The organism is Stenotrophomonas sp. MYb238 (assembly GCF_009496535.1).
Lineage (GTDB): Bacteria > Pseudomonadota > Gammaproteobacteria > Xanthomonadales > Xanthomonadaceae > Stenotrophomonas.
Genome location: NZ_WIDL01000003.1, coordinates 142,312 through 199,428, shown reverse-complemented (window position 1 = coordinate 199,428; position 57,117 = coordinate 142,312). Strand labels below are relative to the sequence as shown.

At 67.8% G+C, this 57,117-nt stretch carries 50 protein-coding genes; 18 read left to right on the top strand and 32 right to left on the bottom strand.

Annotated elements, in window-relative coordinates; all coding sequences use genetic code 11:
* The first annotated feature begins 214 nt into the window (after positions 1–214).
* The gene (locus tag CQ393_RS03555) at positions 215–871 is read left to right on the top strand and encodes a hypothetical protein (RefSeq protein ID WP_153190245.1); all 657 of its coding nucleotides are present in this window, start codon (positions 215–217) and stop codon (positions 869–871) included.
* A 418-nt stretch (positions 872–1,289) separates the two neighbouring features.
* Here the strand turns inward: CQ393_RS03555 and CQ393_RS03550 are convergent, their stop codons facing one another.
* The 12 genes from CQ393_RS03550 to ndk all read right to left on the bottom strand — a co-directional run bounded on the left by CQ393_RS03550 (position 1,290) and on the right by ndk (position 15,115).
* Positions 1,290–2,543 (bottom strand): tyrosine-type recombinase/integrase, encoded by a 1,254-nt coding sequence (locus CQ393_RS03550; protein ID WP_153190244.1) that lies wholly within the window; start codon positions 2,541–2,543, stop codon positions 1,290–1,292.
* A 335-nt stretch (positions 2,544–2,878) separates the two neighbouring features.
* Entirely contained in the window at positions 2,879–4,444 is a 1,566-nt protein-coding gene (gene guaA, locus CQ393_RS03545) for a glutamine-hydrolyzing GMP synthase (protein WP_153190243.1), read from the bottom strand.
* A 94-nt stretch (positions 4,445–4,538) separates the two neighbouring features.
* Positions 4,539–5,996, bottom strand: coding sequence for an IMP dehydrogenase (gene guaB / locus CQ393_RS03540; protein ID WP_153190242.1), 1,458 nt, complete (start codon positions 5,994–5,996; stop codon positions 4,539–4,541).
* Positions 5,997–6,146: 150 nt separating this feature from the next.
* A complete protein-coding gene (gene folD / locus CQ393_RS03535; RefSeq protein WP_153190241.1) occupies positions 6,147–7,031 on the bottom strand; it encodes a bifunctional methylenetetrahydrofolate dehydrogenase/methenyltetrahydrofolate cyclohydrolase FolD in 885 nt (294 codons plus the stop codon).
* An 82-nt stretch (positions 7,032–7,113) separates the two neighbouring features.
* Complete coding sequence (gene moeB / locus CQ393_RS03530) at positions 7,114–8,253, bottom strand: molybdopterin-synthase adenylyltransferase MoeB (protein ID WP_153190240.1); 1,140 nt, start codon at positions 8,251–8,253, stop codon at positions 7,114–7,116.
* 243 nt (positions 8,254–8,496) lie between these two features.
* On the bottom strand, positions 8,497–9,897 hold the full coding sequence (gene der / locus CQ393_RS03525) for a ribosome biogenesis GTPase Der (protein WP_153190239.1): 1,401 nt from the start codon (positions 9,895–9,897) through the stop codon (positions 8,497–8,499).
* A gap of 12 nt (positions 9,898–9,909) precedes the next feature.
* On the bottom strand, positions 9,910–11,106 hold the full coding sequence (bamB, locus tag CQ393_RS03520; RefSeq protein WP_153190238.1) for an outer membrane protein assembly factor BamB: 1,197 nt from the start codon (positions 11,104–11,106) through the stop codon (positions 9,910–9,912).
* Positions 11,106–11,747, bottom strand: a complete 642-nt coding sequence (locus CQ393_RS03515) for a tetratricopeptide repeat protein (protein ID WP_153190237.1) — start codon at positions 11,745–11,747, stop codon at positions 11,106–11,108. The genes bamB and CQ393_RS03515 overlap by 1 nt, the downstream gene beginning before the upstream one ends.
* Before the next feature lie 59 nt (positions 11,748–11,806).
* A complete protein-coding gene (locus tag CQ393_RS03510; RefSeq protein WP_153190236.1) occupies positions 11,807–12,637 on the bottom strand; it encodes a RodZ domain-containing protein in 831 nt (276 codons plus the stop codon).
* 24 nt (positions 12,638–12,661) lie between these two features.
* Complete coding sequence (pilW, locus tag CQ393_RS03505) at positions 12,662–13,435, bottom strand: type IV pilus biogenesis/stability protein PilW (protein WP_343199488.1); 774 nt, start codon at positions 13,433–13,435, stop codon at positions 12,662–12,664.
* A 13-nt stretch (positions 13,436–13,448) separates the two neighbouring features.
* On the bottom strand, positions 13,449–14,666 hold the full coding sequence (rlmN, locus tag CQ393_RS03500) for a 23S rRNA (adenine(2503)-C(2))-methyltransferase RlmN (protein ID WP_343199487.1): 1,218 nt from the start codon (positions 14,664–14,666) through the stop codon (positions 13,449–13,451).
* Positions 14,667–14,689: 23 nt separating this feature from the next.
* On the bottom strand, positions 14,690–15,115 hold the full coding sequence (ndk, locus tag CQ393_RS03495; RefSeq protein WP_005409295.1) for a nucleoside-diphosphate kinase: 426 nt from the start codon (positions 15,113–15,115) through the stop codon (positions 14,690–14,692).
* Positions 15,116–15,324: 209 nt separating this feature from the next.
* On the opposite strand from ndk, the gene CQ393_RS03490 reads away from it, so the two are divergent.
* The 3 genes from CQ393_RS03490 to CQ393_RS03480 all read left to right on the top strand — a co-directional run bounded on the left by CQ393_RS03490 (position 15,325) and on the right by CQ393_RS03480 (position 19,670).
* On the top strand, positions 15,325–15,978 hold the full coding sequence (locus tag CQ393_RS03490) for a TetR/AcrR family transcriptional regulator (protein WP_153190234.1): 654 nt from the start codon (positions 15,325–15,327) through the stop codon (positions 15,976–15,978).
* Positions 15,979–16,009: 31 nt separating this feature from the next.
* Complete coding sequence (locus tag CQ393_RS03485) at positions 16,010–18,382, top strand: 3-hydroxyacyl-CoA dehydrogenase/enoyl-CoA hydratase family protein (RefSeq protein ID WP_153190233.1); 2,373 nt, start codon at positions 16,010–16,012, stop codon at positions 18,380–18,382.
* Between the two features lie 79 nt (positions 18,383–18,461).
* Complete coding sequence (locus tag CQ393_RS03480) at positions 18,462–19,670, top strand: acetyl-CoA C-acyltransferase (RefSeq protein ID WP_153190232.1); 1,209 nt, start codon at positions 18,462–18,464, stop codon at positions 19,668–19,670.
* 368 nt (positions 19,671–20,038) lie between these two features.
* Here CQ393_RS03480 and galU read toward each other — a convergent pair whose 3' ends face one another.
* The 8 genes from galU to cmk all read right to left on the bottom strand — a co-directional run bounded on the left by galU (position 20,039) and on the right by cmk (position 28,331).
* On the bottom strand, positions 20,039–20,917 hold the full coding sequence (gene galU, locus CQ393_RS03475; RefSeq protein ID WP_153190231.1) for a UTP--glucose-1-phosphate uridylyltransferase GalU: 879 nt from the start codon (positions 20,915–20,917) through the stop codon (positions 20,039–20,041).
* Complete coding sequence (locus tag CQ393_RS03470) at positions 20,917–22,827, bottom strand: nucleoside-diphosphate sugar epimerase/dehydratase (RefSeq protein WP_153190230.1); 1,911 nt, start codon at positions 22,825–22,827, stop codon at positions 20,917–20,919. Before CQ393_RS03470 ends, galU begins: the two co-directional genes overlap by 1 nt.
* Entirely contained in the window at positions 22,827–23,816 is a 990-nt protein-coding gene (locus tag CQ393_RS03465) for a glycosyltransferase family 4 protein (protein WP_153190229.1), read from the bottom strand. Before CQ393_RS03465 ends, CQ393_RS03470 begins: the two co-directional genes overlap by 1 nt.
* A gap of 3 nt (positions 23,817–23,819) precedes the next feature.
* Positions 23,820–24,998, bottom strand: coding sequence for a lipopolysaccharide assembly protein LapB (gene lapB / locus CQ393_RS03460; protein WP_153190228.1), 1,179 nt, complete (start codon positions 24,996–24,998; stop codon positions 23,820–23,822).
* A gap of 6 nt (positions 24,999–25,004) precedes the next feature.
* Positions 25,005–25,292 carry a lipopolysaccharide assembly protein LapA domain-containing protein gene (locus CQ393_RS03455; RefSeq protein WP_153190227.1) on the bottom strand — a complete coding sequence of 96 codons (288 nt, stop codon included), beginning with the start codon at positions 25,290–25,292 and terminating at the stop codon, positions 25,005–25,007.
* Between the two features lie 79 nt (positions 25,293–25,371).
* A complete protein-coding gene (locus tag CQ393_RS03450; protein WP_153190226.1) occupies positions 25,372–25,677 on the bottom strand; it encodes an integration host factor subunit beta in 306 nt (101 codons plus the stop codon).
* Between the two features lie 91 nt (positions 25,678–25,768).
* Positions 25,769–27,460 (bottom strand): 30S ribosomal protein S1, encoded by a 1,692-nt coding sequence (gene rpsA / locus CQ393_RS03445; protein WP_153190225.1) that lies wholly within the window; start codon positions 27,458–27,460, stop codon positions 25,769–25,771.
* A 193-nt stretch (positions 27,461–27,653) separates the two neighbouring features.
* Positions 27,654–28,331, bottom strand: coding sequence for a (d)CMP kinase (gene cmk / locus CQ393_RS03440; RefSeq protein WP_153190224.1), 678 nt, complete (start codon positions 28,329–28,331; stop codon positions 27,654–27,656).
* A 190-nt stretch (positions 28,332–28,521) separates the two neighbouring features.
* Between cmk and ykgO the strand changes: the two genes are divergently transcribed.
* The 6 genes from ykgO (at position 28,522) to CQ393_RS03410 (ending at position 33,154) form a co-directional block, all read left to right on the top strand.
* The gene (gene ykgO, locus CQ393_RS03435) at positions 28,522–28,647 is read left to right on the top strand and encodes a type B 50S ribosomal protein L36 (RefSeq protein WP_005409283.1); all 126 of its coding nucleotides are present in this window, start codon (positions 28,522–28,524) and stop codon (positions 28,645–28,647) included.
* Positions 28,648–28,878: 231 nt separating this feature from the next.
* On the top strand, positions 28,879–29,211 hold the full coding sequence (locus tag CQ393_RS03430; RefSeq protein ID WP_153190223.1) for a hypothetical protein: 333 nt from the start codon (positions 28,879–28,881) through the stop codon (positions 29,209–29,211).
* Between the two features lie 124 nt (positions 29,212–29,335).
* Positions 29,336–30,370, top strand: coding sequence for an agmatine deiminase family protein (locus CQ393_RS03425; RefSeq protein WP_153190222.1), 1,035 nt, complete (start codon positions 29,336–29,338; stop codon positions 30,368–30,370).
* Positions 30,371–30,502: 132 nt separating this feature from the next.
* A complete protein-coding gene (locus tag CQ393_RS03420; protein WP_153190221.1) occupies positions 30,503–31,387 on the top strand; it encodes a carbon-nitrogen hydrolase in 885 nt (294 codons plus the stop codon).
* A 14-nt stretch (positions 31,388–31,401) separates the two neighbouring features.
* A complete protein-coding gene (locus tag CQ393_RS03415; RefSeq protein ID WP_153190220.1) occupies positions 31,402–31,932 on the top strand; it encodes a GNAT family N-acetyltransferase in 531 nt (176 codons plus the stop codon).
* A 4-nt stretch (positions 31,933–31,936) separates the two neighbouring features.
* Positions 31,937–33,154 carry a TraB/GumN family protein gene (locus tag CQ393_RS03410; RefSeq protein ID WP_153190219.1) on the top strand — a complete coding sequence of 406 codons (1,218 nt, stop codon included), beginning with the start codon at positions 31,937–31,939 and terminating at the stop codon, positions 33,152–33,154.
* A gap of 28 nt (positions 33,155–33,182) precedes the next feature.
* Here the strand turns inward: CQ393_RS03410 and CQ393_RS03405 are convergent, their stop codons facing one another.
* The 5 genes from CQ393_RS03405 to CQ393_RS03385 are packed head-to-tail and all read right to left on the bottom strand — an operon-like array spanning position 33,183 to position 42,066.
* Positions 33,183–33,599: a DUF6326 family protein gene (locus tag CQ393_RS03405; protein ID WP_153190218.1), complete on the bottom strand. Its 417-nt coding sequence runs from the start codon at positions 33,597–33,599 to the stop codon at positions 33,183–33,185.
* 10 nt (positions 33,600–33,609) lie between these two features.
* Entirely contained in the window at positions 33,610–34,323 is a 714-nt protein-coding gene (locus CQ393_RS03400) for a DUF4386 domain-containing protein (protein WP_153190217.1), read from the bottom strand.
* Between the two features lie 56 nt (positions 34,324–34,379).
* Entirely contained in the window at positions 34,380–37,457 is a 3,078-nt protein-coding gene (locus CQ393_RS03395; protein ID WP_153190216.1) for an efflux RND transporter permease subunit, read from the bottom strand.
* Positions 37,458–37,462: 5 nt separating this feature from the next.
* Positions 37,463–40,933, bottom strand: coding sequence for an efflux RND transporter permease subunit (locus tag CQ393_RS03390; protein WP_153190215.1), 3,471 nt, complete (start codon positions 40,931–40,933; stop codon positions 37,463–37,465).
* Complete coding sequence (locus CQ393_RS03385) at positions 40,930–42,066, bottom strand: efflux RND transporter periplasmic adaptor subunit (protein WP_153190214.1); 1,137 nt, start codon at positions 42,064–42,066, stop codon at positions 40,930–40,932. The genes CQ393_RS03390 and CQ393_RS03385 overlap by 4 nt, the downstream gene beginning before the upstream one ends.
* A gap of 204 nt (positions 42,067–42,270) precedes the next feature.
* Between CQ393_RS03385 and CQ393_RS03380 the strand changes: the two genes are divergently transcribed.
* Positions 42,271–42,645, top strand: coding sequence for a c-type cytochrome (locus CQ393_RS03380; RefSeq protein ID WP_153190213.1), 375 nt, complete (start codon positions 42,271–42,273; stop codon positions 42,643–42,645).
* A 7-nt stretch (positions 42,646–42,652) separates the two neighbouring features.
* A complete protein-coding gene (locus CQ393_RS03375) occupies positions 42,653–43,114 on the top strand; it encodes a cytochrome c (RefSeq protein ID WP_153190212.1) in 462 nt (153 codons plus the stop codon).
* A 268-nt stretch (positions 43,115–43,382) separates the two neighbouring features.
* Here the strand turns inward: CQ393_RS03375 and CQ393_RS03370 are convergent, their stop codons facing one another.
* Both CQ393_RS03370 and CQ393_RS03365 read right to left on the bottom strand, forming a co-directional pair.
* Positions 43,383–45,161 (bottom strand): hypothetical protein, encoded by a 1,779-nt coding sequence (locus CQ393_RS03370; RefSeq protein WP_343199483.1) that lies wholly within the window; start codon positions 45,159–45,161, stop codon positions 43,383–43,385.
* 12 nt (positions 45,162–45,173) lie between these two features.
* Positions 45,174–45,773 (bottom strand): NfuA family Fe-S biogenesis protein, encoded by a 600-nt coding sequence (locus tag CQ393_RS03365; RefSeq protein ID WP_153190211.1) that lies wholly within the window; start codon positions 45,771–45,773, stop codon positions 45,174–45,176.
* A gap of 89 nt (positions 45,774–45,862) precedes the next feature.
* Here CQ393_RS03365 and CQ393_RS03360 point away from each other — a divergent pair, with 89 nt between their 5' ends.
* The 3 genes from CQ393_RS03360 to zupT are packed head-to-tail and all read left to right on the top strand — an operon-like array spanning position 45,863 to position 47,463.
* Positions 45,863–46,207: a 4a-hydroxytetrahydrobiopterin dehydratase gene (locus CQ393_RS03360; RefSeq protein ID WP_153190210.1), complete on the top strand. Its 345-nt coding sequence runs from the start codon at positions 45,863–45,865 to the stop codon at positions 46,205–46,207.
* A gap of 1 nt (position 46,208) precedes the next feature.
* Entirely contained in the window at positions 46,209–46,622 is a 414-nt protein-coding gene (locus CQ393_RS03355; RefSeq protein WP_153190209.1) for an energy transducer TonB, read from the top strand.
* A gap of 31 nt (positions 46,623–46,653) precedes the next feature.
* The gene (zupT, locus tag CQ393_RS03350) at positions 46,654–47,463 is read left to right on the top strand and encodes a zinc transporter ZupT (protein ID WP_153190208.1); all 810 of its coding nucleotides are present in this window, start codon (positions 46,654–46,656) and stop codon (positions 47,461–47,463) included.
* A 98-nt stretch (positions 47,464–47,561) separates the two neighbouring features.
* Here the strand turns inward: zupT and CQ393_RS03345 are convergent, their stop codons facing one another.
* Positions 47,562–48,551, bottom strand: coding sequence for an RluA family pseudouridine synthase (locus CQ393_RS03345; protein WP_153190207.1), 990 nt, complete (start codon positions 48,549–48,551; stop codon positions 47,562–47,564).
* Positions 48,552–48,960: 409 nt separating this feature from the next.
* Here CQ393_RS03345 and CQ393_RS03340 point away from each other — a divergent pair, with 409 nt between their 5' ends.
* On the top strand, positions 48,961–52,065 hold the full coding sequence (locus tag CQ393_RS03340; protein ID WP_153190206.1) for an Rne/Rng family ribonuclease: 3,105 nt from the start codon (positions 48,961–48,963) through the stop codon (positions 52,063–52,065).
* A 72-nt stretch (positions 52,066–52,137) separates the two neighbouring features.
* Here the strand turns inward: CQ393_RS03340 and CQ393_RS03335 are convergent, their stop codons facing one another.
* The 3 genes from CQ393_RS03335 to ispG form a co-directional block, all read right to left on the bottom strand.
* The gene (locus CQ393_RS03335) at positions 52,138–52,785 is read right to left on the bottom strand and encodes a response regulator transcription factor (protein ID WP_343199482.1); all 648 of its coding nucleotides are present in this window, start codon (positions 52,783–52,785) and stop codon (positions 52,138–52,140) included.
* 268 nt (positions 52,786–53,053) lie between these two features.
* The gene (locus CQ393_RS03330) at positions 53,054–53,752 is read right to left on the bottom strand and encodes a phosphatase PAP2 family protein (protein WP_153190204.1); all 699 of its coding nucleotides are present in this window, start codon (positions 53,750–53,752) and stop codon (positions 53,054–53,056) included.
* Entirely contained in the window at positions 53,733–54,998 is a 1,266-nt protein-coding gene (gene ispG, locus CQ393_RS03325) for a flavodoxin-dependent (E)-4-hydroxy-3-methylbut-2-enyl-diphosphate synthase (RefSeq protein ID WP_153190292.1), read from the bottom strand. The genes CQ393_RS03330 and ispG overlap by 20 nt, the downstream gene beginning before the upstream one ends.
* 84 nt (positions 54,999–55,082) lie before the next feature.
* Here ispG and CQ393_RS03320 point away from each other — a divergent pair, with 84 nt between their 5' ends.
* Together CQ393_RS03320 and CQ393_RS03315 are read left to right on the top strand one after the other, a co-directional pair.
* On the top strand, positions 55,083–56,321 hold the full coding sequence (locus CQ393_RS03320; RefSeq protein WP_153190203.1) for an ATP-binding protein: 1,239 nt from the start codon (positions 55,083–55,085) through the stop codon (positions 56,319–56,321).
* Positions 56,318–56,884 (top strand): response regulator transcription factor, encoded by a 567-nt coding sequence (locus CQ393_RS03315; protein ID WP_153190202.1) that lies wholly within the window; start codon positions 56,318–56,320, stop codon positions 56,882–56,884. The genes CQ393_RS03320 and CQ393_RS03315 overlap by 4 nt, the downstream gene beginning before the upstream one ends.
* Before the next feature lie 36 nt (positions 56,885–56,920).
* On the opposite strand, the gene CQ393_RS18155 is transcribed toward CQ393_RS03315, so the two are convergent.
* Positions 56,921–57,117 (bottom strand): SDR family oxidoreductase (locus tag CQ393_RS18155; RefSeq protein WP_228114239.1); only part of this gene is annotated, 197 nt, incomplete at its 5' end.

The window sequence follows — 57,117 nt, the reverse complement described above, 5'->3', positions numbered from 1 at the left end:
TGCGGACAAATCACTGATTAATATGATATTTTCCCAACAAAGTCAGCGAAATTGTGCTAACTCATTCCTGTATTTCGCACAGAAAATTTCCAATCTCCCGTTCCAGATGATCTCAAAATTTGCGTGAGATACGGCGATTTTGTGCTAACTCACTGGTGTGAAAAAAGCCGCCGGTGGCGTCTAATGGATGGCAGCCCCATCAAGGATCGAATCCATGTCGACGGTGAAACAATTGCAGGCCAAGCGCCCGAAAATGGCCGATCGCGCCCGCCAGCAAATGGAAAAACACTTTCCCGACTATGAACGGGAACCGCTCTGGCACCGGAAGACCAACGACGGCTATTCCTCCATTCCTCGCACGCTCCCAATCGCCATGCAGGCGATCGACGCCCTGTCGAAAGGAAATCCAGGCGGGCATACCCTCTTCTGCCTCTGGGCTCGCGCGCCCGATCACCCTCTGCTGGTCATCGAATCGCCGACGACTTTCGCTGCCGAAGCCGGCTTCATCGGACAGCGTGCAAGCGATACGTGGCGCCGCCGGATGAAGCGGCTCAGGGAACTGGGGTTCATTCGCACGAAGAAGGGGACCAGCGGAGAGTTCCACTACGTGCTGCTTCTGAATCCAAACATCGTCCTAGCGGAGCTTAAGAAGCAGAAGAAGCTGCAGGAGCATCTGGCAGATCGCTTCGAGGATCGCCTGGCGGACATCGGCGCCCTTCGCGATATCAATGAGTTCCAGAAAAAGCTCGAGCGTCTGCGAGAGGAGGCCGGTGACAATGAAAGCGGGAAAGGCACCAAGCCCGGCACCGGCACTCCCAAGAAGAAAAAGTCGCGCCACCAGAAGCCCGGCGCACGCCAGGAGGCGAACTGACATGCCGTCCTCGAAGGGATCTTCCACTAGCCTTGCGGGTAGTGCCGCGCGTTGGGCTGCAGCCCCTTACTGTGCGTTCCGAGACGATGGAGCAAGACTGCGGGCATTGATTTCGCGCGACGTTCGCCGCGTCCTCGTTGCCGTTGTTATCGTCGGCGGCACCCACGTGCCTTGGCATAGCCTACTGTCGGTAGTGCTTGGGTAGGCCCCAATCCGACAGGCGCTGCCGGCCCCTTGGGAGGGCCCAGTACGTTCCTGATCTCGAAACGCCTGCGTATTCGCAACGTTTGACGCGAGAACTCAGGACATCAAGCAAAACAAGGCGCCAGCTTACACATCAGCACTGGCGCATTGTAGGCGACGATCAGCCAGCTAAAATTGGCCGAGCGATCGCTCTTACGCGTCAACACCAAGAAAATTACTGCATCGACCGATCAACGGTTGTCATCCTCGCCGCATGCATCGTCGGAGTGTATGTTTCGCCGCCCCTCCACGCGTCGACCATGTTGGCCCACTCCTGGAGCATATGACGGCGCCCTTCGGCGTACTCTGCCTTGTTGTAGATTGATCGCGAAGACCGTCCGCTTTCATGTGCAAGGCACTTCTCGATCCAATCACTGCTAAAACCTGCCTCGCTGAGTAACGTGGAGCCGGTCCGTCTAAGGTCATGAACTGTGAATGGCTCCAATGGAAGTCCTGCACTCTTCGCGTACTCAGAAATTAGTCGCGTGACGCGATTAAGCGTAGCTCTCGATATGCATCGATCCGCGTCATAGCGTGAGGGTAATACATACCTTGATCCGGCAGCATATGTGCGCAACTCGATCATGATATCGAGTGTTTGGGAGGACAGATATACATTGTGCGACCTTCTTCCCTTCATTCTTGCCTTTGGAATCGTCCATACCGCGGCTTCGAAATCGACCTCATCCCAGGTCGCTTCAATCAATTCGCTCTTGCGCACAAGCGTCAGCAAAATTAAACGCAATGCGAGCCGGATAGCAGGATAAGTCGACACAATATCCAGCTGTCGATGCATCAAATGGATTTCAGCCGGAGACAACGTCCGATCTTTCGGGACAAACGTGGCGATAGAGGCCACGCCTACCTCATCGGCCGGATTTGCAACTCTCTCCCCATGCAGGCTGGCATAGCCATAGATCTGTTTGACGATATCGCGTACGTGAAGCGCCGTCGCTGGCGCCCCTCGCCCCTTCACCCGCATGCACAGCGCACGCAGATCCTCTGCACGAACCTCGCTCAAAAGACGCTTTCTAAAATTCGGCAGGATGTCGCGCTCCAAGACGCTCTTGCGCATTGAACGCGTCGAAGCAGCCATGGAGGCACCATAAAGCCAATGGGTTGCGTGATCACTGAATGTCTTGGTCTCGGGGCCACGAGCTTTCTCCCGCTGCTTCTGCAGTGCCGGTGAAGTGCCTTCATTCACCAACCGTCTGGCATGAAGCAGCTTTTCCCGAGCTACAGCGAGCGAGATGCCACCAAAACCATAGCGACCGATGGTTAGCGTCTCGCGTCTGCCATTGATGCTGTAGTCGTATCGAAAAGAAATGGATCCCGTCGGTGAGACGGCCACATACATGCCATCGCGATCTGTGACCTTGTAGAGGGTCGAACGAGGCTTGAGATTCCGAAGTGCGAGGTCTGTGAGCATGCATTGTTCTCTTGATTTAGACGACCAATTGCCGTCACCAATCGCGAACCATGCAGATGCCCGAAACCCTCATGAAATCGTGGTTTTGGGATCAAATTTCTACCGTTCCTGACGGTATTGCCGAGATGATGGAATCACCGCCAACTTCAGCGCAGCCAGACGAGATTCATTGATACCGTTACAGATACCGTTAAATCCAGTTCCTTGCTCTACATCTGGCACGAAACCGCAGAAATAAAAGCTCAAAACATCAAACACTTACGAAAAACCAGCGATCAATCAATTGTCCAATACGATATCGCAAGTGTTTGATTTTTATTGGAAAATTTGAGATTCTATTCCCACTCGATCGTCGCCGGCGGCTTGCCGGAGATGTCGTAGACCACGCGTGAGACGCCGCGCAGTTCGTTGATGATGCGGTTGGACACGCGGCCGAGGAAGTCGTACGGCAGGTGCGCCCAGTGCGCGGTCATGAAGTCGATGGTCTCCACCGCGCGCAACGCGATCACCCACTCGTAGGCGCGCGCGTCGCCGACCACGCCCACCGACTTGACCGGCAGGAACACGGCGAAGGCCTGCGAGGTCTTGTCGTACAGGTCGGCCGCGCGCAGTTCCTCGATGAAGATGGCATCGGCCCTGGCCAGCAGCTCGGCGTACTCGCGCTTGACTTCGCCCAGGATGCGCACGCCCAGGCCCGGACCGGGGAACGGATGGCGGTAGACCATGGCGCGCGGCAGGCCGAGTTCGACGCCGAGGCGGCGCACTTCGTCCTTGAACAGCTCGCGCAGCGGCTCGACCAGCTTGAGCTTCATGTCTTCGGGCAGGCCGCCAACGTTGTGGTGGCTCTTGATGACGTGCGCCTTGCCGGTCTTGCTGCCGGCCGACTCGATCACGTCCGGGTAGATCGTGCCCTGCGCCAACCACCTGGCGTTGCCTAGCTTGTTCGACTCCTCGTCGAAGATCTCCACGAACAGGTTGCCGATGATCTTGCGCTTGGCTTCCGGGTCGCTGACGCCTTCGAGCGCCTTGAAATAGCGGTCGGCGGCGTTCACGCGCACCACTTTCACGCCCATGTTGTCGGCCATCATCTGCATGACCTGGTCGCCTTCCTGCCAACGCAGCAGGCCGGTATCGACGAACACGCAGGTCAGCTGCGCGCCGATGGCCTTGTGCAGCAGCGCGGCGACCACCGACGAATCGACGCCGCCGGACAGGCCGAGGATCACCTCGTCGCTGCCGACCTGCTCGCGCACGCGCGCGATCTGGTCGTCGATGATGTTGGCCGCGGTCCACAGCGTGGCGCAGCCGCAGATCCCGGTGACGAAACGCTTGAGCAGCGCCGCGCCCTGTTTGGTGTGGGTCACTTCGGGGTGGAACTGCACGCCGTACCAGCGCTTGTCCTCGTTGGCCATCGCGGCCACCGGGATGCGGTCGGTCACGGCGGTGATGGCGAAGCCCGGCGGCACGTGGGTGACATGGTCGCCATGGCTCATCCACACGTCCAGGCGCGGCTCGCCGTCGTGGTCGGACAGGCCGCCCAGCAGGCCGTCGTTGCCCAGCAGCTTCACCTCGGCGTGGCCGAACTCGCGCTGGTCGGCCGCCTCGGTGCCGCCGCCCAGCTGCTTGGCCATGGTCTGCAGGCCGTAGCAGATGCCCAGCAGCGGCAGGCCGCTGTCGAACACTTCCTGCGGCGCGGCCGGGCAGCCCGGCTCGGTGGTCGATTCCGGGCCGCCGGACAGGATGATGCCCTTGGCGCCGAACGCGGCGATCTCGGCCGGATCGTGGTCCCACGCCCAGATTTCGCAGTATACGCCGAACTCGCGGATGCGGCGCGCGATCAGCTGGGTGTACTGGGCGCCGAAATCGAGGATGAGGATCTTGTCGTTGTGGATGTTGGTCATGGCTGCCGGGACGAATCGGTGAAAACGAAAATCGGGGAACACATAGAGAAAGAGGAACGGGACACGTCCACGTTCCTCTTTGCCCGCTGCCGCGTCAGGCGCGGTAGTTCGGCGGTTCCTTGGTGATCTGCACGTCGTGGACGTGGCTCTCACGCTGGCCGGCGCCGCTGATCTTCACGAACTTGGGCTGGGTGCGCATGTCCTCGATGGTGGCGCAACCGACGTAGCCCATGGTCGCGCGCAGGCCACCAATCAACTGGTGGATGATGCCGCCGACCGGGCCACGGTACGGCACGCGGCCTTCGATGCCTTCCGGCACCAGCTTGTCGGCGGTGGCGGCGTCCTGGAAGTAGCGGTCCTTGGACCCCTTCTCCATCGCGGCCAGCGAGCCCATGCCGCGGTAGCTCTTGTAGGAGCGTCCCTGGAACAGTTCGGTCTCGCCCGGTGATTCCTCGGTACCGGCCAGCAGGCCACCGATCATCACCGTCGACGCGCCGGCGGCCAGTGCCTTGCCGATGTCACCGGAGTAGCGGATGCCACCGTCGGCGATCAGCGGGATGCGGTCCTGCAGCGCTTCGGCGACCAGGTCGATGGCGGTCACCTGCGGCACGCCGACACCGGCGACCACACGGGTGGTGCAGATCGAGCCCGGGCCGATGCCGACCTTGACCGCATCGGCGCCGGAATCCAGCAGCGCCAGTGCTGCTTCGCCGGTGCAGATGTTGCCGCCGACCACCTGCACGTTCGGGAAGGTCTTCTTCACCCAACGCACGCGGTCCAGCACGCCCTGCGAATGGCCATGCGCGGTGTCCACCACCAGCACGTCCACGCCGGCGGCGACCAGCGCCTCGACGCGACGCTCGGTGTCGCCACCGACGCCCACCGCGGCACCGACCAGCAGGCGCGTGGCGGCGTCCTTGGCGGCGTTCGGGTTGTCGCTCTTCTTCTGGATGTCCTTGACGGTGATCAGGCCGCGCAGTTCGAACGCGTCGTTGACCACCAGCACCTTCTCGATGCGGTTCTTGTGCAGCAGCGACAGCACCTCGTCCGAGGCGGCGCCTTCCTTCACCGTGACCAGGCGGTCCTTCTTGGTCATGATGTGGCGGACCGGGTCGTCCAGCTCGGTCTCGAAGCGCATGTCGCGATGGGTGACGATGCCGGCCAGCAGGCCGTCGCTGCCCACCACCGGCACGCCGGAGATGTTGTGCGAGCGGGTCAGCGCCAGCACGTCGCGGATGGTGGTCTCGGGGCCGACGGTGATCGGGTCGCGGATCACGCCGGACTCGAATTTCTTGACCTTGGCCACTTCGGCGGCCTGCTGCTCCAGCGGCAGGTTCTTGTGGATGATGCCGATGCCGCCAAGCTGGGCCATGGCGATGGCCAGGCGCGATTCGGTGACGGTATCCATGGCCGCCGAGACGATCGGCAGTTTCAGCCGCAGGTCGCGGGTCAGCCGGGTGCCGAGGTCGACATCCTGCGGCAGGACGATGGAATGGGCGGGGACGAGCGAGACGTCGTCGTAGGTCAGTGCTTCAGCCTGGATGCGCAGCATCGGCATACCCGAGATGTGGGGAAGCGCGTCATTTTACCCTTGTTCGGGCGCCGATGGCAGGGGGCCGGTGCGATGCAGTGTCGCGCCGGCGCGCGCCGTTCAGGGCTCCGCAGAGGGTGCCGGTCGCAGCCGGCGCGGCCCCGGACCGGCTCAGTCCGCCGCTTCGGCCGCCTCGATGGTGTTCTGCATCAGCGTGGCCACCGTCATCGGGCCGACGCCGCCCGGTACCGGGGTAATCCAGCTGGCGTGGCGGGACGCCGCCTCGAAGCCGACGTCGCCGACCAGGCGGCCATCGTCCAGGCGGTTGATGCCGACGTCGATCACCACCGCGCCCGGCTTGACCCACTCGCCCGGGATCAGCTGCGGGATGCCCACCGCCACCACCAGGATGTCGGCGTTGCGCACCGCCCGCTCCAGTTCGTCGCGCGGGGTGAACTTGTGGCAGCTGGTGACGGTGCAGCCGGCGATCAGCAGTTCCAGCCCCATCGGCCGGCCTACGTGGTTGCTGACCCCGACGATGGTGGCGTTGCGGCCGCGCACCGGCTGGTCGGTATGCGACAGCAGGGTGATGATGCCGCGCGGCGTGCACGGGCGCAGGCCGAATTCGCGCAGCGCCAGGTGCCCCACGTTCTGCGGGTGGAAGCCGTCCACGTCCTTGCGCGGATCGATGCGCTGGATCAGCCGGTTGGCGTCGGGGATGCCCGGCAGCGGCAGCTGGATCAGGATGCCGTGGATCTTCGGGTCGGCGTTGAGCCGGTCGATCAGGTCCAGCAGCTGCGCTTCGGTGGTGCCCGCCGGCAGGTCGTGGTCGAACGCCTCGATGCCGACCTTCTCCGCGGCGCGGCGCTTGTTGCGCACGTACACCGCCGAGGCCGGGTCGCCGCCGACCAGCACCACCGCCAGCCCAGGCCGCGGACGGCCGGCCGCGAGGCGCGCGTCCACGCGCAGCTTCAGGTCGTCGAGCAGCTCTTCGGCGATACGGCGGCCGTCGAGGATGCGGGAGGTCGCCGCGGAGGCATCGGCAGGCAGGGTCATGGGCGTGGGGGCGGGAACGGGCCGGCTATTGTCCCCGATTCGGCGCGGCGCGACATCCCGCCGGCGCGCCCGGCAGCGGCGATCAACCGCGATGGGCGCAGAACGCGGCGTAGTCGATGTAGCCCGGGAACGCGCGGCCCGGCGCGCAGACCGGGCAATCGGGATCGGGATGCACGCCGCTCTCGCGGAAGCGCATGCCCAGCGCGTCGAAGCGCAGCAGGCGTCCGGCCAGCGGCTGGCCGATGTCCAGCAGCAGCTTGAGCGCCTCGGCGGCCTGCATCACCCCGGCCAGTCCCGGCAGCACGCCGAGCACGCCGGCCTCGGCGCAGTTGGGCGCGAATTCCGGCGGCGGCGGTTCGGGGAACAGGCAGCGGTAGCAGGGCACCTGGCCGCGCCGGCGGCCAGCATCGAACACGGCCACCTGGCCGTTGAAACGCTCTATCGCCGCATATACCAGCGGCCTGGCGTGCTTGATGCAGGCATCGTTGAGCAGGTAGCGCAGCGGGAAGTTGTCCGAACCATCCAGCACCACGTCCACGTCTTGCATCAACGCATCGACATTGCCTGACGTCACCCGCTGCGCGATCGCCTCCACCTCGATGTGCGGATTGAGCGCGAGCAGGCGCGCGCGCGCCGACTCCACCTTGGCCGTGCCGATTCCGGCATCGGTATGGATGATCTGCCGGTGCAGGTTGCTGCGTTCCACCACGTCGTCGTCGACGATGCGCAGCCGCCCTACCCCCGCCGCGGCCAGGTAGAACGCCGCCGGCGCGCCCAGCCCGCCGGCGCCGACGAGCAGCACCCGCGAGCGCTGCAGGCGCCGCTGTCCGGCCTCGCCCACCTGCGGCAGCAACAGGTGCCGCGAATACCGGTCAAGGAAGTCGCGCTCGCCGGCATCGAGTTCGGGCTGCACCAGCGGCAATCCCGCCGCCCGCCACGCCAGCGTTCCACCCGCGACCGAAGCCACATCGGCATAGCCGGCAGCCGACAGTGCCACGGCCGCATCGGCCGAACGCCTGCCGCTCTGGCACAGCAAAATGATCTCCTGCTCCGGCAGCGGCAGGAACAGCGCCGGATCGGCCAGCAGTTCGCCCGAGGCCGCGCCCCGCGCACCTTCGGCCATGCCAGCGGCGCGTTCGTGCGCCTCGCGCACGTCGATCAACACCGCGCCGGCCAGTTGGCGGACGCGGGCCTGTTCCGGGGTCAGTTCGCGGATGCTCATGGCGGGATTATCGGCCATGCCTTCCCTGTGGGCCCGATTCATCCCGCTGTCCGCAAGGCACAGAAACCGCCAGAAGCGGTTTTGACAGCGACAACGCGGCGTTACGAGGTGGCGCGGCAACATTCACGCGCGTGGCGAAGCGCCGGCCTGAAATGGCGCCCAAACGCGGTAAAGGCCCGAAAGGCAGCCTACGTAGGGACAGCCGCAGACAAAAAGGGCGGCCTTGCGGCCGCCCCTGCATGATCACTTCCGGCCTTTCACATGCTTCATCAGGCGCCGCTTCGCCTTGACCTGGCGTTCGGTCAGCACGTTCTTCTTGCCCTCGTAGGGGTTGGCGCCCTCGCGGAACAGGAAGGTCACCGGCGTGCCCACCAGCTTGAAGCGCTTGCGGAAGAAATTCTCCAGGTAGCGCTTGTACGAATCCGGCAGTTCCTTCAGGCGCGTGCCGTGCACGATGAAGGTCGGCGGGTTGCTGCCGCCCGGGTGCACGTAGCGCAGCTTGGAGACATGGCCGCGGATGCTCGGCGGGGGATTGCTCTCGTAGGCGATTTCCAGCGCCTTGTTCACTTCGCTGGTGCTGAACTCGTGCGTGGCCGAAGCGTGCGCGCGATGCACCGCGCGGAACAGCTCGCGCAGGCCCGAGCCGTGCTTGGCGGAAATGCGCACCACCTCGGCCCAGGGCACGAAACCGAGCTTGAGCGACAGCAGGGTCTCGGCCTGCTCGCGCTGGTAGTCGGTGAGCCCGTCCCACTTGTTGATCGCGATCACCAGCGCGCGACCGGCATCGAGCACGGCGCCGAGCACGCTGGCGTCCTGGTCGGTGACGCCTTCGCTGGCATCGAGCATCAGCACCGCGACCTGGCATTCCTCGATCGAGCGCAGCGTCTTGACCACCGAGAACTTCTCGACCACCTCGTCCACGCGCGACTTGCGGCGCAGGCCGGCGGTGTCGATCAGGCGATACAGGCGCCCGTCGCGCTCCAAGTCCACGGAGATCGAATCGCGGGTGGTACCGGGCACGTCGGAAGCGATCATGCGCTCCTCGCCCAGCAGGCGGTTCACCAGCGTGGACTTGCCGACGTTGGGTCGGCCGACGAAGGCGATGCGCACACGCGCCGGATCGTTGTCCAGGGTTTCGGTCGTGCCTTCTTCCGGCAGGCGCTCGAGCACTTCCGCCAGCAGGTCGTCCAGCCCCTGGCGGTGCGCGGCCGAGACCGTGAGCATCTCGCCGAAACCGTAGCGGGCGAACTCCGAGCGCACCGCGTCCTCGTCGGTGCCGTCGATCTTGTTGATCAGCAGCAGCGTGGGACGCGACAGCTTGCGCAGCCAGGACAGGATCTCGTCGTCCAGCGCCGAGGTGCCGTCGCGGGCATCGACCACGAACAGGATCAGGTCCGCCTCGGCGGCGGCGGCGCGGGCCTGGCGCGCGGTGGCGCCGGCCAGGCCTTCTTCCTCTTCGTCGATACCGCCGGTATCGACGACCAGGAACGGATTGTCCTCGTCGAGCCGGCAGACGCCATAGTTGCGGTCGCGGGTGACGCCGGGCTGGTCGTGGACCAGGGCGTCACGCGTACGCGTCAAGGCATTGAAGATGGTCGACTTGCCGACATTCGGCCGTCCAACCAGGGCGACCAAAGGCAGCATCGCTTGGACTCCTTAATTCGCCAACCGCCAGGCGGTCAGCTTGCCGTCCACGTTCTGCACCAGCAGGACGCCGTCGGCGACGATGGGTTGCGCGATCACCCGGTCGCGCCCGCTTTTTTCGCGGGCCGCCAGGGCGCCGTCGCCCAGATGCAGCCAATGCAGGTAACCCTTGTAGTCACCGACCACGACATAGTCGCCCTGGATCGCCGGACCGGTCACCGAACGCCGTGCCAGCGCCTGCTGCGACCACATCGCCGACCCGGAGGTCTTGTCCAGGCCGAAGACCGTGCCCTTGCCGTCGGTCACCACGACGTTGCCCGAGGACACCGCCAGGCCACCGCCGCCGCCATGGTCGCGCGACCACAGCGGACGTCCGCTCGGGCCTTCGATGGCCATGGTCTCGTTCTTGAAGCTGGTCACGTACAGGTTGTTGCCTTCCAGCACCGGGGCGCCATCCACGTCGGCCATGCGCTCCAGCTCGGTGCGGCCTTCCGGGGTGCCGATGGTCTGCTCCCACAGCGGACGGCCGTCCTGCATCGCCAGCGCGCTCAGCGTGCCGTCGTCGTTGCCGATGAACAGCACACCCGGACCCGCCACCACCGGCGCGTTGCCGCGCACGGTCAGCATGGGCAGTTCCTGCGAGTTGAACCAGCGGCGCTCGCCGCTGCCGGCATCCAGCGCGGTGGTGCGGCCGTCGTTGCTGCGCACGAATACCAGGCCCTGCGCCACGGCGGGCGCCGCGATCACCTCGCCCGGCACCCGCGCACGCCATTTCTCGCTGCCGTCGGCCGCGTCGAGCGCGATCACCTGGCCGTCCAGCGTGCCGATCACGACCAGGCCCTCGCCCACGCCCGGGCCACCGGACAGGCGCAGCTTGGCCTTCTTCTTTTCCTTGGCCGGCTCGTATTCCCAGATCTGCTTGCCGGTCTGCAGGTCGAGCGCGTGCACGCCCCCCTGCACCGCCGCCGCATAGACGCGGCCGTCGGCCACGACCGGCGCCTGGCGCACGCCGATCCGGCCTTCGCCCTTGCCGACGTTCGCCGACCAGATCCTGCTGACCTTGACCGTGGGCTCGAACTTGACCAGCTCGGCCGGTTCCAGCGCCTTCTTGGCTTCGGCGTCCTTGCCGGCGAACCAGCCCTTCACCGTCGAGCAACCACTCAGCGCCACCGCGACCAGCGCGATGCCCGCAACATGCTTGAGCTTCATCAGATCTTCTCCGCCGCGGGATCGGCGACGGTACCGCCGGCGTCCATCAGCTTGATTTCCAGCAGGCGACGCTGCGGAGCGGCCACGTCGAGCTTGGCCAGCGACTGCGTATACAGGTCGCGCGCCTGTTCGCGCTTGTCCTGCGCCACCATGGCGTCGCCACGGATCTCCAGGCCCGCGCTGTCGTCGGCGTTGCCGAGCAGCGCCAGCGCGTCGGCGGGCTTGCCGGTCTCGATCAGCAGCCGGGCGATGCGCTGGTCGATCAGGGTCTTGAACTCGCCTTCGACCTTCAACCCGCGCAGGGTCTTGATCGCATCCTCGTTCTTGCCCGCCTCGACCTGGGCCTTGGCCAGTTCCAGCGCCGCCAGGTCGGCGTAGATGCCGGCCTTGCTGCCTTCCAGCGCAGCCACTTCCTTGACTGCCTCGTCCAGGTTCTTGGACTGCAGGCTGCGGGAGACGGCGTCATAGCGGCTGTTGGCCGCGGCCAGCTTGCCCACCTGTTCGTTCTGCCACCACTTCCAGCCACCGATCACCGCCAGCGCCAGGATTATCCCGCCAATGATTCCAGCGCCGTTCTGGCGCAGCCAGGTGCGGACACGTTCGCCTTGTTCATGCTCGTCGAGCAGGTCGTCAATCGCCATGCGTAACTCTCGCTCCAATCCCTGCCGGGGGAGCCTTGTTGTTTTGATCTGCGCTCGTTTCAGTGCGAAACGGGCGCCACGGAGCCGTCAGAGGATACCGTAAAGCGGGCCACATTATTACCGCTGGTATACGGCGCAAGGTCGACGCTTCCACCGCCTTGCTGGAAGTCCACCTCCGAGGCGTTGCCTACTTTCATGCGCGCCACCTGACCGGCCGCATAACTGCGCTTCTCGCCGGCCCGGACCAGGGCCTTCTCGACGATGGAGCCATCCGGAGCCGAAACTTCCACCCAGCTGTCGCCGCGGAAATCCAGGGTCAGGCCCGCGGATGCCGCGGACGCCTGCGGTTCGGCGGCCTGCCGCGCGAGCGGCGTCATCGATGCGATGTAGGGCGCACGCTCGGTCGCCGGGCGCGTAGCGGGTTCGTCCGCCCGCTGCGCCGCGGCCACCGACGCCGCGTCCGGCACGACGTCCAGCGACGCCGTGCTGGGGGGCGCAACGCCGAACTTGCTCTGGAACGCGTACCAGACCGGTACCGCCAGCACCGCGGTGATCACGACGTAGACCGCCCGGCGGCCGAGGCTTTCGGCCACCCGGCGCACGCGCGGGGTATGGGTATGACTGACCAGCTTGGGCGGTTCGACCGGCGCGATCCGCGCCTGCTGCAGGAGCTCGCCCAGGTCCACGCCGAGCAGGCGCGCATAGCTGCGCAACTGCCCGCGCACGAACACCGGCGCGCCAAGCCGCTCCCATCGTTCTTCTTCCAGCGCGGCGACCACCTGCACCGGCATGTGCAGCCGCCCGGCGACCTCCGCCAGCGACAGACCGGCCGCTTCACGCGCCTGGCGAAGCCGCTCCCCGCAGCCCACCGCCCCCTCTAAAGCGTTCATACCCGGATCATTGCTCACAATGCATCAGCCCTGGGAATTCGGGGTCGCGCCTGCAGGAAATTCCTCGCGCAACCGCTGCTGGTATCGGCTGACGGCACTCCTGTCGCCCAGCCGTTCTTCAATCTGAATGGCAAGTTGTAACACGGAAAGCGTGGCAGGCGCAGCCGCGAGGCGCCGCTGGTAGAAGGCCCGCGCCTCGAAATAACGGCCCTGCAGGAACTCGCTGCGCGCCATCGACTCCAGCGCATAGGCGTTGTCGGGCGCCAGTTCCAGCGCCTGCCGCAGGTCCTGGGCGGCGCGCTCGCGCTGGCCGGCATCCAGCGCGCAACCGCCGGCATTGGCCAGTGCGTCGGCCCTGGGCTCGTAAGCGGCATCGGCCAATGCACGGTCGAACCAGACCAGCGCTTCGGCCGGATGCCCATTGGCGCAGAGCCAGGCGCCGTAGTTGTTCAGCACGTCCCCCTGACGCGGCGCCAGCTCCGCGGCCCGGCGATAAAGCTCGCCCGCGGCCTCCTGCCTGCCGCGCCGGCCCTCGATCACCGCCTGCAGCGTATAGGCCGCCGGATTGGCCGGATCGAGCTTCTGCGCCGAACGGGCGTAGCCGAAGGCTTCATCCAATTGGCCGCGGCCGTACCTGTCGCCCGCCAGCCGCACGATCTCCTGGTAGCGCTGGTGCCTGCGCGCCTGCCGGCCATCGCGCACGTCCACCTGCTGCGACGCCTGCTGGTCCCACCGCACCTGGGTCGCCTTGATGCCGTGCCCGCCGCAGCCGGCGAGCAGCAGCGCGGCCAGCAGCACGACGGGCAGGCGCTCAGGCAAGCGTGTCCCGCTGCGCCTGGAGCGCATCCTGGGCCTGCAGCAGGCGGTTGAACTCGGCCTGGCGGCGGGTGCGGTCCATCACTTGCCCCTTGAGCTGGCCGCAGGCCGCATCGATGTCGTCGCCGCGGGTACGCCGCACCATGGTCAGCACCTGCGCGTCGAGCAGGATCTTCTGGAAGGCGCGGATCTGCTCCTCGTCCGAGCGCTCGTAGCGCGTGCCCGGGAACGGATTGAACGGAATCAGGTTGACCTTGCCCGAGTCCTTGGCCTGCACCGCGTTGTCGAACTGGCGCATCAGCCGCGCCAGCTGGCGGGCGTGCTCGGGCTGGTCGTTGATGCCCTTCATCAAGGTGTATTCGAACGTCACCGAATCGCGTTTCTTGTTGCCGCGCAGGTAGCGCGCGCAGGACGCCATCAACTCGGCGATCGGGTATTTCCTGTTGAGTGGCACCAGCGTCTCGCGCAGCTCGTCGTTGGGCGCATGCAGCGACACCGCCAGCGACACGTCGCTCTCGACCGAAAGCCGGTCGATCTGCGGCACCAGGCCCGAAGTGGACAGGGTCACGCGCTTGTTGGCCAGGCCGTAGCCCAGGTCGTCGCGCATGATGCTCATCGCGCGCACGACGTTGTCGAAATTCATCAGCGGCTCGCCCATGCCCATCATCACCACGTTGGTGAGGCGGCGCATCTGGTGCGGCACGTTGCCCAGGTGGCGCGCCGCGACCCACACCTGGCCGATGATCTCGGCGGTGGTCAGGTTGCGGTTGAAGCCCTGGGTGGCGGTCGAACAGAAGGTACAGTTCAGGCCGCAGCCGACCTGCGAGGACACGCACAGCGTGCCGCGGGTCTTGTCGGGAATGTAGACGGTCTCGATGGCGTTCCTGCCATCCACGCCCATCGCCAGCAACCACTTGTGGGTGCCGTCGGCGGAGGGCTTGTCGAACACGATGTTCGGGACGACGACCTCGGCATGCTGCTGCAGCTTGGCGCGCAGCGACTTGCCGAGGTCGGTCATCTGGTCGAAATCGGTGACGTAGCGATGGTGGATCCACTTCATCACCTGGTGGGCGCGGAACTTCTGCTCGCCAAGGGTCTCGACGAAGAACGTTTCCAGGCCCGCGCGATCGAGGTCGAGCAGGTTCTGCTTGCCAGCCGTGGGCGCCGGTTTGGGCAACGGCTGGATGGCGGGGGACTGTACGACCTCGTTCACGGCTTCAACCTTCTACGTACTGCTCAGCGCGAGACCACTTCGGTGGCGGCGAAGAAGTAAGCGATTTCGATCGCGGCGTTCTCGACCGAGTCCGAGCCGTGGGCGGCGTTGGCATCGATGGACTCGGCGAAGTCGGCGCGGATGGTGCCCGGCGCGGCTTCCTTGGGGTTGGTGGCGCCCAGCAGGTCGCGGTGGGCCAGCACGGCGTTCTCGCCTTCCAGGGCCTGGATCATCACCGGGCCGGAGATCATGAACTCCACCAGCGCGTTGAAGAACGGACGCTCGCGGTGCACGGCGTAGAAACCTTCGGCTTCGCGGCGCGAGAGCTGCTTGTACTTGGCGGCCACGACCTTCAGGCCGGCCTTCTCGAAGCGGGCGTAGATCTCGCCGATCACGTTCTTGGCGACGGCATCGGGCTTGATGATGGAAAGAGTGCGCTCCAGCGCCATGGAAATTCTCCGGGTTTTGGGCCGGTCGGCCCGAGGGTACATGAAAAAACCCGCGTGCGGACGCGGGCTTAGCCTGAATTGCGGTGGCCAATTCTAACGGTTGGCCGGCGCCTTTGCACAGCGGCAGATGAACGATGTTGCACAGCAGCATGACCCGACCCGTCCGCCGGGCGTAGCATCCAAACAATCGTTTGATTGACTTCATCGCCATGGGCAAACCCGCCAGCTTCTCCACCAAGGACCGCATCCTCGGCGCCGCCGAGGAACTGTTCGCGCAGTACGGCTTCGCCGGCACTTCGCTGCGGCAGGTGACCAGCCACGCCGACGTCAACATCGCCGCGGTCAACTACCACTTCGGTTCCAAGGAAAACCTGGTCAACGAGGTGTTCCGCCGGCGCATGGACGAGATGACCGCCGCCCGCCTGAACCAGCTGGAACAGGCCCGCATCGCCCACCCGGGCGAGCTGCGCGCGGTGCTGGCCGCCTTCGTCGAGCCGGCGCTGGCCATGGCCCAGGACCGGCAGAGCGGCGGCGCCTTCGTGCGGGTGATCGCCCGCGCCTATGCCGAGAAGAACGACAACCTGCGCAAGTTCCTGTCCGACCACTACGGCCACGTGCTGCGCGAGTTCGGCAAGGCCATCGGCACCTGCGTGCCGGGCCTGAGCAAGGAAGAGCTGTACTGGCGGCTGGACTTCCTCGCCGGCGCGCTGACCTACGCGATGGCCGACTTCGGCCTGATCAAGCGCCCGCACGGCATCAGCGAAGCCGCCCACCGCAGCAAGGCCGCCTACGAGCTGATCCATTTCGCCGAAGCCGGGTTCCGCGCCAGCGCACATGGCGCGACCCCGCCCTCCTCCCCCTGATTCCACCCGGTACCAACAAAGGCCCACCACCATGTCCAATTCCCTGCTGATCCGCCGCGCCGCCGTGCTGGGTGCCGGCGTCATGGGCGCACAGATCGCCGCCCACCTCACCAATGCCGGCATCGATACCGTGCTGTTCGACCTGCCCGCCAAGGAAGGTCCGGCCGACGGCATCGTGCTCAAGGCGATCGCCAACCTGGGCAAGCTGAGCCCGGCGCCGCTGGCCAGCAAGTCGCTGGCCGAGGCCATCACCCCGGCCAACTACGAGTCGGGCCTGGAGCAGCTGAAGGACTGCGACCTGATCATCGAGGCCATCGCCGAGCGCATGGACTGGAAGCAGGATCTCTACAAGAAGATCGCCCCGTTCGTGGCCGACCACGCCGTGCTGGCCTCCAACACCTCGGGCCTGGGCATCAACAAGCTGGCCGACGTGCTGCCCGAGCAGCTGCGCCACCGCTTCTGCGGCGTGCACTTCTTCAACCCGCCGCGCTACATGCATCTGGCCGAGTTGATCCCGGCCACCACCACCGACAAGGCGGTGCTGGAGGGGCTGGAAACCTTCCTGACCACCACCCTCGGCAAGGGCGTGGTGTACGCCAAGGACACCCCGAACTTCATCGGCAACCGCATCGGCGTGTTCTCGATCCTGTCGACCATCCACCACACCCAGCAGTTCGGCCTGGGCTTCGATGAAGTCGATGGCCTGACCGGCCCGCTGGTCGGTCGCCCGAAGTCGGCCACCTACCGCACTTCCGACGTGGTCGGCCTGGACACCATGGCCCACGTCATCAAAACCATGGGCGACACCCTGCCCAACGACCCGTGGCATGACTACTTCAAGTCGCCGAAGTGGCTGGACGCGCTGATCGCCAAGGGCGCGCTGGGCCAGAAGACCGGCGCCGGCATCTTCCGCAAGGTCGGCAAGGACATCGTCGTGCTGGACCTGGAGAAGCAGGACTACCGTCCGGCTGACCGCACTGCGGCACCGGAAGTGGTCGAGATCCTGAAGATCAAGAACCCGGCCGAGAAGTTCGCCAAGCTGCGCGAGAGCCAGCACCCGCAGGCGCAGTTCCTGTGGGCAACCTTCCGCGACCTGTTCCACTACAGCGCCTACCACCTGGCCGACATCGCCGAGACCGCACGCGACGTCGACCTGGCCATTCGCTGGGGCTACGGCTGGTCGCTGGGCCCGTTCGAAACCTGGCAGGCTGCTGGCTGGAAGCAGGTCGCACAGTGGATCGCCGACGACATCGTCGCCGGCAAGAGCATGAGCAGCGCCCCGCTGCCGGACTGGGTGTTCGACGGCCGCGATGGCGTGCATGCCGCCGAAGGCAGCTACAGCCCGTCGCGCAACGCCAAGCTGCCGCGCTCGTCGCTGCCGGTGTACCAGCGCCAGCGTTTCCCGGACCCGCTGCTGGGCGAGCAGTTCCCGCAGGGCGAGACCGTGTTTGAGAACGACGGCCTGCGCATGTGGCACGACGGCGACGGCATCGCCGTGGTCAGCTTCAAGACCAAGATGAATACCGTGTCCGACCAGGTGCTCGATGGCCTGCAGGAATGCGTGAGCCGCGCCGAGAAGGACTTCCAGGGCTTGGTGATCTGGCAGCACAAGGAACCCTTCTCCGCCGGTGCCGATCTGGCCGGCGCGCTCGGCCTGCTGCAGGCCGGCAAGGTCGACCAGTTCGAAGATATGGTCGCCAACTTCCAGCGCACCAGCCAGCGCATCAAGTACTCGCTGGTGCCGGTGGTTGCGGCCGTACGCGGCCTGGCCCTGGGCGGCGGCTGCGAGTTCCAGATGCACAGCGCCAAGACCGTGGCCTTCCTGGAAAGCTACATCGGCCTGGTCGAGGCCGGCGTCGGCCTGCTGCCGGCCGGTGGCGGCCTGAAGGAACTGGCCGTACGCGCCTCGCAGGCCGCCGGTCCGGGCGGTGACGTGTTCGCCGAACTGAAGAAGACCTTCGAGACCGTGGCGATGGCCAAGGTGTCCAACTCGGCGGTCAACGCCAAGGAACTGGGCCTGCTGCGCAGCACCGACAAGGTGGTGTTCAACAGCTACGAGGCGCTGTACATCGCCAAGGCCGAAGCGCGTGCGCTGGCCGAAGCCGGTTACCGCCCGCCGCTGCCGGCACGCCGCATCCAGGTGGCCGGCGACGTCGGCATCGCGACCTTCAAGATGATGCTGGTCAACATGCTGGAAGGCCGCTTCATCAGCCCGTACGACTACGAGATCGCCGAGCGCATCGCCACCGTGCTGTGCGGCGGCAAGGTCGACCGCGGCACCGTGGTCGACGAAGAGTGGCTACTGACCCTGGAGCGCAAGCACTTCGTCGAACTGGCCCAGCAGGAAAAGACCCAGGCCCGCATCGCGCACATGCTCAAGACCGGCAAGCCGCTGCGGAACTGAGTGGGCGCCGGCGCGGCGGCCGACCGGTACGCCGCGCTCCCCTGCTCCCGCCTACTCCCCTTTTCAAGAGATCACCGCAATGACCAAGCAAATCCAGGACGCCTACATCGTCGCCGCCACCCGTACCCCGGTCGGCAAGGCGCCCAAGGGCATGTTCCGCAACACCCGCCCCGACGACATGCTTGCGCACGTGCTGCGCAGCGTCGTCGCCCAGGCCCCGGGCGTGGACGTCAACCGCATCGATGACGCGATCATCGGCTGCGCCATGCCCGAAGCCGAGCAGGGCATGAACGTGGCGCGCATCGGCGTGCTGCTGGCCGGTCTGCCCAACACCATCGCCGCGCAGACCGTGAACCGCTTCTGCTCCTCCGGCCTGCAGGCCGTGGCGCAGGCCGCCGACGCGATCCGCCTGGGCAACGCCGACCTGATGCTGGCCGGTGGCACCGAGTCGATGTCGATGGTGCCGATGATGGGCAACAAGATCGCGATGGCGCCGAGCGTGTTCGACAACGACCACGTCGCCATCGCCTACGGCATGGGCATCACCGCCGAGAAGGTGGCCGAGGAATGGAAGGTGTCGCGCGAGGAGCAGGACGCCTTCGCCCTGGCCTCGCACCAGAAGGCCATCGCCGCGATCCAGGCGGGCGAATTCAAGGACGAGATCAGCCCGTACGAGATCGTCTCGCACCAGCCCGACCTGGCCGATGGCCAGCGCATTATCACCCGCAACAAGATCGCCGACACCGACGAAGGCCCGCGCCCGGATTCCTCGCTCGAAGGCCTGGCCAAGCTGCGCCCGGTGTTCCGCAACGGCCAGTTCGGCGGCACCGTCACCGCCGGCAACTCCTCGCAGATGAGCGATGGCGCCGGCGCCGTGCTGCTGGCCTCCGAGCAGGCGGTCAAGGATTACGGCCTGACCCCGCTGGCGCGTTTCGTCAGCTTCTCGGTGGCCGGTGTGCGCCCGGAAGTGATGGGCATCGGCCCGATCGCCGCGATCCCGAAGGCGCTGAAGCAGGCCGGCCTGAGCCAGGACCAGCTGGACTGGATCGAGCTCAACGAAGCCTTCGCCGCGCAGTCGCTGGCGGTGATCCGCGATTGCGGCCTGGACCCGGGCAAGGTCAACCCGCTGGGCGGCGCGATCGCTCTGGGCCACCCGCTGGGCGCGACCGGCGCGATCCGTACCGCGACCCTGCTGCACGGCCTGCGCCGTCGCCAGCAGAAGTACGGCATGGTGACGATGTGCATCGGCACCGGCATGGGCGCGGCGGGCATTTTCGAGGCGCTGTAAGGTTCAAGGCGTTGCCGGCGGACCTGTCGGTTTGCTGAAGGGCCCGGGTGGCTGAGGGGTGAGCAAAGGCAAGAGTAAAAGCCGGGGTCACAGCCCTTTGCCGCGCAAAGGGATCTGACCCGACAAGCAAAAAAGGCAGCCATAGGCTGCCTTTTTTGCTTTTGCTCTTGCCTTTGATTCCGCCCTTCCCGTCCGCGCCCCCAGGAAACCTGACAGGCGGGACGGGTGGGCCTTTGCAGGACCGTTCGCCGCATGGATGCGGCGAACGAGCCCCCATGGAGGGGTTTACGGCGTGTCCTGCAAAGGCCTACCCGTCTCGCCCACCACGTATCAATCAAGACGCCGCAAACGGAACGCTTGAAAACCCGTTATTCCGCCAGCATCGCTGCCAGCTTCTCCCGCGCCGGACCCGCCAGCTTCGGATTATCCAGCGCAAACCGGATCGTCGCTTCCACCAGCCCCAGGTGCGTACCGCAGTCGAACCGGGTGCCCTCGAAACGATAGGCATCCACTTCTTCGGTCTTCAGCAGCTGCGCGATCGCATCGGTCAGCTGGATTTCGCCACCGGCACCGCTGCCGGTCTGCTCCAGCAATTTGAAGATCTTGGGGCTCAGCACGTAACGGCCGACCACCGCCAGATCGCTCGGTGCGTCCTCCGGCTTCGGCTTTTCCACGATCTGCGAAATACGGCCCTTGCGACCGTCGAACGCGTCGGTGGCGACGATGCCGTAGCTGGCGGTCTTGTCATGCGGCACGTCTTCGACCGCGATCACGCTGGCGCCGCTGGCCTCGTTGAGGTCGGCCATCTGCTTCAGCGCACCGGCACCGCGGTTCCAGATCAGGTCGTCGGGCAGCAGCACCGCGAACGGCTCTTCACCGATCACGGCCTTGGCACACAGCACTGCATGGCCCAGGCCCAGCGCCTCGGCCTGGGTCACGAAGATCGCGCGCACGCCATTGGGCAGCACGTGGCGGATCAGCTCCAGCTGTTCCTGCTTGCCGGCGCGCTCGAGCTTCTGCTCCAGTTCGTAGGCCTTGTCGAAATAATCGGCCACCGCGTGCTTGTAGCGGTTGGTGATGAACACCAGGGTATCGCAGCCGGCCTCGATGGCCTCATCGACGGCGTACTGGATCAACGGCCGGTCGATGATCGGCAGCATCTCCTTGGGCACGGTCTTGGTAGCTGGCAGGAAGCGGGTACCAAGACCTGCGACAGGAAAAACCGCCTTGCGAATGCGTTGGGACATCAGTTCCTACCAGCCTCTTTGGAGGGAAACGGGACAATATTGGTCTTCGCACGCGACTCCGCCGTTTCCTGGACCGGCGAGTACTCGGGGATGACCGTCGAAAGGATCGCCTGCATGGTATCGGCATCGTAGTTGGCCACCGCTTCGCGCAGCCGCGGCAGGCTGCCGAGCACGCGCTCGGTGGAGAACTCGCGCACCCCGGCCTCCAGCACCTTGGGGTGGGCGGTGGGCTTGCTGTTCTCGTCGGCGTAGAAGAGCCGTTCGTGCAGTTTTTCGCCCGAGCGCAGCCCGGTATAGACGATGGCGATGTCGGCGCCCGGCTGCTTGCCGGCAAGGCGGATCATCTGCTCGGCCAGCACCCGGATCAGCACTGGCTCGCCCATGTCCAGCATGTAGATCGCGCCGCGCGAGGAAGAGGCTGCCGCCTGCAGGATGAGCAGGCAGGCCTCCGGAATCGTCATGAAGTACCGGCTTACCTCCGGATCGGTCACCGTCACCGGTCCGCCCTTGCGTATCTGCTCGCGGAACAGGGGAACGACGCTGCCCACCGAACCCAGCACGTTGCCGAAACGGACGGTGACGTAGCGTGTCCCGCCCTTCTTCTGGTTCAGGCTCTGGCAGATCATCTCCGCATAGCGCTTGGTGGCGCCCAGGGCATTGGCCGGGTCGACCGCCTTGTCGGTGGAGATGAACACGAAGTTGTCCACGCCGTGTTCCTGGCAGGCCCGCGCCACGCACTCGGTCGCCAGCGTGTTGTTGCGGATGGCCTCGCGCATCTGCCCTTCCAGCAACGGCACCTGCTTGTAGGCGGCGGCGTGAAAAACGGTATCCGGGCGGTACAGGGTGAGCGCGCGGCGCGCGACCGCTGCATCGCCACAGTCGCCCAGGACGCACTCGATCTCCAGGTGCGGGAAGTTGCGGCACAGTTCGCTCTGGATGTTCAGCATGAGGATCTCGCTGATTTCCAGCAGCACGATCCGGCTCACGCCGTGGCGCGCGCACTGGCGGCAGAGTTCGGAGCCGATGGAGCCGCCTGCGCCGGTCACCATGACCGTGCGCCCACGCAGCCAGCCGCGGATCAGTTCCCAGTCCGGCTGTATCGGCTTGCGCCCGAGCAGGTCCTCGATGGCCACTTCCTTCAACTGGCCCGGGAGCGTATTGCCCTCCAGGACGTCGCTCAACCGGGGCACCGTCCTGAACGGCAGGCCGGTGCTCTCGCAGAGCGCGACGATGCGCTGCATGCCGGCCGCATCCAGCGTGGGGATGGCGATCACCAGCAGTTTCGCCGCCGTTTCCCGGGCGACGGACGCCACATCCGCGATGTTCCCCAGGATCGGGATGCCCTGCAGTTTCGCGCCTTTCAGGTGCGGGGAATCGTCGAGCAGCCCTACAGGCTCGTAGTCGCCCGAACGGCGCAGGTCCTTGACCAGCGCTTCGGCCGCATGCCCCGCGCCCAGCACCAGCACCCGGCGCGCGCGCGCGTCCGAATGGATGGACTGGTAGTCCTTCCATGCGCGGTACAGCAGCCGGGGCCCGCCGAGCAATGCCGCCAGCGCGAACGGGTAGATCGCGAGCACGGACATGGGAATGCCGTCCAGGCGCTTGTAACTGAGCACCAGGACGATCGCGCCCAGGCCGATGAAACTGGCCTTGAAGATATTGACCAGGTCGGTGACGCTGGCAAAGCGCCAGAGCCCGCGGTACAGGCCCACGTAGCGGAACGCCAGCGCCTGCAGGAGCATCACCACGGCTACGTCGAAGCCCAGCAGCGGGAGAGTGGGCGCGGTGTCCAGCATCGCATAGCGGGCCACGTGCAGCAGTTGCCAGCATGCCCAGACCATGAACAAGTCGTGCAGCATCACCGCGATACGCGGGAAATTTCCAGCCAACTGTTGCCGCCACACCGCCATCAGGCATTTTCCTTATCGAAGACCTTGTTCCGCAGAACCCACCACAGACACATCGCGCACACCGCCCAGGCCACGGCCGCCACGTGGCCCCAGGGCACCGGAAGCCGGGAGGAAACAAGCATCAGCATGATCCCGGCAACGCTGAACAATGCGTAGCAGGACGTGACCATGGCGTGACTGCGGCCGGACTTCACCCAGCGCTGGTACAGGTGCTGGGTATGGGCTTCCATCCAGCGCTCCCCCCTGAGCACCCGCCCTGCCAGGGTGAGGCCCGCATCGACGAGGAAAGCGGCCAGCGGTATCAGCAGCACGCTCCACGGCGCGCTTCCGGTCCCTGCCCCCAGCGCCACCAGCCCAGCCAGCAGATAGCCGAGGGCGCCGCTGCCGACGTCGCCCATGAAGATCCGGGCCCGGGGGAAATTGAAAGGCAGGAATCCCAGCACGCCCGCGGCCAGGATGAGCGCCAGTCCGGCGACAGGCGCGGGCAGCAGCAAGGCGTAGGCGACCGAAGCCAGCAGCGCCTGCGTCGCCGCCAGGCCGTCGATGCCGTCCATGAAATTCCAGATGTTGATCAACGAGACGGCCAGCACGACGCTGAAACCGGTCCGGAACGCATCGCCCGTCCAGTGCCAGACGAGCGCGCCGAGCAGCACGCCGGCCACGACATGCACCCCCAGCCGTGGAAGCGCCGGCAGGGGACGATGGTCGTCCCACCAGCCGATTCCCGCGACCATCGCCAAGCCTGCGGAAAAAACGGCCAAGGTGCCGGCGATCGCCGGAAAAAAAACACCCACGCCCATGTACGCCAGCAACTGGGACGCGACGATCGCGATGCCGCCGCCGCGCGGCGTGGCGATCGCATGGCTCCTGCGCTCGCCCGGCTGGTCCAGCAGTTGCCGGCGCAGCGCGTAGGACCGTGCGGCAGCCGTCAACGCCGCCGCGACGAGCGCGACCGCCAGCAGCCAGACAGCCCTTTCTGCCGGCTGCATGGATCAGAGCACCGCGTAGTTCAGCAGGGGCTTGACCGTCCCCCACTCCTTGCAACTCGGACACTGCCAATGGTGGGTGCGCGCACCGAAGCCGCAGCGGGTGCAGCGGTAGGCCGGGTTGCGCACCAGCAGCTGGTCGGTGATGTGCTTGAGATCCTGCAGCGTCGCCACCGGATCGGCGCCTTCGGCCAGGGTCAGGTCGATCAGCGCCGATTCGCCGCGCACCGAAGGACGGTCCTTCAGCTGGCGTCCCAGATAGGCGCGCGCGGGTCCCGCCCCCTCCTGCTCTTCCATCAGGCGCGACAGGGCCAGCACCGGCGCGATGCCGCGGTAGTGCTCGGTCATCTCCGCCAGGAACGCGCGCGCGCCCGCCAGGTCGCCCACGTTGCGGTAGTTCTTGAGCAACTGCGGCAGGATCTCGGGCAGGTAGTCCGGATCGTTGCGCGCCGCCCGCTCGAACGCGCGCACCGCGGCCTCGTCGTTGCCGAAGTCGCTTTCCAGGCGCCCTTCGATGATGCCGGCGCGCACGCTCATCGCATCGGCCGCGTTGGCGCGGCCGATGGCCGCACGCGCATCGTCCAGGCGCCCGGCGGCGCGGTAGCGCTCGGCCAGTTCGCACTCGAACTGGCCGATCAGCTTGCCCATAGGTTCGTCGGTCACCTGCTCGTAGCGGGTGGCGTTCTCGATCGCCTTTTCCCAGTCGCGCTCGGCCTGGTAGATGCCGATCAGGTGCTTGAGCGCCTGCGGCGCGCGCTGGTCCAGGCGCGCCAGGTCGGTGAACACGGTCTCGGCGCGGTCCAGCAGGCCGGATTTCATGTAGTCCTCGCCCAGGGCGAGCAACGCCTGCACGCGCTGCGGGTCGGACAGGTCATGGCGGTTGGCCAGCCCCTGGTGCAGGCGGATGGCGCGGTCCACCTCACCCCGGCGCCGGAACAGGTGCCCGAGCGCGAGCTGCGTCTCGAAGGTTTCCTTGTCCAGCTCGGCGATGTGCAGGAACAGCTCGATGGCCTTGTCCGGCTGCTCGTTGAGCAGGTAGTTCAGGCCGCGGAAATAGGTGCTCGACAGGCGGCTGACCTGGTTTTCGCTGTGGCGCTGCCCGCCGCGCCGGCCGACGATCCAGCCGCACAGCGCGGCGATCGGCAGGAACAGGAAGAACCAGAACCATTCACTGATAAAGGCCATCTTCGATCAGCGTCCATCGAAAGGGGAAGGCGTCTGCGGTGCGGGCACGGCGCCGGGAACGGCCGCCTTGTTGGCGCGCCGCAGCTTCGCATACAGGGGAACGACCATGCCCGCCACGACGAGGCCACCGCCGACCAGCGCACCCAGCAGCAGCGAAACGATGATCGCGATGCCCGAGGTGGTCTTCAGCGCCCAGAACGCCAGGCTGACATCGACAGGTTGCGAGTTGAGCGAACCTATCACCAGGCCGCCGACCAGCACGGCCAGCAGAATCAACAGACGGACAGCCTTCATGCGGCAGCCTGCTCCATGTCCATAGAGTCACTAGCTTAACGGCCGGGGCGCCGATCCGCAGCAGCCCGATTGCAGAAACTCAGGCCGGGTCACTTTCCAGCGGCACGACGCCGCTCACGCGCTCGCGCAGTTCCTTGCCCGGCTTGAAATGGGGGACGTGCTTACCCGGAAGGGCGACCGATTCGCCGGTCTTCGGGTTGCGTCCCATGCGCGGCGGCCGGTAATGCAGCGAGAAGCTGCCGAAGCCACGGATCTCGATGCGGTCGCCGGAAGCCAGCGCGCCGCCCATCATCTCCAGCAACGACTTCACGGCCAGATCGACATCATCGGCCTTCAAGTGCGCCTGGTGGCGCGCAAGGATTTCGATCAGCTCGGATTTGGTCATTGCGGACTCGTCACGAAGGTAAAACCCCCGAAGCGGCCCGGACTTGCGTCCGGGCCGCCCAGGTTGCATCTACGACAAGCGCGAAGGCCGATTACTCGGACTTGTTGCCGCCCAGCTGCGCGCGCAGCAGCGCGCCCAGGCTGGTGGTGCCGGCAGCGGCTTCGGTCGAGGACTTGTTGTACTCGGCCAGCGCTTCGGCGGTTTCGGCTTCGTCCTTGGCCTTGATCGACAGCTGCATGGTACGGCCCTTGCGGTCCATGCCCACGAACTTGGCTTCGACCTTGTCGCCCACCTTCAGGTGCTGCGAGGCATCGTCCACGCGGTCGTGGCTGATGTCGCGGGCCGAAACGTAGCCTTCGATGCCGTCGGCCAGTTCGATCACGGCGCCCTTGGCGTCGACTTCCTTCACCACGCCTTCGACCTTGGAGCCCTTCGGATTGGCGGCCATGTACTGGCCGAACGGATCCTGCTCCAGTTGCTTCACGCCCAGGGAGATGCGCTCGCGCTCCGGATCGACGGCCAGGACGACGGCGTCCAGGGTGTCGCCCTTCTTGAAGTTGCGAACGACGTCTTCGCCGGTGGTGTTCCAGCTGATGTCGGACAGGTGGACCAGGCCGTCGATGCCGCCGTCCAGGCCGATGAAGATGCCGAAGTCGGTGATCGACTTGATCTGGCCGGACACCTTGTCGCCCTTCTTGTGGGTGGCGGCGAAGGTTTCCCACGGATTGGCGGCAACCTGCTTCATGCCCAGCGAGATGCGGCGACGCTCTTCGTCGACGTCCAGCACCATCACTTCGACTTCGTCACCGACCTGCACGACCTTGGACGGGTTGACGTTCTTGTTGGTCCAGTCCATCTCGGACACGTGCACCAGGCCTTCCACGCCCGGCTCGATCTCGACGAACGCGCCGTAATCGGTGACGTTGGAGACCTTGCCGAACACGCGGCTGTTGGCCGGGTAACGGCGGGCGATGTTGTCCCACGGATCCTCGCCCAGCTGCTTCAGGCCCAGCGAAACGCGGTTGCGCTCGCGGTCGAACTTCAGCACGCGCACGTCCAGCTCGTCGCCGACGTTCACGACTTCGGACGGATGGCGCACGCGCTTCCATGCCATGTCGGTGATGTGCAGCAGGCCGTCGATGCCGCCCAGGTCCACGAACGCGCCGTAGTCGGTCAGGTTCTTGACGACACCCTTCAGGATCGCGCCTTCCTGCAGCTTGTCCATCAGCTGCTCGCGCTCTTCCGAGTGCTCGCTTTCGACGACAGCGCGGCGCGAAACCACGACGTTGTTGCGCTTGCGGTCCAGCTTGATGAGCTTGAACTCGAGTTCCTTGCCTTCCAGGTAGGCCGGATCGCGCACCGGGCGCACATCGACCAGCGAACCCGGCAGGAAGGCGCGGACATCCTTGATGTCGACGGTGAAACCACCCTTGACCTTGCCGCTGATGCGGCCGGTGATGGTTTCGTTCTTTTCCAACGCTTCTTCCAGCTCGTCCCACACCATCGCGCGCTTGGCCTTCTCGCGCGACAGGACGGTTTCGCCGAAGCCGTTCTCGATCGAGTCGAGGGCAACCTTCACCTGGTCGCCCACGCCCACGTCGATTTCGCCAGCGTCGTTACGGAACTGTTCGATCGGCACGATGCCTTCGGACTTCAGGCCGGCGTTGATCACCACCACGTCGCCGCGGACGTCGACGACGGTGCCGACGACGATGGCGCCCGGCTTCAGCTTGGCCAGATTGGCCTGGCTGGCTTCAAACAGTTCTGCAAATGATTCGGTCATTGGATTTACTCAGTTGAACACATGGGCAGGTCGTTCCCTTCGGGGAATGCGTACCGCCCGCCTGTTGGTCGACCCCGTGCCGGCAGCCGTGTGTGGAGTGGAAAAACCGCCGTGCACCCTGCACGACGGAGCCTTGTACTGCCTGGATTGTGCGACTGCGGCCGTCGCCGGCCGCTCTCGCGGAACCGCCAGGTCACGCTTCCGGCGAGGGAAGCAGGCCCAGCACCTTGGCAACGACCTCGTCGATGCCGATACCGCTGGTGTCGATGAGGACGGCGTCATCGGCCGGCCTCAGGGGCGCCACTGCGCGCTGTGCATCACGGGCGTCGCGGGCCATGATCTCGCGCAGGAGGTCGCCAAAGTTAACCGAAACCCCTTTTTCTTTCAACTGTTTATGCCGCCGCTGCGCGCGTTCCTCGGCGCTGGCGGTCAGGAATACCTTGAACGGAGCGTCCGGGAAGATCACCGTGCCCATGTCGCGGCCGTCGGCCACCAGCCCCGGCGCAAGCCTGAATGCGCGCTGGCGCTCCTTCAGCGCCGCCCGCACCTCGGGGATGGCCGCGATGGCCGACGCCAGCGCCCCGGTGGTCTCCAGGCGCAGCTCGTCGGTGGCGTCGGTATCGTTGACCAGCACCCGCAGGCTCTCGCCGCGCTCGACGAAGCGGATGCGGGTATCGAAGGTGCAGCGCACTAGCGCCGAAGCGTCGGAGGTATCGATATCCGCCCAACTGGCGGCCACGCCCACCGCCCGGTACAGCGCCCCCGAATCCAGGTAGTGCCAGCCCAGCCGGTGCGCGACGATGCGGCTGACGGTACCCTTGCCGGCCCCGGACGGGCCGTCGATGGTGAGGACGGGCGGAAGTTGGCTCATCTGGGGCCTGCTGCGGGATCAAGAATCCGGCCATTCTAGCGCCCCGCCCACCCGGCCCGCCGCCCATCGGACGCAACCACTTGAACCCACGTGGAATTACCCGGTAGAATGGCGGGCTTGAACGAGCGTCAACCTGCATATCCGCGGCTACGCTCCCTGTAGAACTCCAACGTATCCGCCGAGGTATGCCATGAAAGTCCTGTCCTCCCTGAAGTCGGCGAAGGCCCGTCACCGTGACTGCAAGGTCGTTCGCCGTCGCGGCAAGATCTTCGTGATCTGCAAGTCGAACCCGCGCTTCAAGGCTCGCCAGCGCTGAGCCGGCCGGCGCAAGCCGCCAGCGGAATCCGCAAGGATTCCAGCCTTCGCAGAAAGCCGCCTCCGGGCGGCTTTTTGCATCCCTGCCCTCCGGCGCCGTGCATCCATCTTCCACCCGCCAGGGATTACCCTGCACGCACACCCGCCGGCCGCACGGAAAAGAGCTGCCTGCCGCGGTATCGGCGCCGTGTTTCTGCTGTAATCGCAGCCTGTCCTCCGGGGAGAAGCGACCATGAAGCACACCATCCGGGCCCTGGCCCTTGCCGCCGCGATCGTCGCGGCACCCGCTACGGCAATGGCCGACACCCTGCTGATCGAGCGGGTGCAGGAAAAGCCGGCCGCCGCCCTGCCGGCGCGCGGCGAATCGATGGAGCAGGTGCAGGCGCGCTTCGGCGCCCCGCAGGAACGGCTGGAGCCGCGCGGCGGGCAGAAACGCCAGTGGCCGACGATCAACCGCTGGGTCTACCCGGCCTTCACCGTCTACTTCGAAAGGCAGCGCGTGATCGACGTGGTCGCCAACCAGGCCGGCGCCGACGAGATCGGGCCGAAACCGCCGATCCGCTGATCCACCCGTCGCGGTTGCCCGGGCACCCGCGATGGCAGACATCCGAACCCCGCGCCTCCCTGCACCGGGAGGCGGACGAACGCCCCGGATCCGCTCCGGCACACTACTTGAGTATTCCTGCGCAATGACCGATGCACTTCGTTTTCCCGCCGAATGGGAACCCCAGTCCGGCGTCCTGATCGCCTGGCCGCATGCCGACACCGACTGGGCCGAGCGTCTGGCCGAGGTCGAGGAGACCTATATCGCCCTGGTCGCCGCCATCACCCGCTTCCAGCCGGTGCTGATCTGCGTGGCCGACGACGACATCGAGACCTATGCGGAAATGCGCCTGCGCTCCAACCGCATCGACATGGACCGGGTGCGTTTCATCACCGCGCCGTACGACGACACCTGGCTGCGCGACTCCGGCCCGATCACCCTGCGGCGCGCCGACGGCGGCTTCCAGCTGCTGGACTTCCGCTTCACCGGCTGGGGCGGCAAGTTCGAGGCGAGCCTGGACGACCAGCTGGTCGGCGTGCTGCATGAAGCCGGCGCGTTCAACGACGCGCAGGTGCGCAGCATCCCGTTCGCGCTGGAAGGCGGCGCCATCGACACCGACGGCGAAGGCACCCTGCTGACCACCTGGCAATGCCTGCACGAGCGCCATCCCGAGCGCGACCGTGCATCGCTCGGCGCCGACATGGCGCAGTGGATGCACCAGGAGCGCGTGCTGTGGCTGGACCACGGCTACCTGGAAGGCGACGACACCGATGCGCACGTCGATACCCTCGCCCGCTTCGCCTCGGCCGACAGCATCGTCTACCAGGACTGCGACGATCCGCAGGATTCGCACTACGCCGAACTGCGGGCGATGGGCGCCGAACTGGCCGCGCTGCGCACGCGCGACGGCCGGCCGTACCGCCTGTTCCCGCTGCCGTGGGCGCAACCGGTGATCGACCAGGGCCGCCGCCTGGCCGCGTCCTACGCCAACTTCCTGATCGTCAACGGCGCGGTGCTGATGCCGGCCTATGGCGACCCGGCCGACGATGCCGCGCGCGACGTGCTGGCGCAGGCCTTCCCGGACCGCGAGATCGTGCAGGTGCCGTGCCGCCCGCTGATCTGGCAGAACGGCAGCCTGCACTGCATCACCATGCAGTTGCCCGGCGGGCTTCTCGGCTGATGCCGGCAAGCGGCCGGAGTTCACTTCGCGGACTCTTGGCCCTGGCTTCCCGCCGTCATTCCCCATCCGCACCTCCGGCGCGGATCGCCCCCTGCTAAGGGGCTGTTGTCCCATCCTGTTTACAATGCCCGCATGAAAACCCATTCCCTGACCGTCGCCCTGATCCAGGAGCGCAACCACGGCGATGCCGCCGCCAACCTGGCCGCCATCGAGGCCCGCGTCGCCGAAGCCGCCGCGCAGGGCGCCAGGCTGGTGCTGCTGCAGGAACTGCACAACGGCCCGTACTTCTGCCAGCACGAATCGGTGGACGAATTCGACCTGGCCGAGGCGATCCCGGGTCCGAGCACCGAGCGCCTGGGCGCGCTGGCCAGGCGCCATGGCGTGGTGATCGTCGGTTCGCTGTTCGAGCGCCGCGCCGCCGGCCTGTACCACAACACCGCGGTGGTGTTCGAGAAGGACGGCACCCTGCTCGGCAAGTACCGCAAGATGCACATCCCGGACGATCCGGGCTTCTACGAGAAGTTCTACTTCACCCCGGGCGACATCGGCTTCAAGCCGATCGACACCTCGGTGGGCCGCCTCGGCGTGCTGGTGTGCTGGGACCAGTGGTATCCGGAAGCCGCGCGCCTGATGGCTCTGGCCGGCGCCGAACTGCTGCTCTACCCCACCGCCATCGGCTGGGATCCGGAAGACGCGCAGGACGAGAAGAACCGCCAGCGCGACGCCTGGGTGCTGAGCCATCGTGGCCATGCCGTGGCCAACGGCCTGCCGGTGCTGTCGTGCAACCGCGTCGGCCACGAGCCTTCGCCGCTGGGTGCGTCGGGCATCCAGTTCTGGGGCAACAGCCATGTGCTCGGCCCGCAGGGCGAGTTCGTGGCCGAAGCCGGCGGCGAGCCGACCGTGCTGGTCTGCGAGGTGGACCTGCAGCGCAGCGAACACGTGCGCCGCATCTGGCCGTTCCTGCGCGACCGCCGCATCGACGCCTATGGCGACCTGCTCAAGCGCTACATCGACTGACCGGGAACCTGCGCATGGCCGTGCACATCCGTGATGCCGGCGCGGCCGACATCGCCGCCATCGCCGCGATCTACGCGGTGGAGGTGACCGATTTCGTCAACACCTACGAATACGAGGTGCCGGACGAGGCGGAAATGCTGCGACGGATGCAGGACATCACCGGGCGCGGCTTCCCCTACCTCGTCGCCGAGGTCGATGGGCAGGTGGCCGGCTATGCCTACGCCAACAGCTTCCGCTCCCGCGCCGCCTACCACTGGGTGGTGGAGAATTCGGTCTATGTCGCCGCCTCCGCGCAGGGACGCGGCGTTGGCGCGGCGCTGATGCAGGCGCTCATCGACGCCTGCGTTGCGCGCGGCTTCCGGCAGATGGTCGCGGTGATCGGCGAGCCGACCAATACCGCTTCGATCAGGTTGCACGAGCGCTTCGGCTTCCACCACATCGGCACCCTCCCCGGCATCGCGTGGAAACACGGGCGCTGGCTGGACACGGTGTTCATGCAGCGCGCGCTCGGCGATGGCGCCGGCCCTGCCCCTTCCAATGAATGAAGCAATGACCGACACCCTCAACGAAACCGGCGGCGACCTGCTCGCCGGCCAGCCGCTGCGCATCGTCGAGCGCGATGGCGTGCGCTACACCCTGCTGGGCACCGCCCACGTCTCGGCCGCCAGCGTACAGGCGGTGGAACAGGCCATCGGCAGCGGCCGGTACGACGCCGTCGCGGTCGAACTCGATCCGCAGCGCCTGCAGGCCCTGACCAACCCGGACGCGCTGGCGCAGCTGGACCTGATCGAGGTGATCCGCAAGAACCGGATCGCCCTGTTCGCCGCCAACCTGGCCCTGGCCGCCTACCAGCGCCGGCTGGCCGAGCAACTGGGCATCGAGCCGGGCGCCGAACTCAAGCGCGCGGTGGTGCTGGCGCAGGAGCACGGCCTGCCGGTGCACCTGATCGACCGCGACGTCGGCCTGACCTTCCGCCGCGCCTCGCAGCGGCTGGGCTTCATCGGCAAGCTGAAACTGGTCGCCGGCCTCGGCGCCGGCCTGTTCTCCTCCGAGGACGTGGGCGAGGACGAGATCGAGAAGCTCAAGCAGGGCGACATGCTCGAGTCCAGCTTCGGCGAATTCGCCAGCGAGAGCCCGGCGCTGTACGAGAGCATCATCGGCGAGCGCGACCGCTACATGGCCACGCGCCTGCGCGAGGAACGCACCGATACCCAGCGCAACGTACTGGCGGTGGTCGGCGCCGGCCATCTCGCCGGCCTGGCGCGTTACCTGGAAACCGACACCGAGGCCCCCGGACCGCTGCGCCAGGCACTGGAAGCGGTGCCGAAGAAGCGCAACGTCCCGTGGGTCACCCTGACCATCCTGGCCGTGGTGCTGGCCGGCATCGGCGTCGGCTTCTGGAAGGGCGGCATGGACATGGGCGCGCACATGCTGGCGACCTGGGCGCTGTACACCGGCGGACTGGCGGGGCTGGGCGCGCTGCTGGCCGGCAGCCATCCGTTGAGCATCCTGACCGCGATCGTGGTGGCGCCGTTCAAGCCGTTCCGCCTGAGCATTCCCACCGGCGCCTTCGCCGCGCTGGTGGAAACGCGCCTGCGCCGCCCGGCCTACCGCGACTTCCTGCAGCTGCGCGACGACGCGCAGACGCTCAAGGGCTGGTACCGCAACCGCGTCACCCGCGTCGTGCTGACCTTCATGCTGACCAACATCGGCAGCATGCTCGGCCTGTGGCTGACCGGCTTCACCGTCTACGGCAAGCTGGTATAGCCCACAGGCATGCGCGTGGCCGCGGCCGTCAGGCCCGCGGCCAGCGCCAGGCCAGGACCACGATCAGCAGGCACAACACGATCTCGATGCCGCTGTAGGCCAGGTAGAACCACCATGCGCCGGGCATCGTGAGCGCGACGAAGGTCGCGTAGAACAGCGCCAGGCCGATGCCGAGCCAGCGCACCAGGCGCACCGGCAATGCCAGCGAGAGGAACACCATCAGCCCCGGCACCGCCAGCAGCAGGGCGACGAACAGCAGCGAGCCCTGGCTGCTCGGCCCCATCGGGCCGGCGCCGTCGAGCATGTGCTGCAGCTTGCCGGGCCGGTAGAGGCCGAAGTAGTCGCCGTAGAGGTAGCAGAAGGTGAGGCTGGCCCACAGGGCGGACAGCTTCAGCCGCAGCGGGAGCGGCGGATCGGACAAGGCGCGGCGGGAATTGCTCTGCATGGCGATGGCCTCAGGGAACCAGGGGAGACGCCGCGCGCGCATGGCCGGCGCGCAGTCCGAACAACAGCAGCCACAGGCAGGTGCCGATCTCGCCCAGCGCGGCCGGCAGCGTCATGTGGCCGGAAATCCACCAGGCCGCGTAGCCTGGCAGCAACAGTTCCGCGAGCACATCCAGCCCATAGCCCAGCCCGCCGAGCACCAGCAGCACTCCCAGCAGGCGCGGCAGGCGGCGCGAGCGCAGTGCCAGCCAGCCCAGCGGCAGCAGCCACAACCCCCAGAACACACGCACCAGCTGCATGCCGTCGCGGTAGGCCTTTAGCGCCGCATGCGCCAACTGCCGGCGCTGTTCAAGCGACAGCATCTGCGCGCTGTCGGCGTCGGTCAGCAGGGACAGGGCCTGCAGGCGATGCGACAGCGCCGCCAGGGCCAGCGGCACGCCCATCGCCACGAACGCCACCATCAGCGTCGCGGCCGCACGGTTCACGTCATGGAAGCCGCGGTACAACGCCAGGGCCAGCAGCAGGAAGGCGACCTGTTCAACGAGGAAAGCCGCCGCGCCCTGCCGGAACAGCGCCTGCCGCGCGACGATGTTGTCCAGCACCGCCTGCGCGTCGGGGCCGGCGAGCTGGCCCGGCACATAGGCCAGGCAGAACAGGCCGGTGACGACGACGATCAGGTACAGCACGCCGGCAAGCCGGCCGTTCGGCAAACGTGCATGTGGCATCGACGCTCTCTCCTGGACGAGCGTTCCCTGCCGGGATGGCCGGGAACGGTACGGTGTCACTCCTGCGCGGGCGCCGGCGCGACGGGCTCCAGCGGCGCCAGGCCGCGCGCCCGGCGCACCAGCCGGGCGGTTCCCATGCGCAGGTCGTCGAGGATGGCGTAGATGGTCGGCAGGAACAGCAGGCTCACCACGGTGGAAAACGCCAGGCCGCCGGCGATGGCGCGCGCCATGGGGTAGTACGGCGGCATGCCGTCGGCGGTCTGCGTGTTCAGCGCGATCGGGATCATCGCCAGGATCGCCGTGCCCATGGTCATCATGATCGGGCGCAGGCGTTCGCGGCTGCCTTCCACCAGCGCATCGGTACGCGCCACGCCGCGTCGGCGCAGGTTGTTGATGTGCTCGATCATCACGATGCCGTTGTTCACCACCACGCCCATCAGCACCAGGATGCCGATCACCGCCATGATGTTCATCTCCGTGCCGGTCAGCCAGAACAGCCAGTACACGCCGAAGATGGAGAACAGCACGCAGGACATGATCGCGGCGGGGAACAGCAACGATTCGAACACCGCCGCCATGATCACCAGCATCAGCACCAGCGCGATCACGATGGCGTTCTTCATCTGGTCCATGCCGTCGAAGTTGATGTTGAAGCTGCCCCCGGCGAACGTGTAGCCGTAGCCCGGCGGGAACTGCACCTTGTCCAGCGCGGCCTCGACCGACTTGCGCGCCACCTCCATCGGCACGTCCTTGGCCAGGCCGGCCTCGACCCGCAGCATCGTCTGCCGGTTCAGGCGCTGGATCGAACTGGCCGCCGGGTTGACGTTCACGTCCACCATCGCCAGCAGCGGCACTTCCTTGCCGGCGGCGGTGCGCACCATGAACGACGACAGGTCCTCCACGCCGTAGCTTTCCGAACCGGCGAAACGCACGTTGACCGGGATCTCGACATCGTCGCGGTGGAAGTCGCGCAGCGAGGAGCCGCGCAGCGCCATGCTGACGAACTGCGCCACCTGCTGCGCGCTGAAGCCGTAGGAGGCGGCGCGCTCGCGGTTGACCCTCACCGCCAGCTCGGCGTTGGCGTCGCCGATGTCCACGCGCACGTCGCGCAGGTTGGGATCGCGCGCCAGGATCGGCACGATGTCGTCGGCCAGCTCGCGCAGGGTCTGGCTGGAATCGCCGATCAGGCTGAAGCGCAGGCCCTGCCCCTCGCTGCCCATGCCGCCGGGCCAGCCGATGCCGATCTTGGCACGCGCCGACTGCGGCAGTCCCTTGCGCACCTCCTCCTCGATCTTCTTGCTCTGCTCGCGGTCGTCGATGCCCAGGTACAGGCGGGTCTGCGCCCAGCCCTGCTCGGCATAGCGGCTGTAGACGCGCTTGATCTTGAACCGCTCGCGGTTGGCGTTGACGAAATCCTCCACCCGCTGCACTTCCTTGCCCATCTCCTCCTTGGAATAGGCGCCCTTCCACTGGTAGAAGATGTTGATCTCATCCGGCTTGTTGTTGTCCCCGCCGCCGGTGGTGTGGGTCATCGGCCAGACGCTGACCAGCGACACCAGCACGATGCCGGCCACGCTCCAGCCGCGGTTGAGCAGGGTCCAGCGCAGCACCCGGGCATAGCGCTCCTGCAGGCGGCCGATCAGCGGCGACTTCAACGCCGGCGGGGTCTTCATCCGCGCCGACAGCATCGGGATCAGACTTACCGCCACCAGCCAGGAGGCCAGCAGCGAGACCGAGATGGTCACCGCCAGCTGCGACAGGTAGATGGTGATGATGTTCTTCTCGCCGAACATCATCGGCAGGAACACCACGCAGTGGCACAGGGTGCCGGCCGACAGCGCGATGGCGACGTGGCGGGTACCAATGATGGAGGCCATCGCCGGCTGCCCGGGATACTTCTCACGCTCCTGGTAGATGCTCTCCACCACGACCACGGCGTTGTCCACCAGCATGCCCACCGCCAGCAGCAGGCCCATCATCGAGATGATGTTCAGGCTGATGCCGGTGAAGTACATGAAGCCCAGGGTCATGATGAAGCAGATCGGGATCGCCATCGACACCATCAGCGTCGACGGCCAGTGCCGCAGGAAGGCGTACAGCACGATCACCGACAGCAGCAGGCCGATGGCGCCCGCCTCGGCCAGCGCCAGCAGCGAACTGGTCACCGCCTTGCCCGAGTCCCACGCCACCTCGATGTCGATGCCGCGCAGGGCCGGGTCGTCCGACAGCGCCTCCACTTCCCTGCCGACGGCGCGCGACAGGTCCACCAGGTTGGCCGAACGCTCCTTGTAGATGTCCACGCCGACGCTGGGCTTGCCTTCCATCCGCCGCACGTAGCTCATGCGCTGCGGCTGCAGGCTGACCTCGGCAATGTCGGACAGGCGCGTGCCGCGGTTGTTGACCGGCAGGTCGCGCAGCTCCTGCACTTCCTGCAGCTCGCCCCGGGGCTGCACGCGCAGGCGGCGGCCCTCCTCGGTGATCTGCCCGGCGGAGACCGCGAAGTTGGCCGCCTGCAGCTTCTGCACCAGTTCGTTGAGCGCCACGCCGTGGGCGCTGATGCGGTCCTTGTCCAGCGCCACCAGCACTTCCTGCTTGGCCACGCCCTCCACCTCGACGCGGGCGACGCCGGGCAGCCGCTCCAGGCGCTGCTTGATGGTGCGCTCGATCATGCCCGCGCGCGCGGTCAGGTCTTCCTTGCTGTTCAGGCGCAGGCTGATCGCTTCCTGGTCGCTGGTGCTCCAGCGCTGCACGTAATAGCGCCGGAAGTCGTCCGGCAGCTGGTCACGCACCGCGTCGATGCGCTCGCGCGCCTCGGACGCGGCCATGGCGATGTCGCGGTTCCAGTCGCTGAACTCGACCTGGATCTGCCCGCCCTCGGCGTTGGCACGGGCGTTCATCGACTTGATGCCGGGCATCGTGGCGATGGCTTCCTCGACCGGCCGCAGCAGGTTGCGTTCCACTTCCTCCGGGGTCGAGCCGGGATACGGCAGCGACACGAAGAAGAACGGGATCGATGCTTCCGGCTCGGATTCCAGCGGCAGCTTGAACGCGGCGATCAGGCCGATCACCACCATCGACACGAACAGCATGATCGTGGTGACCGGGCGGCGGATGGACAGCTCGGTGATGTTCATCCGGATCAGTCCTTGAGGCCGCCGATGGGGTCGTGCTCATGCGCCAGCACCTGTTCGGCCTGGGCCATCGCCTGGCGTGCGCGGCGGCCGCGCTCGGCGTAGTAACCGTCCGGCTTGCGGTCCAGCAGGTCGTACACCACCGGGATCACCAGCAGGGTCAGCAGGGTGGACACCAGCAGGCCGCCGATCACGGTGATCGCCATCGGCGAGCGCACCTCCGAACCCTCGCCGAAGGCCAGCGCCAGCGGCAGGAAGCCGAACACCGCACACAGCGTGGTCATCATGATCGGGCGCAGACGCGAGCGCGCGCCCTCCACCAGCGCCTGGCGCTTGGCCACGCCCTCCTCGCGCAGCTGGTTGACCTTGTCGATCAGGATGATGGCGTTCTTCACCACCAGGCCGACGAGCAGGATCAGGCCGATGAACACCACCACCGAGACCGGCGAACGCGCCAGCAGCAGCGCCGCCACCGCGCCGACCAGCGCCAGCGGGATGGTGAACAGGATCACGAACGGGTGCAGCAGCGATTCGAACTGCGAGGCCATCACCAGGTACACCAGGAACACCGCCAGGCCGAAGGCGAACAGCAGCGAACGGATCGATTCGCCCAGCTCCTGGCCCTGGCCGCCGATGTGCATGCCGACGTCGGTGCCCAGCGGATTGCGGGCGACCATGTCCTGCACCTCGGTGATGGCCTTGCCCAGGTCGATGTCGCGCAGGTTGGCCGAGACGATCGCCACGCGGCGCTGGTCGGCGCGGTGGATCTCGCTCGGACCGGTGGTGGCGATCACGTCGGCCACCGAACCCAGTTCGATCGCCTTGGCCCCGGTCGGGTTGACGATCAGGCGGCGGATGTCGTTCACCGAGGAGCGCTCCGATTCCTGCACGCGCACCAGCACGTCGATCTTGCGGTCGCGGAAGCTGTAGCGCGTGGCGACGTTGCCCTTGACCTTGTTGACCACCGCGTCGGCGATCTGGCGCGTGGTCAGGCCCAGCGCCGCGGCGCGGTCCTGGTCGAACACCACCTGGATCTCCGGGAAGCCCTGCTCCACCGTCGACTTCACGTCGGCGTAGTGCGCGTTCTCGCGCAGCATGCCGGCCAGGCGGTTGCCGGCGACGCGGATGTCGTCGAGGTTGTTGCCCTCGATCTCGATCTCCAGCGGCGGCGACAGCGCGAACAGTTCCGGGCGGGCGAAGTCGACCTGCGCCGACGGCCAGGCCTTCAGGGTCTGGCGCAGCTTCTCGGTCAGCTCCGGCTCGCGCCGGGTGTCGTTCATCACCACCGACAGCTTGCCGATGTTCTCGCCGCTCTCGGTCGGGCTGGCGTCCAGCCGGGTGCCGGTACCGGACACGCCGTACAGCAGGCGCACGCCGTCCTCCCCGGCGTGGGCGCGCTGCACTTCCCGCACCAGCGCGTCGGTCTGCGCCAATGGCGTGCCCGGCGGCAGCTTGGCGGTCATCTCGAAGCGGTCCTGGGCTAGCTGCGGCAGCAGGTCCACGCCCAGCAGTGGCAACGCGGCCAGGGTCAGGCCGAAGGCCAGCGTGGCGAAACCCAGCACCGGCCACGGCCGCTTGAGGGCCGCCGGCAGGATGCGCAGGTAACCGGCCTCGGCGCGGCCATACGGGGCCATCGCCAGGTCGCTGGCCTTGCGCATCACCGGGCCGACCACCGCGGCGATGCCGCGGAAGAGGCGCACCACCAGCCACGCCGCGGCGAAGAAGCCGTAGCGGAACAGCCCGCCCACGCCGCGGCCCGCATAGGCCGCCGGCTTCTTCCAGCGGCTTTCCGGGCGCCAAGTCTGGCGCGGTTCCTCGGCAGGGAACTCCAGTGGCGGACGGCCCTTCAACGCGCTGAGCATCGGGATCAGGGTCATCGACACCACCAGCGACACCGCGATGGCGATCGACACGGTCAGCGCCTGGTCGCGGAACAGCTGCCCGGCGATGCCCTCGACGAACACCAGCGGCAGGAACACCGCGATCGTGGTCAGGGTCGAGGCAACCACCGCCATGAACACTTCGCGGGTGCCTTTGATCGCCGCTTCCAGGATGCCCATGCCGCGCTCGCGCGCCTTGGCGATGGATTCCAGCACCACGATCGAATCGTCCACGACCAGGCCGGTGGCCAGCGCCAGCCCGCCCAGCGACATCACGTTCAGGCTCAGCCCCAGCTGGCCCATGAAGAAGAACGTGGCGATGATCGAGATCGGCAGCGACAGCGAGATGACGAAGGTGCTCCAGCCGTCGCGCAGGAACAGGAAGATGATCAGGATCGACAGCAGGCCGCCGATCACCGCGTCCACCTTGACGTCCTTGATCGCGTGGCGGATGAACACCGACTGGTCCTCGACCAGGGTCATCTCGATGTCCTTGGGCATTTCCTTGCGGATCTGCGCCAGCCGCGCTTCCAGCGCGTCGGCGGTGGCCACGGTATTGGCGTCGCCTTCCTTGTACACGGCCAGTTCGACCGCTTCGTGGCCGGCGCTGCGGATCACCGCCTCGCGCTCCTTGTAGCCCTGGCGCACCTCGGCCACGTCCTTCAGCCGCACCGGCGAGATGCCGCCGCCGCTGCCGTCGCTGCGCAACGCGGCGATCACGTTCGGATCGCGGCTGCCCAGGATCGCGGTCATCAGCTGGCGGTTCTCGCTCGTGGACGACGCGCCCGAGCCGCCCGCGGTGTTGAGCAGCATCTGCTGCATCTGCTCGACCGTGGTGAACTGGTTGACCGTGCGCACCAGGTAGCGCTGCGAGCCCTCTTCCAGGCGGCCGCCGGACAGGTTGACGTTCTCCTGCTGCAGGCGCTGGATGACCGTGTCCAGCGACAGGCCGAGCGCGGCCAGCTTGCGCTGGTCGATGTCGACCTGGATCTCGTCCTCCAGGCCGCCGCCGACCTTGACCGCGGCCACGCCGCTGACCGGCTCGAGCTTGCGCTTGAGGTCCTCGTCGGCATAGCGGCGCAGTTCCATCAGCCGGCGCACCGCATCGGCCTCGCTGCCCGCGTCCTGCCTGGAGGACAGCGCCAGGCGCATGATTGGCTGCGTGGACGGGTTGAAGCGCAGCAGCACCGGCGGCTTGGCCTCCAGCGGCAGCTGCAGCGTTTCCATCTTGTCGCGCACGTCCAGCCCGGCCTGCTGCATGTCCGTGCCCCAGGCGAACTCGAGCACCACGTCGCTCTGCCCGGTGCGCGAGATCGACTTGAGCTTGCGCAGGCCCTTGACGATGCCCAGCGCTTCCTCGGCCGGCTGCGAGATCAGCGTCTCGATCTCCGCCGGCGCGGCGCCTTCGTAATCGGTGCGCACGGTGAGCGTGGGATAGCTCAGGTCCGGCAGCAGTTCGACCTTCAGGCTCGACAGCGAGATCAGGCCGAACAGCACCAGGGTCAGCGTCATCATCGCGATGGTGACGCGGCGGCGGGTGGCGAACTCGATCAGGTCGAAACCGCCGCCGCCGGGAACCGACGGATCGCGCGCACTCATTGCTTGGCCGCCTGGGCGGCCGGCGCCTTGGCGGCGGCCGAGGCGACCGCCTTCTCCTTGCCGATCACCTGCACCGCGCTGCCCTCGCGCAGCGCCGCCTTGCCGGCCACGACCACTTCGTCGCCCGCCTTCAGGCCCTCGCGCACCTCGACCCAGCCGGCCTCGTCATAACCGAGCTTGAGCTGGGTGCGCAGCGCCTTGCCGTCGCGCACCACGTACACGGCCGGCTCGCCGCCGTCTTCCAGCAGCGCGGTGCGCGGCACCACCAGCGCATCGGCGCGCTGGTCGTAGTTGATGCCCAGGCGCCCGAACATGCCCGGCTGCAGGTCGCCTTCGCCGGAGAACGCGGTCACCACGCGGAAGGTGCCGGTGCCGGTGTCCACCACCGGCGACACGCGGTCCACCACGCCGGCGAACCTGCGCCCCGGCAGGGCGTCGGCCACCAGTTCCACCGCCTGCCCGGGCTTGAGCTTGGCGATCTCGCGCTCGGGCACGTTGAGCGTGGCCTCCAGCTTGCCGGCATCGACGATGCGGATGATGGGCGAGTTGATCTGCACGAAGTTGCCCGGCTTGATGTCGCGCGAAGCGACCACGCCGGAGATGGGCGCCACCACCGTGGTGTAGGACAGTTCCAGCGTCGCCATCCGGTACTGGGCGCGCGCGTTCTCCAGGTCGAAGCGCAGCTGGTCCACGTCGGCGGCGCTGACCAGCTGCTGGTGGACCAGCTTCTGCGCACGCTGGTAGCTGTTCTCCAGCTTGCGCATCTGCGCCTCGCTCTGCGCCACGGCCAGGCGCGCGCGGTCCGGATCCAGGCGCACCAGCGGCTGGCCGGCGCGCACGTGCTGGCCCTCCTCGACCAGCACCGCCAGGGCGACGCCCGAGGTCTTGGCCACCACCTGGGATTCGGCGCGCGCTTCCAGCGACGCGGTACCGGTGTAGCTGGCGGCGATGGCGCGGTGCGCCGCCTTGGCCACCTCGACCGGGACGGCGTCGCTGGCCTTCTGCTCTTCCTTGGGCTTGTCCTTGGCCTCCTCGCCGCCTGCCTTGCAACCTCCAAGCAGCAACACCGTGGTGACGAGCAGAGCGGCGGCGCAGCTTCCGGTGCGGCCGTACGGAGTGAGGAGTCGCGACATCGTGGGTCCCTGGGGATGCAGTGGCTGGTGTTGTAGCAAAGTATTGCACCACCCCACGGCGACACCATGCCCCAAAGGTCATGCACGCATGCGGCATCGCAGCATTCATGAATGGTTCCGAACCGGTGAATGCGCGGGCTATACTCGGGCCGTTCCGTGTCCCTACGGCGGAACGAACAGACCCGCATACCGGACAAGGAAACCATGCGCTCGCAGCCGTTTGCCGTATGTCTCGCCCTGGCTTTCGCCCTGCCGTTCGGGGCCGCCGCCCAAGACCCGCAGCAGTCTGAACCTTCCGCTCCCGCCGCCGCGGCGTCGCCCGCCACCACGGGCAATGCCGAAGCCGGCCGTACCCTGGCCTATACCTGCCAGGGCTGCCACGGCATCACCGGCTACAAGAACGCCTACCCGAGCTACCGCGTCCCGAAGATCGGCGGGCAGTCGGCGCAGTACCTGACCCAGGCGTTGACCGAATACCGCGAAGGCAAGCGCAGGCATCCGACCATGCAGGCGCAATCGATGAGCTTCAGCACGCAGGAAATCGCTGATCTCTCCGCCTACCTGTCCACTCTCAAGTAAGCAGCCCATGTCGAAAGCCAAGCACGCTTCGCGTCTCGCCATCGCACTGTCCGCCGCCTGCGCCCTGGCTGCCTGCACGCAGTCGGAGGTGGAGTCCACCGGCAGGTCCGCCGCCGATCCTGGCCATGCCAGCGGCGAACATGGTTCCAGTTCTTCGGCCGGCCTGCCGCAGGGGCGCATCGCCGCCGGCGAGCAGCTGGCCAACAACAAGGGCAAGGCCACCGGCCAGAGTTGCATCGACTGCCACGGCGCCGATGGCAACGCCCCGATCGATCCCAGCTATCCCCGGCTCGGCGGCCAGTACGGCGACTACCTCGCCCACGCCCTGCAGGCCTATCGCAGCGGCGACCGCGAGCACATGCTGATGTCGCCGCAGGCCGCCGACCTCAGCGACCAGGACATTTCCGACCTGGCCGCCTACTTCGGTTCGCGCCCCAGCCAGCTGCGCGACCTGCACGGCCTCAAGTAACCCGCGCGCGCCGGCACGCCCCGTGCCGGCGCCATCGCTCCGAAGCTCGCGGCCGCCTCCTCGATCTGCCGGCTGGCGGAGCTTGCCGGATTCCTTTTCGTCCGCACCTCCCGACATGCCCAGGACCGATCCGGCATTGATCGGCGCTGCGGTATCGAGCGGGGCCATCGCGCATTGCATGTGCCGCGCGTAGCGCGCGTCCTGCATGGACAGGAATCCCCGGGAATCCGCCCCGACCGCCAGCTTCCGCGCCCGGATGCGGCGCCGCTCAACGGCTGCCGTTGTCGTCCTGCAGTTCCTTCTTGAACGGGATGTCCGGCGGCGGCCGCGCACTGGCCGGCTGGTCCTGCATGTTGGGGTTGTTCAGGCCGCAACCACCGCCGAACTGCAGGATGGAAATCACGCAGGAGATGCGGTTCTCGCTGCCGGGAATCGGGATCTCGATGCTCTTGATGCCCTTGCGCACCCACTCGGCCAGCAGCGATTCGTTGGGCAACCAGTATTTGTCGAACGAGGTGGGCGCGTGTTCGTAGGGCGGACGCTTGAGCCAAGTGCCGGCGCGGTCGATCTGCTCGCGGCTCCAGGTGTCCGACTCGCCGCCCGGCGCACCGCGCGCGCCCGATGCCGCGCCACGATCGCCGCCGTCGGCAAGGCGCACGCTGCCGTCGGCGTTGAACAGACCCTGCCCCTGGTCGGACACGGCGCCGGCGCCTCCGTCCGCCTGCCGCTGCGACGCACCCCAATCGTCGGCGCGCGCCGGCGCGGCCCAGCCGCCGCTGCGGTCCTGCGGCCGCGGCCCGGCACCGGTGCTGGTGCCGGATCGTGGCGAAGCAGCCGCGCCCTGCCCGCCTCCGGTGGCGGCAGCCAGCGCCTGCACATCGCCGCCGCGCGCACTCTCCGCGGCCGCCATGGAACCGGCCGTGGCCGCCGGCCGCGCATCGGCGACGCCCGGCACCGGCCGTTCGCGCATGGCCACTTCCACCGGCTTTAGCTGCACGCCGCTTTCGCGCGCGCGCACCGTCGCCATCGCCACGTCCTGGCGTGGCGCGATGGCGACCTGCCGTTCGCGTACGGTCGGTTCGGCGTTTTCCAGGCGCACGTCCGCCGCGCGCGGACGCACCTGCGCCATCGTCACCGGCTGGGTGGGCGCGGTCTCGATGCGTCGCTCGCGCACCTGCACCTGCGGCATCGCCGCTTCCACCGCCGTGACCTCGCGCGCCGGCAAGGCACGGACCGGCGTCGGCCGCTCCGTCACCGCCGCGACCGTGCGCTCGCGAACCTGCGGCTCGCTGGTCCGTATCGCCGGCGCTTCCACGGTGGGCGGCGGCAGCACGAAATCGCCGGTGGGCCGCGCCACCTCGGTGACCTGCAGCGGTTGTTCGGCCGCCGTATCCGGTGCCGGCCGGGACATGTCCACCGGCGTTGCGGCTGCCTCCGCCTCCGCCACGCTTTCCTGCGGTGACGGCGGCGTGGGTTGCGACTGCTGCGGCGGCGAAGCGGCGGCCGGGGCCGCGGCCGTACCGCCCTCGCTGGCCGGCGCACCGGCCGAACGAGCCGCGGGCGACTGCGCGCCGGCGGCCTGCGGCGCACCGCCGCCTTCGTCCTGCGGCGTGCCGCGGCCTATGTATTCCACCTGCACGCGCTCGCCGTCCTCCGCGCCGGGCTCGGGCACGTTGCTGCGCACCAGCGCCACCCAGACCAGCAGCACGGCGAACAACAGGTGCAGGGCAACGCTGCACAGCGCGGAGAACCAGCGCACGCCGCGCTGGTCCTGCGGCGGCGGATCGTCGCCCGCCCAGCGGAACAGGTGCAGCAGCGCCTGCCGGAACGACAGGCCCGGGCCGTTGCCGCGGGAACGCGGACCCGTCCAGGGCGGCGCCGCCGCGGCCGCCTCCGCACCGGCGAACGCCATGCCCTTGGCCGGCGACCAGCCGCGCAGCCACGCGCTCCAGCTATAGGGAAAACCGGTGCGGCGATCGTGCAGGATGCTGGCCTTGCGCCGGGCAGCCAGCAGCTCGATCAGGTCGGCAACCGACGTCACCGGCACGCGGCGGTCCGCTCAGCCCGCGCCGTCGCGCGGGATGTAGGGCGCCTGGCCACTGCTGTGGTCGGTCGCGTCGCGCACGGCGGTCACGCCGGGCACCCGGGCCATCAAGGTCTTCTCGATCCCCTGCTTCAAGGTCACGTCGGCCATGCCGCAGCCGTGGCAGCCGCCGCCGAAACGCAGCAGCACCACGCCGTCGGCGGACACTTCCTGCACCGCCACGCGGCCGCCGTGGGAGGCCAGCTGCGGGTTGATCTCGTTCTCCACGACCCAGTGCACGCGCTCGACCATCGACGCCGCCTCGCCGGGCGCCTCGCCCTTGATCCTGGGCGCCTTGATGGTCAGCTGCTGGGTGCCGGCCGCCTGGGTGATGTAGTCGATCTCGGCGCCTTCCAGCCACGCCACGCTGGTGGCCGACACGTAGAGCGTGAAACCGTCGCAGTCCACCGCCCATTCGTCGCCGAGCAGGTCGGCCGGCTCGGCGAACTCCAGGCGTGCGTCGGCGCGCGGCGTACCCGGCTCGACCGCGCTCAGGCGCACGCCCATGCCGGGCACGGCCTCGCGTTCGATCAGCTTGCGGAAATGGGTCTGCGCGGTATCTGAAATCTGGATCATGCGGGTATTCTAGCCGTGTCTTGGCTGCTGCTGATGGGACACAGATTCCACGCGCCAGGCCGTTCACCCCCTGTAGACGGAGATACCCCATGGCCGATCTGATCCCGCTGGTGCAGGCGCACTGCATTGCCCGCAAGGGCAGCGAGCACCGGCTCGGCGATGCCCGCCTGGCCGAACTACTGCCGCAGGTCCCGGGCTGGGAGCTGGCCGAGGACGGCCATGCGCTGGTCCGTACGTTCCGCTTCGACAACTACCACGGCACCATGGCGTTCGTGAACGCCCTGGCCTGGATCGCCCACCGCGAGGACCACCACCCCGACCTGGGCGTCCATTACGACCGCGCGACCGTCCGCTTCTCCACCCATGACGTGGGCGGCCTGAGCGAGAACGATTTCATCTGTGCCGCCAAGGCATCCGCACTCGTGGAGCAATGACATGAAAGCGCATCTCCTGCTGGGCTCCCTCGCCACCGTCGCAGCGCTCGCCGCCTGCAGCCCGTCCGGACCGGCGGCGCCGGCGATCGCCCCCACCGAAGTGGCCGCGGTGCAGACGCCGCCACCGGACTATCCCGTCGAGCTGGCCTGCGGCGGCGTGGGCGGGCAGAGCGTGCTCAAGGTCGTGGTCGGCCCGCAGGGCACGCCCACCGACGTCGCGCTGCTCACCAGCAGCGGCAACAGCCAGCTGGACGATTCGGCGATCCGGCGCGTGCGCGAATGGAAGTTCAAGGCGGCCACCCGCAACGGCCAGCCGGTGCCGACCACCATCCAGGTGCCGGTGAGCTTCAACCCGCCGGAGCCGAAGCCGGACAGCTGCTTCGCCATCGAGGAGCGGATGCGGCGCGGCGGTTGAGCCTCCCTTTGCCTACGGCCGCACGATGCCCATGACAGCGATCCCGACCGACAACCTGTGGATCGCGTTCGCGCTGACGCTCGCCGCCGGCCTGGCCACCGCCATCGGCAGCGTGATGGTGCTGTTCTCGCGGCGGCCGGACCCGCGCCTGCTGGCCTTTGGACTGGCCTTCGCCGGCGGTGCGATGGTCTACGTGTCGCTGTCGGAAATCCTGAACAAGTCGGTCGCGGCATTCGCGCTGGCGCATGGCGACCGGCTGGGCTTCACGTACGGCACGCTGTCCTTCCTCGCCGGCATGCTGCTGATCGTCGCCATCGACCATCTGATCCCCAACCCGCACGAGAGCCTGGACAAGCAGGACCCGCTGTTCCGCGCCGACAACCGCGGCTACATCCGCCGCGTCGGGCTGCTGACCGCGGTGGCGATCACCGCGCACAATTTCCCGGAAGGCCTGGCGACGTTCTTCGCCACGCTGGAAAGCCCGTCGGTGGGCATGCCGCTGGCCTTCGCCATTGCCATCCACAACATCCCGGAGGGCATCGCCATCGCGGTACCGGTGTATTTCGCCACCAACAACAAGTTCTACGCCTTCACCGCGAGCCTGCTGTCCGGGCTCGCCGAACCGGTGGGCGCGGCGCTGGGCTACCTCGCCCTCGCCGGCTCGCTCTCGCACACGACCTTCGGCATCGTGTTCGGGATGATCGCCGGGGTGATGGTGTTCCTGGCCCTGGACGAACTGCTGCCGGCGGCCAAGCGCTACGCCAAGGGCCACGAGACGGTCTACGGGCTGGTGACCGGCATGGCGACGCTGGCGATCAGCCTGGTGCTGTTCAAGTGGTGAGACAGCGCCGCCGCAGGAGCGGCTTCAGCCGCGATGGGCTTTACCGGCAAAGCCCCCATCGCGGCTGAAGCCGCTCCTGCAACAAGCACTGGCCGGCCTTACTTCAGCTGGTCCATCGCCTCGGCCAGTTCCGGCGCCAGCGGCGCATTGAGCACGTAGGGCGCCTTGCCGCCATCGAGCGCGAACTCCAGCGAGGCCGCGTGCAGGAACAGCCGCTTCAGCCCGATCTGCTCCCTGAACCGCTTGTTGACCGCAGGATCGCCGTACTTGTCGTCGCCGGCGACCGGGTGGCCGATGTGCTGGGCATGCACGCGGATCTGGTGGGTGCGCCCGGTTTCGATCCGCACCTCGCAGTAGGAATGGCCGCCACGGCGCTCCAGCACCTTGAAGTGGCTCAGCGACGGCTTGCCGGCGGCATTGACCTGCACGTGGCGCTCGCCGCCCTGGCGCAGGCCGACGTGCAGCGGCGCGTCCACGCTCATCACCCCGTCGGGCATGCGCCCGGCCAGCAGGGTCAGGTAACGCTTGCGGATGCCGCCGGGGCCGTTGCCGTCGTGGTCCTCGCGCAGCAGCGCCTGCAGTTCGGTCAGCGCCGAACGCTTCTTGGCCATGACCAGCAGCCCCGAGGTGTCGCGGTCCAGGCGGTGGACCAGCTCCAGGTTCTGGTTCGGGCGCAGCGCGCGCATGGTCTCGATCGCGCCATGGCTGATACCACTGCCGCCGTGGCTGGCCACGCCGGAGGGCTTGTTGATGACCAGCAGCCGCGCATCCTCGAAGACGATGGCCTGCTCCATGCGCTGCAGGAAGCCGGCCGGCGGCGCGGACTTGTCTCCCACCTCGGCGAGATTGACCGGCGGCACCCGTACTTCCTCCCCCGCCTCCAGCTTGCGCTCGGCCTTGGCCCGGCCCCCGTTCACCCGCACCTGGCCGCTGCGCATCAGCTTGTAGACCAGGCTGCGCGGGGCGCCCTTGAGTTGGCCGAGCAGGAAGTTGTCCAGGCGCTGCCCGGCCCTGTCTTCCGGAACCTTGATCAGGCGCACGCTGGATTTGCCCGCGGACGGTGCGCGGCGGTCTTCGGAGTCAGTCATCTGCCTGTTTATTCTGTTACACTCGGGGAGCGATATAAGGGTTTGATTTCGTTGGAAGTTGACCAGGGCCAGAAGCCCGGCTTCCGACGGATCCGGCACAGTGCGCGGCCACCGCCCCCGGGGCGGCCATGTTAGCGGCTCGTCGGCGCTCCCGGCCATCGCCGGATGCCAAAAGCATCCGTGCTGGACGAAAACACATGTCCCGTGCGACGCCCTGGCCCCGGCCGGAGCGGCCGCCGGCCCCGAAACACCTGAAACCAAGAACACAAGCGCTCCCGCGGCCTGCCGTGGTGTCGTAGCGCTGGAAACCCAAGCCGCCCTACCCGCGCCTGCGCGAGGGGCGGCGACCCGTGTCCAGAGGCGAAACGCCATGGCGTTCCGCGCGGTAGCAGCGCGCGAGGAACGCACAATGAAGCGAATGCTGATCAATGCCACGCAGGCTGAAGAACTGCGCGTGGCCATCGTGGACGGCCAGACCCTGTACGACATCGACATCGAACAGCCGTCCAAGGAACAGAAGAAGTCCAACATCTACAAGGGCCGCATCACCCGGCTCGAACCCTCCCTCGAAGCGGCCTTCGTCGAATACGGCGGCGACAAGCACGGCTTCCTGCCGCTGAAGGAAATCTCCCGCGACTACTTCCAGGCCGGCGTCGACCACAATAAGGCCGGCATCCGCGAACTGCTGCGCGAGGGCCAGGAAGTGGTGGTCCAGGTGGACAAGGAAGAGCGCGGCAACAAGGGCGCCGCCCTGACCACGTTCATCTCCCTGGCCGGCCGCTACATGGTGCTGATGCCCAACTCGCCGTCGGCCGGCGGCGTCTCGCGCCGCATCGAGGGCGAGGACCGCGCCGCGCTGAAGGACGCGCTGGACAAGCTGAACATTCCCGACGACATGGGCGTGATCATCCGCACCGCCGGCGTCGGCCGCGACGCCGAAGAGCTGCAATGGGACCTGGACTACCTGCTGCAGGTGTGGCGCTCCATCGCCGAGGCCGCGCTGGCCAAGCCGGCGCCGTTCCTGATCTACCAGGAGTCGCGCCTGATCGTGCGCGCCCTGCGCGACTACCTGCGCGCCGACATCGGCGAGATCCTGGTCGACACCGAGGAGCTATACGAGACCGCGCGCGAGTTCATGCAGCAGGTGATGCCGCAGACCCTGCGCAAGCTCAAGCACTACAAGGACGACATCCCGCTGTTCAACCGCTTCCAGATCGAATCGCAGATCGAAGCGATCTACGAGCGCAACGTGCGCCTGCCCTCCGGCGGCTCGATCGTGGTCGACCAGACCGAGGCGCTGACCGCGGTGGACGTGAACTCGGCCCGCGCCACCAAGGGCAGCGACATCGAGGACACCGCGTTCCAGACCAACCTGGAGGCGGCCGAGGAAGTGGCCCGCCAGCTGCGCCTGCGCGACCTGGGCGGCCTGGTGGTGATCGACTTCATCGACATGTCCTCGAACAAGCACCAGCGCGAAGTCGAGAACCGCCTGCAGAACGCACTCAAGTACGACCGCGCCCGCGTGCAGCTGGGCCGCATCTCGCGCTTCGGCCTGATGGAGATGAGCCGCCAGCGCCTGCGCCCGAGCCTGGGCGAGTCCAGCCAGATCGTCTGCCCGCGCTGCGACGGCCAGGGCCGCATGCGCAGCGTCGAGTCGCTGTCGCTGTCGATCATCCGCGTCGCCGAAGAGCATGCGATGAAGGAGAACACCGGGCAGGTGCTGGTCCAGGCCCCGGTGGAGATCGCCAACTTCCTGCTCAACGAGAAGCGCGGCGCGCTGCGCGAGATCGAGCGCCGCCACGACGCGCCGATCATCATCGTCGCCGACGAGCAGCTGCACACCCCGCACTACGAAGTCACCCGCCTGCGCGAGAACGAGCTGGGCGAGGAATCGGGCAAGCCGAGCTACCAGCGCGGCACCCCGCGCAAGCTGCCGGTGCACGCCCTGACCAAGGCGCAGCTGAACATCCCGCCGGCGCCGGCGGTGACCCACGTCAAGCACAGCCAGCCGGCCCCGCTGCGCGAGGTTGCGGAACCGACGCCGGCCGCGGCGCCGGTCGCCGCACCGGCTCCCGCCGCCGCGCCAGCAGGCGGTGGCGTGATGGGCTGGCTCAAGCGCGTCTTCGGCGGCGAGACCGCTCCCGCCGCGCCGGCCCAGCCGCAACCGCGCCAGGACAACGGCCGCGGTAACCGCAACGACCGCGGCCAGCGCCGCGACGGCCGCAATGGCAGCAACGGCCAGCAGGCGCGCAACGCCGGCAATGCCAGCGGCAACCGCCGCGACGAACAGCGCCGCGAGGAGCGTCGCCAGAACAGTGGCAATGCGCAGCAGCAGAACGCCGGCCAGCAGCAGCCGCCCAAGCAGCGCGGCGAGCAGCAGGCGCAGCCGGGCAAGCCGCCTCGCGAACAGCAGCAGCCCAAGCAGAAGCAGCCCAGGCAGCCCAAGCCGCAGCAGGACGCCGACAAGCCTGCCCAGCAGCCGGCAGGCGAGAAGCCGGCACGGCAGCCGCAGGCCGAGGCACCGCGTCCGGTCGCAGCCGTCGTCCCGGCAGTGGCCGCGGCGACCGTGGTCGCCACCGCGAACACGGAAGCCACCGAAGCCCCGGTCAAGGTGCAGCCGCCGGTCGTGGAGGACACCGCGCCGGTGACCGCCGAAGCCGAACAGGCCGTGGCCACCGTCGATGAAAGCTCCGCGGCGCCAGCCACCGACGACGCCAATGGCGACGGCGCCAGCCGCCGCCGTCGCGGCCGTCGTGGCGGCCGCCGCCGTCGCCGCGGCAATGCGGAAGGCACCGGCAGCGCCGACGCCGATGCACTGGGTGGCGAAGACGATGCCGGCGACGACGAGGAGATCGGCAACGACGCCGATACGGCCGGCGTGCCGGCCGCGGCCCAGCCCGAATTCGACTTCGACGACGAACCGGCCGCCATGGACGCTCCGGCCCGCCCCGCACGCGTCAAGGCCGAAGCAGCAGAAGCAGCTGTGGTGAAGCCGGCCGAGCCTGAAGCGGCCGCCGTATCGAACGAAGCCACCTCCACGGTGGTCGAACCCGTCGCCGCCACTGCGCCGCAGCAGCTGGAACCGGAACCGGCGGTCGAACCGACCGCAGCGACCGCGGCATCCGTTCCGGCCGAGCCGGAAGCCGCCCCGGTTGCCCCGTCCGCCCCAGTGGACGTCCCGCAACCGGCCGCGCCGGCGCAGCCGGAGGCCCGTCCGGAACCGGTCGCCGTTGTCGAACCCGCCGCGCCGGCGGAGGACACGACCGCAGCCGCCACCGCAACCGCAACCGCGCCGATCGCACCGGTTGCGCCCGCAACGACGCTGCCGGAGAACGGCCAGCTTTTCGGCGAGGCGCCATCGCCGGTGCCGGCGCAGGAAGTGAAGCCTGAGGCCATCCCCGAAGCGGCGCCCACGCCGTCGGTGGAATCCGCGGAACCGGCTGCCGATACGGCCGGCACCGAGGTCGAAGCCGAAGCCGGGGTCGAAACCGACGAACGTCCGCGCAGCGCCTGAGCGCAGCGCGGTCCGGAATGAAAAAAGCGGCCTTCGGGCCGCTTTTTTCATTCGCCCCGGCGATGCTGGAGATCAGATCGCCTTCGACGGGTCGCCCACGCCATACTGCGCGGCCAGACGGGCCAACGCGATGTTGTCGTGCACGCCGGTCTTCTGGAACAGGCGCGACTTGTGCGTATTGACCGTCTTGGCGCTCAGGCTGAGACGACGCGCGATTTCCTCCTGGCGGCGTCCCTGCACCAGCAGCAAGGCCACTTCCAGTTCGCGCGGCGACAGCCCGTCGAACGGCGATACGTCGCCGCCGAGGTTGGACAGGGCCAGGTTCTGGGCGATGTTGTTGGCCAGGTAGCGCCGGCCCTGCGCGACGTCGTGGATGGCACGGACCAGTTCCTTGGCGTCGCCGCCCTTGCCGACGTAACCCGATGCGCCCGCCTCCAGCAACCGTTTGGGCATCGGGCCGTCCTCCAGCACCGAAACGATGATCACGCGCGTGCCGTGGTCGCCCTTGACGATGCGCTCGGTGATCTCCAGGCCGCTCAGGCCCGGCAGGTTCAGGTCGCAGAGCACCACGTCCGGTTTCAGCCTGCGGATCTGCGGCAGCGCCGCTTCGCCGCTGTCCGCGGCGCCGACGACCTCGATGCCGGTCTCTCCGGCGAGGATCATCTGCAGGCCGGTGCGCACCAGCGCATGGTCGTCAATGAGAAATACCTTGATGGTCACTACCCGCTTCCTCCCCCGAAACCCAGTGACAGTCGCAGCCGGCCATGTACTCCGCGAACCGGAGCGCCGTGCGGTGCATTCCACCGCCGGCCATTGCGCAGGCCGCCCCATTATCAATCAAGAGGCCGGTCCCGCCCCATGGGGATGGCACGCGCGGACGACTCCCCTTGTCCGCGCATGACCCGGCACCGCTCGGCGCCGGGTGACCGACCATGACAGGGTGTACGCCGCAGCGGCATGCGGCCATCAGTGCATCCCTCGCGGGCAATTAAGGATTCGCCGCAGCCGATGGCGTCCAGCGACGCCGGAACAGCAGCACGTGCACGCCGGTCACCCATACCAGCGCGGCGCACCAGCCGCCCAGGATGTCGGAGGGGTAATGCACGCCCAGATGGACGCGCGACAGGCCGACGCAGGGCACGAAAACGGCCGCCGCGAACAGTACCGGCCAGCGCCAGCGCGTATGCCATGCAAGGAACACCGCGGTAGCGGCAAGTGTCATCGAGCCCATCGCGTGTCCACTCGGAAAGCTGAAGGTGCTCTCCGGCGCGATCGACTCCCACAGGCTCGGGCGTTCGCGCTGGAACAACTGCTTGCTGCCGATGTTCAGCAGCGCCGACCCGACGAACGCGCTGGCGGCGACCAGCGTGTCGCGCCAGCGCCGGCGCAGGGCCAGCGCGGCCACCAGCAGCACGTCGACGGGAATCACGCCCCACTGGTAACCCAGCCGGGACATCAGCACGAAGAAGGCGTCCAGCGCCGGCGAGGCCAGCCCGTGCATGCGCCACAGCAGCGCATGGTCCAGGTGCAGCGACTCGGCCTCGTGGATCTCGTCGGCCAGGGCCACGAAGCCGGCCAGCGGCAGCAGCAGGCAGACGAACAGCGCGGCGATGCGCCAGGCGTTGTGCGCGAGCCAGTCGCGTACGCCTGCCGCCTCCGCGCGCGATTCAGCCGGCGTGGCGCGCATAGCGGTTCTCGACGTACTCGTCGATCAGCGCCACGAACTCCTGCGCGATGTTCTCGCCCCGCAACGTCACCTTCTTCTCGCCGTCGACGAACACCGGCGCGGCCGGCGCCTCGCCGGTGCCGGGCAGCGAGATGCCGATGTTGGCATGGCGCGATTCGCCCGGGCCGTTGACGATGCAGCCCATCACCGCCAGCGTCATGTTCTCCGCGCCCGGGTGGCTGACGCGCCATACCGGCATCTTCTCGCGCACGTGGTTCTGCACCACCTTGGCCAGCTCCTGGAAGAACTCCGACGTGGTACGGCCGCAGCCCGGGCAAGCCGTGACCATCGGCGTGAACGCACGCTGCCCGGTGGTCTGCAGCAGTTCCTGGGCGACGATGACTTCCTGCGTGCGCGGCTGGCCCGGCTCGGGCGTGAGCGAGATGCGGATGGTGTCGCCGATGCCTTCCTGCAGCAGCACCGCCAGCGCCGCCGACGAGGCGACGATGCCCTTGCTGCCGATGCCGGCCTCGGTCAGGCCCAGGTGCAGGGCGAAATCGGAACGGCTGGCCAGGTCGCGGTACACCGCGATCAGTTCCTGCACGCCGCTGACCTTGGCCGACAGCACGATGCGCTCGCGCGGCAGGCCGAGGTCGACCGCGGTCTGCGCCGAATCCAGCGCCGAACGGATCAGCGCCTCGCGCAGCACGCGGCCGGCGTCCCACGGCTGTTCGCGCTGGCTGTTCTCGTCCATCAGCTTTGCCGCCAGCGCCTGGTCCAGCGAGCCCCAGTTGGCGCCGATGCGCACCGGCTTGTCGTACCGGATCGCGAACTCGATCAGCTGCGCGAACTGGGTGTCCTTCTTCTTGCCGAAACCGACGTTGCCCGGGTTGATGCGGTACTTGGCCAGCGCTTCGGCGCAGGCCGGCTCCTGGGTGAGCAGCTGGTGGCCGTTGTAATGGAAGTCGCCGATCAGGGGCACGTCGATGCCCATCATGCGCAGCTTCTCGACGATGCGCGGGATGGCGGCGGCCGATTCGGGGTTGTTGACGGTCAGCCGCACCATCTCCGATCCGGCGCGCCACAACTCGGCCACCTGCCTGACACTGGCGGCGACATCGGCGGTGTCGGTATTGGTCATCGACTGGACGACCACGGGATGACCGCCACCGACCTTCACTCCGCCGATGTCCACGGCGTGGGTGATGCGGCGGGGCCAGGCAGTGGCGTCGGCGGGCGGGGTCGGACGGGTGACGGCGTCGTGCATGGCGCGCATTTTAGCGCGCCCGTCCATCCCGCCGCATGAATCCTGGCGAGCGCCGGCGGGCGCGGACGCATTACGATGCACCCCATGGATTCCCCGGATACCTCGTTCCTGCGCACCCTGTGCAGCCTGCGCTGGCTGGCCACCGCCGGCCAGGCCAGCGCGATCCTCGTGGCCACCTGGCTGCTGGGCCTGGACCTGCCGCTGCTGCCGCTGTGGAGCGGCGTCTGCGTGCTGGCGCTGTTCAACCTGTACGTGCAGCTGCGCGTGCACGACAGCGACCCGGCGCCGGTCACCGCCTTCGGCCACATCCTGGTCGACGTCACCGTGCTGACCTGGATGGTCGGCTGGAGCGGCGGCATCGCCAATCCGTTCGGCTCGCTGTTCCTGATCCTGATCGCGCTGGCCGCGCTCGCCCTGCCCCTGCGCTGGACCCACGCGGTGGCCGCCGCCTGCGTGGCCGGCTACGCGGTGAGCGCGGTATTCGGGCTGCCGCTGCGGGGCGGCTATTTCGATTCGATGAGCCTGCACCTGTGGGGCGCGGCGGCCAACTTCCTGCTCTCCAGCGTGGTCGTGCTGGTGTTCTCCACGCGCCTGGCGGCCGCGCTGCGCGAACGCGAGAACCAGCTGGCGCTGCTGCGCGAGCGCTTCGTGCGCAACGAGGGCATCGTCGCGCTGGCCACGCACGCGGCCTCGGTGGCGCACGAACTGAACACCCCGCTGGCGACCATGACCCTGCTGGCCGACGACATCGCCGAGCAGTACGCAGGCGATGCGGCGATGCAGGAGGACATGGACACCCTGCGTGGCCTGCTAGTGCAGTGCCGCGAGCGGGTGCTGGCGCTGGCGGCGCCGGCCGATGGCGCCCGCAACCGCGCCCGGGTCTCGATCGGCAACGTGCTGGAGCAATGGCGGCTGGTGCGGCCGACCGTGCACCTGCACCGCAACGCCGACGCGCCGCTGCAGCTCGCGCTGGACCCCGGCGTCGGCCACCTGCTGCAGGTGCTGCTGAACAATGCCGCCGACGCCGGCGAGCAGGCCGGGCACGCGCAGGTGGACCTGGACATCCGCATCCGCGACGGACAGCTGTATGGCGAAGTCCGCGACTACGGCCCCGGTTTCAACGCCAACCATGCCGCCCACGCCGCCCTGCCGGGCACGCTGTTCAACAGCGGCAAGACCGACGGCATGGGCGTGGGCCTGGCGCTGTCCCATGCCACCATCGAACGCCTGCACGGGGAACTGTGGATGCGCCCGGCCGAAGGCCGCGGCGCGCGCGTCGGTTTCCGCCTGCCCCTTGCCCATCTGGAAGCGAACACCCCATGAGCGTCCTTTCCACCCGCGGCCTGCTGGTCGACGACGATCCGCTGTACCTGCGCACGTTGCAGCGCAGCCTGGCCCGCCGCGAGATCGAGACCGACACCGCCCACGACATCGCCAGCGCGCTGGAACAGGCCACCGGCTCGCCGCCGGCGTTCGCGCTGATCGACCTCAAGCTCGGCAGCGAATCGGGACTGGCGCTGATCCAGCCGCTGCGCGCGCTGCGCGCGGACATGCGCATCCTGCTGGTCACCGGCTACGCCTCCATCGCCACCGCGGTGGAGGCGATCAAGCTCGGCGCCGACGACTACCTGCCCAAGCCCGCCACGGTGCCGATGATCCTGCGCGCGCTCGGCGAGGCGGACGAAAGCGGCGAGGAGCACGAGGAGGTCGAGCCTCCCGATGCGATGACCCCGATCAGCCGCCTGCAGTGGGAACACATCCAGCAGGCGCTGCACGAGACCGGCGGCAATGTCTCGGCCGCCGCGCGCCTGCTCGGCATGCACCGCCGCTCGCTGCAGCGCAAGCTGCTCAAGCGCCCGAGCCCGGAGCGCGACCCGAACCGCTGAAGGCACGGCGCCGCGCTCCTGACCAAGGACGGTTGCTCAACCGCGCTGGATCGACACCCCGCCGTCCACCCGCATCGCCGTACCGGTGACGAACGAGGAAGCCGGCGACACCAGGAACAGCGCCGCCGCCGCGATTTCCTCCGGCTGCGCCAGCCGCCGCAGCGCATGCAGGCGCGCCACCGCGCCCAGCGCCGCCTCGTCGGGATTCATCTCGCGCGCCATCGGCGTGTCGG

Coding starts and splice junctions, on each gene's coding strand:
- CQ393_RS03555 (WP_153190245.1), top strand. CDS start 215: ATGTCGACGGTGAAACAATTGCAGGCCAAGCGCCCGAAAATGGCCGAT.
- CQ393_RS03550 (WP_153190244.1), bottom strand. CDS start 2,543: ATGCTCACAGACCTCGCACTTCGGAATCTCAAGCCTCGTTCGACCCTC.
- guaA (WP_153190243.1), bottom strand. CDS start 4,444: ATGACCAACATCCACAACGACAAGATCCTCATCCTCGATTTCGGCGCC.
- guaB (WP_153190242.1), bottom strand. CDS start 5,996: ATGCTGCGCATCCAGGCTGAAGCACTGACCTACGACGACGTCTCGCTC.
- folD (WP_153190241.1), bottom strand. CDS start 7,031: ATGACCCTGCCTGCCGATGCCTCCGCGGCGACCTCCCGCATCCTCGAC.
- moeB (WP_153190240.1), bottom strand. CDS start 8,253: ATGAGCATCCGCGAACTGACCCCGGAACAGGCCCGCGTCCGCCAACTG.
- der (WP_153190239.1), bottom strand. CDS start 9,897: ATGCTGCCTTTGGTCGCCCTGGTTGGACGGCCGAATGTCGGCAAGTCG.
- bamB (WP_153190238.1), bottom strand. CDS start 11,106: ATGAAGCTCAAGCATGTTGCGGGCATCGCGCTGGTCGCGGTGGCGCTG.
- CQ393_RS03515 (WP_153190237.1), bottom strand. CDS start 11,747: ATGGCGATTGACGACCTGCTCGACGAGCATGAACAAGGCGAACGTGTC.
- CQ393_RS03510 (WP_153190236.1), bottom strand. CDS start 12,637: ATGAACGCTTTAGAGGGGGCGGTGGGCTGCGGGGAGCGGCTTCGCCAG.
- ndk (WP_005409295.1), bottom strand. CDS start 15,115: ATGGCGCTGGAGCGCACTCTTTCCATCATCAAGCCCGATGCCGTCGCC.
- CQ393_RS03490 (WP_153190234.1), top strand. CDS start 15,325: ATGGGCAAACCCGCCAGCTTCTCCACCAAGGACCGCATCCTCGGCGCC.
- CQ393_RS03485 (WP_153190233.1), top strand. CDS start 16,010: ATGTCCAATTCCCTGCTGATCCGCCGCGCCGCCGTGCTGGGTGCCGGC.
- CQ393_RS03480 (WP_153190232.1), top strand. CDS start 18,462: ATGACCAAGCAAATCCAGGACGCCTACATCGTCGCCGCCACCCGTACC.
- galU (WP_153190231.1), bottom strand. CDS start 20,917: ATGTCCCAACGCATTCGCAAGGCGGTTTTTCCTGTCGCAGGTCTTGGT.
- CQ393_RS03470 (WP_153190230.1), bottom strand. CDS start 22,827: ATGGCGGTGTGGCGGCAACAGTTGGCTGGAAATTTCCCGCGTATCGCG.
- CQ393_RS03465 (WP_153190229.1), bottom strand. CDS start 23,816: ATGCAGCCGGCAGAAAGGGCTGTCTGGCTGCTGGCGGTCGCGCTCGTC.
- lapB (WP_153190228.1), bottom strand. CDS start 24,998: ATGGCCTTTATCAGTGAATGGTTCTGGTTCTTCCTGTTCCTGCCGATC.
- CQ393_RS03455 (WP_153190227.1), bottom strand. CDS start 25,292: ATGAAGGCTGTCCGTCTGTTGATTCTGCTGGCCGTGCTGGTCGGCGGC.
- CQ393_RS03450 (WP_153190226.1), bottom strand. CDS start 25,677: ATGACCAAATCCGAGCTGATCGAAATCCTTGCGCGCCACCAGGCGCAC.
- rpsA (WP_153190225.1), bottom strand. CDS start 27,460: ATGACCGAATCATTTGCAGAACTGTTTGAAGCCAGCCAGGCCAATCTG.
- cmk (WP_153190224.1), bottom strand. CDS start 28,331: ATGAGCCAACTTCCGCCCGTCCTCACCATCGACGGCCCGTCCGGGGCC.
- ykgO (WP_005409283.1), top strand. CDS start 28,522: ATGAAAGTCCTGTCCTCCCTGAAGTCGGCGAAGGCCCGTCACCGTGAC.
- CQ393_RS03430 (WP_153190223.1), top strand. CDS start 28,879: ATGAAGCACACCATCCGGGCCCTGGCCCTTGCCGCCGCGATCGTCGCG.
- CQ393_RS03425 (WP_153190222.1), top strand. CDS start 29,336: ATGACCGATGCACTTCGTTTTCCCGCCGAATGGGAACCCCAGTCCGGC.
- CQ393_RS03420 (WP_153190221.1), top strand. CDS start 30,503: ATGAAAACCCATTCCCTGACCGTCGCCCTGATCCAGGAGCGCAACCAC.
- CQ393_RS03415 (WP_153190220.1), top strand. CDS start 31,402: ATGGCCGTGCACATCCGTGATGCCGGCGCGGCCGACATCGCCGCCATC.
- CQ393_RS03410 (WP_153190219.1), top strand. CDS start 31,937: ATGACCGACACCCTCAACGAAACCGGCGGCGACCTGCTCGCCGGCCAG.
- CQ393_RS03405 (WP_153190218.1), bottom strand. CDS start 33,599: ATGCAGAGCAATTCCCGCCGCGCCTTGTCCGATCCGCCGCTCCCGCTG.
- CQ393_RS03400 (WP_153190217.1), bottom strand. CDS start 34,323: ATGCCACATGCACGTTTGCCGAACGGCCGGCTTGCCGGCGTGCTGTAC.
- CQ393_RS03395 (WP_153190216.1), bottom strand. CDS start 37,457: ATGAACATCACCGAGCTGTCCATCCGCCGCCCGGTCACCACGATCATG.
- CQ393_RS03390 (WP_153190215.1), bottom strand. CDS start 40,933: ATGAGTGCGCGCGATCCGTCGGTTCCCGGCGGCGGCGGTTTCGACCTG.
- CQ393_RS03385 (WP_153190214.1), bottom strand. CDS start 42,066: ATGTCGCGACTCCTCACTCCGTACGGCCGCACCGGAAGCTGCGCCGCC.
- CQ393_RS03380 (WP_153190213.1), top strand. CDS start 42,271: ATGCGCTCGCAGCCGTTTGCCGTATGTCTCGCCCTGGCTTTCGCCCTG.
- CQ393_RS03375 (WP_153190212.1), top strand. CDS start 42,653: ATGTCGAAAGCCAAGCACGCTTCGCGTCTCGCCATCGCACTGTCCGCC.
- CQ393_RS03365 (WP_153190211.1), bottom strand. CDS start 45,773: ATGATCCAGATTTCAGATACCGCGCAGACCCATTTCCGCAAGCTGATC.
- CQ393_RS03360 (WP_153190210.1), top strand. CDS start 45,863: ATGGCCGATCTGATCCCGCTGGTGCAGGCGCACTGCATTGCCCGCAAG.
- CQ393_RS03355 (WP_153190209.1), top strand. CDS start 46,209: ATGAAAGCGCATCTCCTGCTGGGCTCCCTCGCCACCGTCGCAGCGCTC.
- zupT (WP_153190208.1), top strand. CDS start 46,654: ATGACAGCGATCCCGACCGACAACCTGTGGATCGCGTTCGCGCTGACG.
- CQ393_RS03345 (WP_153190207.1), bottom strand. CDS start 48,551: ATGACTGACTCCGAAGACCGCCGCGCACCGTCCGCGGGCAAATCCAGC.
- CQ393_RS03340 (WP_153190206.1), top strand. CDS start 48,961: ATGAAGCGAATGCTGATCAATGCCACGCAGGCTGAAGAACTGCGCGTG.
- CQ393_RS03330 (WP_153190204.1), bottom strand. CDS start 53,752: ATGCGCGCCACGCCGGCTGAATCGCGCGCGGAGGCGGCAGGCGTACGC.
- ispG (WP_153190292.1), bottom strand. CDS start 54,998: ATGCACGACGCCGTCACCCGTCCGACCCCGCCCGCCGACGCCACTGCC.
- CQ393_RS03320 (WP_153190203.1), top strand. CDS start 55,083: ATGGATTCCCCGGATACCTCGTTCCTGCGCACCCTGTGCAGCCTGCGC.
- CQ393_RS03315 (WP_153190202.1), top strand. CDS start 56,318: ATGAGCGTCCTTTCCACCCGCGGCCTGCTGGTCGACGACGATCCGCTG.